The sequence below is a fragment of the Cohnella hongkongensis genome (genome assembly GCF_042654645.1).
GTDB lineage: Bacteria > Bacillota > Bacilli > Paenibacillales > Paenibacillaceae > Cohnella > Cohnella hongkongensis.
Window position 1 is genome coordinate 56,973 of record NZ_JBHSEP010000025.1, and the last position, 47,489, is coordinate 104,461.

Annotated in this window: 44 protein-coding genes (1 of these 44 only partly in view); 33 read left to right on the top strand and 11 right to left on the bottom strand. The window is 59.8% G+C overall.

Going from position 1 to position 47,489, the window contains the following annotated elements; genetic code table 11:
* Positions 1 to 189, top strand: partial view of a BCCT family transporter gene (locus ACFO3S_RS24190; protein ID WP_378101329.1) — the end only. The gene continues 1,365 nt to the left of window position 1, outside the view; the window shows 189 of its 1,554 coding nt (coding positions 1,366-1,554); its start codon lies off the left edge, out of view; the stop codon is at positions 187 to 189.
* A 13-nt stretch (positions 190 to 202) separates the two neighbouring features.
* Here the strand turns inward: ACFO3S_RS24190 and ACFO3S_RS24195 are convergent, their stop codons facing one another.
* On the bottom strand, positions 203 to 763 hold the full coding sequence (locus ACFO3S_RS24195) for a GbsR/MarR family transcriptional regulator (protein WP_378101332.1): 561 nt from the start codon (positions 761 to 763) through the stop codon (positions 203 to 205).
* A 260-nt stretch (positions 764 to 1,023) separates the two neighbouring features.
* On the opposite strand from ACFO3S_RS24195, the gene proV reads away from it, so the two are divergent.
* The 10 genes from proV (at position 1,024) to ACFO3S_RS24245 (ending at position 12,439) form a co-directional block, all read left to right on the top strand.
* Complete coding sequence (gene proV / locus ACFO3S_RS24200; protein WP_378101335.1) at positions 1,024 to 2,229, top strand: glycine betaine/L-proline ABC transporter ATP-binding protein ProV; 1,206 nt, start codon at positions 1,024 to 1,026, stop codon at positions 2,227 to 2,229.
* On the top strand, positions 2,226 to 3,089 hold the full coding sequence (locus tag ACFO3S_RS24205) for an ABC transporter permease (protein ID WP_378101338.1): 864 nt from the start codon (positions 2,226 to 2,228) through the stop codon (positions 3,087 to 3,089). The genes proV and ACFO3S_RS24205 overlap by 4 nt, the downstream gene beginning before the upstream one ends.
* Before the next feature lie 5 nt (positions 3,090 to 3,094).
* Positions 3,095 to 4,027, top strand: a complete 933-nt coding sequence (locus ACFO3S_RS24210) for a glycine betaine ABC transporter substrate-binding protein (RefSeq protein ID WP_378101341.1) — start codon at positions 3,095 to 3,097, stop codon at positions 4,025 to 4,027.
* A 196-nt stretch (positions 4,028 to 4,223) separates the two neighbouring features.
* The gene (locus ACFO3S_RS24215) at positions 4,224 to 4,889 is read left to right on the top strand and encodes a hypothetical protein (RefSeq protein ID WP_378101343.1); all 666 of its coding nucleotides are present in this window, start codon (positions 4,224 to 4,226) and stop codon (positions 4,887 to 4,889) included.
* 193 nt (positions 4,890 to 5,082) lie between these two features.
* A complete protein-coding gene (locus ACFO3S_RS24220) occupies positions 5,083 to 6,657 on the top strand; it encodes a peptidoglycan DD-metalloendopeptidase family protein (RefSeq protein WP_378101344.1) in 1,575 nt (524 codons plus the stop codon).
* Between the two features lie 259 nt (positions 6,658 to 6,916).
* Complete coding sequence (gene yycF, locus ACFO3S_RS24225; protein ID WP_378101346.1) at positions 6,917 to 7,657, top strand: response regulator YycF; 741 nt, start codon at positions 6,917 to 6,919, stop codon at positions 7,655 to 7,657.
* A complete protein-coding gene (walK, locus tag ACFO3S_RS24230; protein ID WP_378101349.1) occupies positions 7,654 to 9,471 on the top strand; it encodes a cell wall metabolism sensor histidine kinase WalK in 1,818 nt (605 codons plus the stop codon). Before yycF ends, walK begins: the two co-directional genes overlap by 4 nt.
* A complete protein-coding gene (locus ACFO3S_RS24235; protein ID WP_378101352.1) occupies positions 9,468 to 10,784 on the top strand; it encodes a YycH family regulatory protein in 1,317 nt (438 codons plus the stop codon). The genes walK and ACFO3S_RS24235 overlap by 4 nt, the downstream gene beginning before the upstream one ends.
* Before the next feature lie 36 nt (positions 10,785 to 10,820).
* Complete coding sequence (yycI, locus tag ACFO3S_RS24240) at positions 10,821 to 11,585, top strand: two-component system regulatory protein YycI (RefSeq protein WP_378101355.1); 765 nt, start codon at positions 10,821 to 10,823, stop codon at positions 11,583 to 11,585.
* A gap of 53 nt (positions 11,586 to 11,638) precedes the next feature.
* Entirely contained in the window at positions 11,639 to 12,439 is an 801-nt protein-coding gene (locus ACFO3S_RS24245) for an MBL fold metallo-hydrolase (protein WP_378101357.1), read from the top strand.
* Between the two features lie 4 nt (positions 12,440 to 12,443).
* Here ACFO3S_RS24245 and ACFO3S_RS24250 read toward each other — a convergent pair whose 3' ends face one another.
* Positions 12,444 to 12,644, bottom strand: coding sequence for a hypothetical protein (locus ACFO3S_RS24250; protein WP_378101359.1), 201 nt, complete (start codon positions 12,642 to 12,644; stop codon positions 12,444 to 12,446).
* Between the two features lie 321 nt (positions 12,645 to 12,965).
* Between ACFO3S_RS24250 and ACFO3S_RS24255 the strand changes: the two genes are divergently transcribed.
* The 9 genes from ACFO3S_RS24255 (at position 12,966) to ACFO3S_RS24295 (ending at position 22,845) form a co-directional block, all read left to right on the top strand.
* Positions 12,966 to 14,177 (top strand): S1C family serine protease, encoded by a 1,212-nt coding sequence (locus tag ACFO3S_RS24255; protein WP_378101361.1) that lies wholly within the window; start codon positions 12,966 to 12,968, stop codon positions 14,175 to 14,177.
* A gap of 49 nt (positions 14,178 to 14,226) precedes the next feature.
* Complete coding sequence (locus ACFO3S_RS24260) at positions 14,227 to 14,394, top strand: CxxH/CxxC protein (RefSeq protein WP_378101363.1); 168 nt, start codon at positions 14,227 to 14,229, stop codon at positions 14,392 to 14,394.
* A gap of 312 nt (positions 14,395 to 14,706) precedes the next feature.
* Entirely contained in the window at positions 14,707 to 16,485 is a 1,779-nt protein-coding gene (locus ACFO3S_RS24265; protein WP_378101365.1) for an ABC transporter substrate-binding protein, read from the top strand.
* Between the two features lie 115 nt (positions 16,486 to 16,600).
* Positions 16,601 to 17,395: an IucA/IucC family C-terminal-domain containing protein gene (locus ACFO3S_RS24270; RefSeq protein WP_378101368.1), complete on the top strand. Its 795-nt coding sequence runs from the start codon at positions 16,601 to 16,603 to the stop codon at positions 17,393 to 17,395.
* A gap of 61 nt (positions 17,396 to 17,456) precedes the next feature.
* Entirely contained in the window at positions 17,457 to 18,662 is a 1,206-nt protein-coding gene (locus tag ACFO3S_RS24275) for an MFS transporter (protein ID WP_378101431.1), read from the top strand.
* Positions 18,663 to 18,683: 21 nt separating this feature from the next.
* Positions 18,684 to 19,508, top strand: a complete 825-nt coding sequence (locus tag ACFO3S_RS24280) for an AraC family transcriptional regulator (RefSeq protein WP_378101370.1) — start codon at positions 18,684 to 18,686, stop codon at positions 19,506 to 19,508.
* A 139-nt stretch (positions 19,509 to 19,647) separates the two neighbouring features.
* Entirely contained in the window at positions 19,648 to 20,670 is a 1,023-nt protein-coding gene (locus tag ACFO3S_RS24285; RefSeq protein WP_378101372.1) for an ABC transporter substrate-binding protein, read from the top strand.
* 109 nt (positions 20,671 to 20,779) lie between these two features.
* Positions 20,780 to 21,805 carry a FecCD family ABC transporter permease gene (locus ACFO3S_RS24290; RefSeq protein ID WP_378101375.1) on the top strand — a complete coding sequence of 342 codons (1,026 nt, stop codon included), beginning with the start codon at positions 20,780 to 20,782 and terminating at the stop codon, positions 21,803 to 21,805.
* A complete protein-coding gene (locus ACFO3S_RS24295) occupies positions 21,802 to 22,845 on the top strand; it encodes a FecCD family ABC transporter permease (RefSeq protein ID WP_378101378.1) in 1,044 nt (347 codons plus the stop codon). The genes ACFO3S_RS24290 and ACFO3S_RS24295 overlap by 4 nt, the downstream gene beginning before the upstream one ends.
* 1 nt (position 22,846) lies before the next feature.
* Here ACFO3S_RS24295 and ACFO3S_RS24300 read toward each other — a convergent pair whose 3' ends face one another.
* From ACFO3S_RS24300 to ACFO3S_RS24310, 3 genes are all read right to left on the bottom strand, one after another.
* Complete coding sequence (locus tag ACFO3S_RS24300; protein WP_378101381.1) at positions 22,847 to 23,281, bottom strand: threonine/serine exporter family protein; 435 nt, start codon at positions 23,279 to 23,281, stop codon at positions 22,847 to 22,849.
* Positions 23,278 to 24,060 carry a threonine/serine exporter family protein gene (locus ACFO3S_RS24305; protein ID WP_378101433.1) on the bottom strand — a complete coding sequence of 261 codons (783 nt, stop codon included), beginning with the start codon at positions 24,058 to 24,060 and terminating at the stop codon, positions 23,278 to 23,280. Before ACFO3S_RS24305 ends, ACFO3S_RS24300 begins: the two co-directional genes overlap by 4 nt.
* 107 nt (positions 24,061 to 24,167) lie before the next feature.
* Entirely contained in the window at positions 24,168 to 24,314 is a 147-nt protein-coding gene (locus ACFO3S_RS24310) for a hypothetical protein (RefSeq protein ID WP_378101383.1), read from the bottom strand.
* 249 nt (positions 24,315 to 24,563) lie between these two features.
* Here ACFO3S_RS24310 and ACFO3S_RS24315 point away from each other — a divergent pair, with 249 nt between their 5' ends.
* The 8 genes from ACFO3S_RS24315 to ACFO3S_RS24350 all read left to right on the top strand — a co-directional run bounded on the left by ACFO3S_RS24315 (position 24,564) and on the right by ACFO3S_RS24350 (position 35,129).
* Positions 24,564 to 26,315: an ABC transporter ATP-binding protein gene (locus tag ACFO3S_RS24315; protein ID WP_378101387.1), complete on the top strand. Its 1,752-nt coding sequence runs from the start codon at positions 24,564 to 24,566 to the stop codon at positions 26,313 to 26,315.
* Between the two features lie 86 nt (positions 26,316 to 26,401).
* Entirely contained in the window at positions 26,402 to 28,423 is a 2,022-nt protein-coding gene (locus ACFO3S_RS24320) for an ABC transporter ATP-binding protein (RefSeq protein ID WP_378101389.1), read from the top strand.
* 167 nt (positions 28,424 to 28,590) lie between these two features.
* A complete protein-coding gene (locus ACFO3S_RS24325; protein WP_378101391.1) occupies positions 28,591 to 29,439 on the top strand; it encodes a protein phosphatase 2C domain-containing protein in 849 nt (282 codons plus the stop codon).
* A gap of 151 nt (positions 29,440 to 29,590) precedes the next feature.
* Positions 29,591 to 30,703, top strand: a complete 1,113-nt coding sequence (locus ACFO3S_RS24330) for an ABC transporter ATP-binding protein (RefSeq protein WP_378101393.1) — start codon at positions 29,591 to 29,593, stop codon at positions 30,701 to 30,703.
* On the top strand, positions 30,700 to 31,506 hold the full coding sequence (locus ACFO3S_RS24335; protein WP_378101395.1) for an ABC transporter permease: 807 nt from the start codon (positions 30,700 to 30,702) through the stop codon (positions 31,504 to 31,506). Before ACFO3S_RS24330 ends, ACFO3S_RS24335 begins: the two co-directional genes overlap by 4 nt.
* On the top strand, positions 31,503 to 32,312 hold the full coding sequence (locus tag ACFO3S_RS24340) for an ABC transporter permease (RefSeq protein WP_378101397.1): 810 nt from the start codon (positions 31,503 to 31,505) through the stop codon (positions 32,310 to 32,312). The genes ACFO3S_RS24335 and ACFO3S_RS24340 overlap by 4 nt, the downstream gene beginning before the upstream one ends.
* Positions 32,309 to 33,385: an ABC transporter substrate-binding protein gene (locus tag ACFO3S_RS24345; RefSeq protein WP_378101399.1), complete on the top strand. Its 1,077-nt coding sequence runs from the start codon at positions 32,309 to 32,311 to the stop codon at positions 33,383 to 33,385. The genes ACFO3S_RS24340 and ACFO3S_RS24345 overlap by 4 nt, the downstream gene beginning before the upstream one ends.
* Positions 33,386 to 33,614: 229 nt before the next feature.
* Positions 33,615 to 35,129 carry a gluconokinase gene (locus tag ACFO3S_RS24350; RefSeq protein WP_378101402.1) on the top strand — a complete coding sequence of 505 codons (1,515 nt, stop codon included), beginning with the start codon at positions 33,615 to 33,617 and terminating at the stop codon, positions 35,127 to 35,129.
* A gap of 238 nt (positions 35,130 to 35,367) precedes the next feature.
* Here ACFO3S_RS24350 and ACFO3S_RS24355 read toward each other — a convergent pair whose 3' ends face one another.
* A complete protein-coding gene (locus ACFO3S_RS24355; RefSeq protein WP_378101404.1) occupies positions 35,368 to 35,523 on the bottom strand; it encodes a DUF1540 domain-containing protein in 156 nt (51 codons plus the stop codon).
* Positions 35,524 to 35,833: 310 nt separating this feature from the next.
* Here ACFO3S_RS24355 and ACFO3S_RS24360 point away from each other — a divergent pair, with 310 nt between their 5' ends.
* Positions 35,834 to 37,333 carry a DEAD/DEAH box helicase gene (locus tag ACFO3S_RS24360; protein ID WP_378101406.1) on the top strand — a complete coding sequence of 500 codons (1,500 nt, stop codon included), beginning with the start codon at positions 35,834 to 35,836 and terminating at the stop codon, positions 37,331 to 37,333.
* A gap of 216 nt (positions 37,334 to 37,549) precedes the next feature.
* On the opposite strand, the gene ACFO3S_RS24365 is transcribed toward ACFO3S_RS24360, so the two are convergent.
* Positions 37,550 to 38,185, bottom strand: a complete 636-nt coding sequence (locus ACFO3S_RS24365; RefSeq protein WP_378101409.1) for a TetR/AcrR family transcriptional regulator — start codon at positions 38,183 to 38,185, stop codon at positions 37,550 to 37,552.
* Positions 38,186 to 38,365: 180 nt separating this feature from the next.
* Here ACFO3S_RS24365 and ACFO3S_RS24370 point away from each other — a divergent pair, with 180 nt between their 5' ends.
* On the top strand, positions 38,366 to 39,538 hold the full coding sequence (locus ACFO3S_RS24370; RefSeq protein WP_378101411.1) for a YhgE/Pip domain-containing protein: 1,173 nt from the start codon (positions 38,366 to 38,368) through the stop codon (positions 39,536 to 39,538).
* Between the two features lie 69 nt (positions 39,539 to 39,607).
* Here the strand turns inward: ACFO3S_RS24370 and ACFO3S_RS24375 are convergent, their stop codons facing one another.
* The 4 genes from ACFO3S_RS24375 to ACFO3S_RS24390 form a co-directional block, all read right to left on the bottom strand.
* Positions 39,608 to 41,197 (bottom strand): helix-turn-helix domain-containing protein, encoded by a 1,590-nt coding sequence (locus tag ACFO3S_RS24375; RefSeq protein WP_378101413.1) that lies wholly within the window; start codon positions 41,195 to 41,197, stop codon positions 39,608 to 39,610.
* A 117-nt stretch (positions 41,198 to 41,314) separates the two neighbouring features.
* Positions 41,315 to 42,346 carry an ABC transporter substrate-binding protein gene (locus ACFO3S_RS24380; protein WP_378101416.1) on the bottom strand — a complete coding sequence of 344 codons (1,032 nt, stop codon included), beginning with the start codon at positions 42,344 to 42,346 and terminating at the stop codon, positions 41,315 to 41,317.
* A 258-nt stretch (positions 42,347 to 42,604) separates the two neighbouring features.
* On the bottom strand, positions 42,605 to 44,173 hold the full coding sequence (locus ACFO3S_RS24385) for a hypothetical protein (protein WP_378101418.1): 1,569 nt from the start codon (positions 44,171 to 44,173) through the stop codon (positions 42,605 to 42,607).
* Between the two features lie 92 nt (positions 44,174 to 44,265).
* Complete coding sequence (locus ACFO3S_RS24390) at positions 44,266 to 44,748, bottom strand: hypothetical protein (protein WP_378101420.1); 483 nt, start codon at positions 44,746 to 44,748, stop codon at positions 44,266 to 44,268.
* A gap of 289 nt (positions 44,749 to 45,037) precedes the next feature.
* Between ACFO3S_RS24390 and ACFO3S_RS24395 the strand changes: the two genes are divergently transcribed.
* The 3 genes from ACFO3S_RS24395 (at position 45,038) to ACFO3S_RS24405 (ending at position 47,108) form a co-directional block, all read left to right on the top strand.
* On the top strand, positions 45,038 to 45,250 hold the full coding sequence (locus tag ACFO3S_RS24395) for a YwbE family protein (RefSeq protein WP_378101421.1): 213 nt from the start codon (positions 45,038 to 45,040) through the stop codon (positions 45,248 to 45,250).
* Positions 45,250 to 45,729, top strand: a complete 480-nt coding sequence (rlmH, locus tag ACFO3S_RS24400) for a 23S rRNA (pseudouridine(1915)-N(3))-methyltransferase RlmH (RefSeq protein ID WP_378101423.1) — start codon at positions 45,250 to 45,252, stop codon at positions 45,727 to 45,729. Before ACFO3S_RS24395 ends, rlmH begins: the two co-directional genes overlap by 1 nt.
* Positions 45,730 to 45,863: 134 nt before the next feature.
* Positions 45,864 to 47,108, top strand: coding sequence for a hypothetical protein (locus tag ACFO3S_RS24405; protein ID WP_378101425.1), 1,245 nt, complete (start codon positions 45,864 to 45,866; stop codon positions 47,106 to 47,108).
* The last annotated feature ends 381 nt before the right edge of the window (positions 47,109 to 47,489 follow it).

Below are 47,489 nucleotides of genomic sequence, written 5' to 3' on the forward strand. Positions count from 1 at the left end.
TACGCCGGGGGCCTGAACGCCCTGCAGACCGCGTCGCTCATTTCGGCTCTGCCCTTTACCCTGCTGCTTCTGCTGCTCGGCTTGTCGATCGCGAAGCTCCTGCGGAAAGAACCGCTCCCGATCCGCAAAGCGGATCTGAAGCGGTTCCTTCGACTCGAGAAGGTGGCAAAGGAAGAGAAGAAGAAATAGACGGCGGCTCCGCTTAATTCTCTTCCTTCGGCACCCAGTTGAAAATATCCCCCGACTCCAAAGCCTCGATGAACCGGTCCAGCCATCTATAATACTGGAGCGCATGCGTCATTTTCGCGATATCGAATTCGATCAACCGGCCGAGCTTGTCGTCGTCCGGATATTGCTCCCTCAGCTTGCGAAGCTCCGTCAACGATTTGTTCAATGCCGATATGTTCATTTCCATCGACTTGCGCCACTTGATGGAGAAGTAATCGACGAAATTTTGATGCCAGTCCTCCTCGACCTCGTACAGATCCTTCCGGGAGCCTTTGCCCCAGATCTTGCTGATCATCTTCAGGTCGACGAGCGTGCGCATGCCCGTGCTGATGCTCGTCTTGCTAAGGCCCATCTCCTCGCCCATCTCGTCCAGCGTGACAGGTCCGTCATGGAAATACATCATCCCGTACAGATGACCGATCGAAGTCGTAACCCCGTATAGATCCATATTGTTGCCGATCGAATCCACGACGCGTCGGCGCGATTTCTCTATGATTTTAACTTGCTCTTCCGATAATCCCTCGAAAGTCGCCATGCCGTACACTCCTATCCCCGACTCTCTCGAGCGGTCCGATGATGCCTGAATACTATTGTAGAAAAGAGTCGATCGTAAGTAAAGAATCCGGTTAGGGAGGATCTTTAAGGAAATGGGAGCATACAGTAAATAAAGTGTGTAAAGTTAAAACTGTACATACTACACGGCGGGATATCCGTTTTGACCCCTGGAAGACCGTTTGTCTACACTTGTTACAGCGGCTGTATGAGAAAGATGAGAAACGGAAAGGGGCGTATGCGGTGGCGGCGATTATAGAAGTACAAACGCTGACGAAAGTTTTCGGCAGCGATCCGAAACGGGCGATCAAGCTTCTGGACCAAGGCTGGACCAAGGATCGGATCGCCAAAGAAACGAAGCTGACCGTCGGGGTCAACCGGGTCAGCTTTACGATCGAGCGCGGCGAGATTTTCGTCATTATGGGGCTCTCGGGAAGCGGCAAATCGACGTTGGTTCGCCTGCTTAACCGTCTGATCGAACCGACATCGGGCAAAGTACTCGTCAACGGAACGGACATTGTAGAGTTGAGTGCGGAGCAGCTTCGTCAGGTTCGGCGCAAGACGATCGGCATGGTGTTCCAGAAATTTGCCTTATTCCCTCATCGAACCGTGCTTGAGAATGTGGAATACGGCTTGGAGATTCAGGGCGTTCCGAAGGAGGAGCGCAGGAAAAAGGCGCTGGAGACGCTCGAGCTTGTCGGTCTGGCGGGCTGGGAGCAGAAGCGGCCGGACGAGTTAAGCGGCGGGATGCAGCAGCGCGTAGGGCTGGCTCGCGGACTGGCGAACGATCCGGAAATTCTGCTGATGGACGAAGCGTTCAGCGCGCTCGATCCGCTCATTCGCAAGGAGATGCAGGACGAGCTGCTGGAGCTTCAAGCGTCGATGAAGAAAACGATCGTCTTCATTACGCACGATCTGGACGAAGCGCTTCGCATCGGCGACCGGATCGCCCTCATGAAGGATGGCGCCGTCGTCCAGATCGGCACGCCGGAACAGATTCTGACCGATCCCGCGAACGAGTACGTAGAGCGCTTCGTCGAGGACGTCGATCTGTCCAAGGTGCTGACGGCGTCCCACGTGATGGTTCGCGCCGAGACGATCGCGCTGGACCGCGGACCCCGGGTGGCGCTGCAGCTGATGCGCGACCGCGGCATCTCCAACCTGTACGTCGTGGACAACGGCCGCCAGCTGATCGGCGCGGTGACCGCCGAAGCATCGGCGGAGGCGGTAAAGGCGGGCAAAGGGTTGGAGGATATTCTGGTGCGGGAGCTGACGACGGTGTCGCCGGACGTTCACCTCAGCGAGCTGTTCGATGCGGTCAGCGTCGCGAAAATTCCGGTCGCCGTCGTCGACGACCGAGGGAGATTGCTGGGCATCATTATCCGCGGAGCGGTGCTCTCCGCATTAAGCGGCAGCGGCGATCGGATGGAAGCGGGTGAGGCGACATGAAGGCGCTTAGTCTATTAAGCCTCGAGGTGCCCAAAATTCCGATCGGCAAGTGGGTCGAAGCGATCGAATCCTGGCTGGAGGGCAACGCCGGACCGGTATTCCAGGGCATTAAGGCGTTCATCGGAACGACCGTAAACGGCATGGCCGACGGGTTTAACGCCGTGCCTCCGCTGCTTCTGATCGTTCTGTTCACCGGCCTGGCGTTCTGGATCGGCCGGACGAGAATCGCGCTGTTCACCTTGCTCGGCTTGCTTCTCGTCTACAACCTCGGCTATTGGGCGAATACGATGGAGACGCTTGCGCTCGTATTGACCGCATCGCTCATCTCCGTCTTGATCGGAATTCCGCTAGGGATCGCCTGCGCCCGCAGCGACAACGTGCAGAAGATCGTGACGCCGGTGCTCGATTTCATGCAGACGATGCCGGCGTTCGTCTATCTGCTGCCTGCGGTCGCCTTCTTCTCTCTCGGCGTCGTGCCGGGCGTCATCGCATCGGTCATCTTCGGCATTCCGCCGACGATTCGCCTGACGAACCTCGGCATCCGCCAGGTTCCCGCCGATCTGGTCGAGGCGGCCGACGCCTTCGGCTCGACGCCGATGCAGAAGCTGTTCAAGCTGCAGCTGCCGATCGCCGCGCCGACGATCATGGCGGGGGTCAATCAGACGATCATGCTGTCGCTGTCGATGGTCGTCATCGCTTCCATGATCGGGGCTCAGGGCGTAGGGGCGGACGTGTACCGCGCCGTCACCCAGGCCAAGACGGGAGTCGGCTTCGAAGCGGGCTTGGCCGTAGTCGTGCTTGCGATCATTCTCGATCGCATCACGCAAAATCTGGTGAAGAATAAAAGAAAAGGATCGTGATCGAATTGAAGAAAAGTGTAAATCTGTTATTGGCGGCTGTAATGGTCTTCGCGCTGGTGCTCGCAGGATGCTCCAAAGAGAGCAACGGGGGCGGAGCTTCCGGTTCTCCGGCTGCTTCGGGCTCGCCGTCCGCTTCGGGCTCCTCGAACGCGAATAAAGAGATTACGCTCGCTTACGTCGCCTGGGACTCGGAGATCGCCAGCACGAACGTCGTGAAGGAAGTGCTGCAGAGCAGGCTGGGCTATAAAGTCAACATGCTGCAGGTCGATGCCGGTCCGATGTACCTGGGCATCGCCGACGGAAGCGCAGACGCGATGGTGGCGGCATGGCTGCCCAGCACGCACGGAGAGAACTATTACGAGCCGAACAAGGACAAGTTCGAGGACCTCGGCGTCAACCTGGATGGCACGAAGGTCGGACTGACCGTTCCGTCCTACATGGATATCTCCTCGATCGAGGACCTGAACGGCGAGATTGCGCAATCATTGAATTATACGATTACCGGCATCGAGCCGGGCGCGGGCATTATGACGGCGACGAGCAAAGCGATCGAGGAGTATGAGCTGAAGGACTGGAAGCTGCTGGAGAGCTCCTCAGCGGCGATGGCCAAAGTGCTTCAGGACGCTTACGCGAAGCAGGAGCCGATCGTGGTGACGGGATGGACGCCTCACTGGATGTTCGCCGAGATGGATCTGAAATATCTGGAGGATCCGAAGAACGTATACGGCGGAGACGAGCAGATTCATACTCTCGTTCGCCTGGGCCTGAAGGACGACCAGCCGGACGCTTATACCTTCCTGGACCAGTTCGAATGGACCCCGGCCGACATGGAAGCGGTCATGATCGACATCTTCAACGGCACGAGCGAAGAGGAAGCTGCCCGCAAATGGGTCGAGGCCAACGAGGACAAGGTGAGCAAGTGGCTGGAAGGAATCTAATATCCGTTTCATATCAAGAGGACCGATTGGAAGGCGCATGCTTTCCGTCGGTCTTCTTTTTTCTATAGATTCGGGAAGATCGCGGATTGCGAGGGGGCGGGGGGCGATTATGGCCGGGAGCTATGAATGTTTGCAAAGAGGTTTGCCCATACTAAAAACTATGAAACTCGAAGCAGGTCGCATAGGAGGTACGGGAATGTTCAAATGGATAAGCTGGGCCGTTCGCACGGTCGTGACGGCCTTGCTGCTCAGCTTCTTGTGCATATGGACGACGGGATACATCGTGAACAGCTATATGGAATCGGTGCTCAAGCAGCTTCAATTGCCGCTGGAGGTGCAGCCGCTCGCCCTGTCGGGCGTCTGGGGCACGCTGTGGGGAGCGGAACGACCGCCGGAGAAGGAGGCCGCCGAGGCGATGCCGAGGGCGTCCGAGGAAGCCCTCGGCGGGAACTTCTCTCCGCAGCCGACCCCCAACGGCGGAGAGGACGCCGCGGGAAGCGGGACGGACGCGGACGGGACGGAGGAAGACGGGGCCACCGACGAGCCGAGTCCGCCTCCGGAGCCCGCCGGAGGCGAGCCGCTCGGGGAGGAAGGGGAGGTGCCCGGCGATTCGGTGCCGGTATTCGGCGGCGATTCGTCGCTGGGACAGCAGCTGACGGATAGCCAGAGGCAGTCTCTGTATGCGCTGGTCGTCTCGAAGCTGAACCCGGAGCAGCTGCGGCAATTGTCGAATAGTCTGCAGGACGGTTTGACGGCGGACGAGCTGGCGGACATGCAGGCTATGCTGCAGTCGGCGCTGACGGAAGAGGAGTATGCGCAAATGATGACGCTGCTGCAGGGGGAGCCGGCGCAGGCCGAATAGGCTCTGCATTCGGGGATAAAACGCTTACGGAAGCATGGGGAGCCGCCGCTGTCAACCGGCGGCTATTTCCATTTTTCATAATTCTAATCCGCCCAAACGGTTGATAGAGTCCTAAGACCTATGCTAAAGTGAGGTACATGCAATTGCCATAACCGGGAAGATGAACACCGAAAGCAAGGAAAAGGGGAAGATCATGGCCGATTTTAGGGGAACAGATCGGATCCGGAAAATCCTTGCCGCAATGCGGCAAACCTTCCGGTTCGTTCGATTCGCGCACAGGAATGGGAAGACAGGGACGAAATCAACGATACTCGGGACTTCACCCATACGCAAATACCGCAAGCCGATCATCATCGCCGCATGCAGCCTGACCTTCGTCCTCGCGGCCGGCGCTCTAGGATTCAATTACGTGGAAGCGAACAAGGTAGATTACTATAAGGTTCTGGTCAACGGAGAGCTGGCGGGAGAGGTCAGCAGTCCGGATAAGGTCGAGGAGCGGATCGCGGCGAAGGCCGAAGCGCTGGCTCGAGCCGACACCCCCGCACAGCTGGTGCTGAACGACAATCAGGTCACCTACACGGCTGAAAGGGCTTACAAGAAGAAGACCGACGACGAAGCGACGCTGAATCGTCTCGAAGGCATGCTTCAGACGCACGCCGTCGGCGTGAAGGTCGTCGTGGACGGCGAGGTGGTCGGCATCGTCCGCGACGAGGAAGCCGCCAAGAAGCTGCTGCAGCGGGTGAAGAACAAGTATGTTCCCGCCAGGCTCGTAGCCAAGCAGGGCGATACGGAAGTGCGCTCGCTGTCGATGAGCGCCGCCGCGGCGGAGCCCGAGACGGAGGCGGAAGCCGACGACAAGCCGAAGCGGATCGTGACCGCCGTATCCTTCGCCGAGAAGGTCGAGACGGTCGAGGAGCGAATCGACGAGTCGCAGCTGTCGGATCCGGAGGAATTGTTCAAGACGCTGACCGAGGGCGAGCCGATCCCCCGGAAGTATACGGTGAAGAAGGGCGACTGCATCGGCTGCATCGCGGCGAAGCTGAATATTTCCGAGGAATTGATCTATAAGAACAACACGTGGATCAAGAACGATTTCATTAAGGTCGGCGACGTGCTCGATCTGTCCGAGGAAGAGCCGCCGATTCTGAACGTCAACTCCGAGGAAGAGGTCACCGAGATCGAGGTGATCGAGCCGCCGATCGAGTATCAGAAGAGCGATTCGATGAAGCTTGGCCAGCAGAAGGTGATCAGGGAAGGCACGGAGGGCAGCCAGCAGGTTACCTACCGTCTGCTGAAGCGCAACGGCGCGCTGATCGAAGAGGAGCAGATCGCCCGCAAGGTGCTGAAGGAGCCGGTTCCGACGATCATCATGAAAGGCACCAAAGTCATTCGCGGCGAAGGCTCCGGCAAATTCGCCTGGCCGGTCTCCGGGGCCAAGATTACGAGCTACATGGGAACCCGGTGGGGACGAATGCACAATGGCATCGATATGATCGGCAAGAGCAACATTATGGCGGCTGACGAAGGCGTCGTCGAATTTGCCGGCTACAAGTCCGGCGGGCTCGGCAACGCGGTCATCATCGACCATAATAACGGGTTTAAGACCGTCTACGGCCATCTGAAAAGCGTCAAGGTGAAAAAGGGACAGATCGTGGAGAAGGGCGACGTTATCGGCATCATGGGCAGTACGGGACGCTCGACCGGCACTCATCTTCATTTTGAGATTCATCTGAACGGCAAGATCAAAAATCCGACCAGCTACTTATAACGTTCTAAGCAGCTCCGTCAGCGGCGATCCGCTCGGGGCTGTTTTCTATATGGCGACAGTCCGGCAGAATCGCCGATTCGTGCGGCGAAGCCTTCGCCGCGGGGAACGGAGCTTGTCCGGGGACGACGTCGACCTCGCGCTGCCATAAACTGACTTCCGCGAGACGCGCACTCCCCCGACATCCGCCATTGGGGTCTTGCCCGCGTTATGGTAAGATAATAGGAAGGAATAGCTTCCGAGAAGCGGGAGGCGGTGACGCATGCTGGGTAAAATTCTGGTCGTCGACGATGAACGGCCGATTGCGGATATTCTGAAATTCAACCTGGAGAAGGAAGGATACGAGGTCGTCTGCGCCTTCGACGGAGAAGCGGCGGTGCAGCTGGCGTTCGAGGAGGAGCCGGATCTGATCCTGCTCGATCTGATGCTGCCGGTCAAGGACGGCATGGACGTGTGCCGGGAAGTGCGCACGCGGCTGTCCACGCCGATCATTATGCTGACGGCCAAGGATAACGAGATCGACAAGGTGCTCGGGCTGGAGCTCGGCGCGGACGACTACGTGACGAAGCCGTTCGGGACGCGAGAGCTGCTCGCCAGGGTGAAGGCTCATCTGCGGCGCCAGCGCAAGATGGAGGCGGCCCGCTCGGACGAGGAAGCCCAGCCGGAGGCCGAGAGACAGGGCATCAGGCTGTTCAATCTGTTCATCGATACGGACATGTACGTCGTCTACAAGAACAATCAGCCGCTCGACCTGACGCATCGGGAGTTCGAGCTGGTTCACTATCTGGCCAAGAACAACGGCAAGGTGATGACGCGCGAGCATCTGCTCCAGGCAGTGTGGGGCTTTGAATATTTCGGCGACGTGCGCACGGTGGACGTAACGATTCGCCGTTTGAGAGAGAAGCTCGAGGACGATCCGAGCCGCCCTGAGATCATTCTGACTCGCCGCGGACTCGGATATCTGGTGAGAAATCCGAAGATGGCGGGCGGTTATTACGGATGAGAGGCGTTCGCTTGTTCCGCAGCATTCAGATTAAGCTGATTATGATGGTGCTGCTGCTCATCCTGATCGCCGTACAGCTCATCGGGGTGTACTTCATCAGCACGATGAAAACTTCGCTGATCAACTCCTTCACCAGCAATCTGAACAACCAGGCGAATCTGCTGACGACGATGCTGTCCACCTCGAACCCGAACAGCGAGGTCAGCCTGCAGGCGGGGGCGGAAGGGACGCTGAGCGCGTTGGTCAGCAACTTTTTTACGAACAGCGGCGCCGAGGTGCAGGTGCTGGACGCCGGCGGCAAGGTGCTGGCCACCTCAAGCAATCAACAATCCTATATCGGACGCAAAAATACGTCTCTCCTCGTCAGCAGGGCGCTCCAGGGGGTGCGGGACAACGAGGAAGAGATTATCGACGAGAACAACATCCGCAACAAGGTGATCGCCAAGCCGATCTTCAGCGGAGATAAAATCGTAGGCGCGGTCTACATCGTCGCCTCGATGAACGAGCTGTACCAGACGATGGAGAATATTAACCGCATCTTCGTGTCGGCGACGCTGATCGCGCTGGGACTTACGGCGGTGCTGGGAGTATTGCTCGCGGGAACGATTACTTCCCCGATCAAGGCGCTGACCCGGCAGGCGGGAGCGGTGGCGGAGGGCCGGTTCGACGAGCGGGTGCCGGTGTTCGGCAAAGACGAGATCGGACAGCTCAGCGTCGCGTTTAACGAGATGACCGACCGGCTGAGCGATGCGCTGGCGGTTAACGAGGAAGAGAAGGAGAAGCTCGCTTCGATTCTCTCCAACATGAGCGACGGGGTGCTGGCTACCGACGAGGTAGGCAGCGTCATCGTCACCAATCGCCGGGCGCTGGCGATGCTCGGCCTGAAGGAGCCGAAGGACGGCATGACGCTGTCGGCCGCCCTCGGTATCGGCAAGGAGCCGATCGCGGAGACGCTGCAGGGGAAGGAGTCTTCGCTGCTGCTGAATCTGGAGTCGGACGAGCAGAGCCAGATTTACCGGGTGACGCTTACCCCGATTCGGCGCAGGGACAAAGGCGTGTCCGGGGCGATCGCGGTGCTTCAGGACGTCACGGAGGCGGAGAAGCTGGAGCAGTCGCGCAGGGAGTTCGTCGCGAACGTCTCGCACGAGCTGCGAACGCCGCTGACGACGATCAAGAGCTACGCCGAGGCGCTGGACGACGGGGCGCTGGACGAGCCGCCTCTGGCCGACCGGTTCGTCGGGGTCATCCGCAGCGAGACGGAGCGAATGATCCGCCTCGTGACCGATTTGCTGCATCTGTCCCGGTTCGATTCCCGCCGCAACCAGCTGATTCGGCAGCATATCGACCTGCTTGACATGCTGGAGGAGGTCGTCGACCGGTTCTCGTTCCAGCTGAGGCAGAAGGCGATCACCGTATCGGTCAAGGTCGAGGAAACGCAGAAGAAGGTTTGGCTCGACCGGGACGGCATCGACCAGGTGCTCGACAATCTCGTGTCCAATGCGATCAAGTACACGCTGGACGGCGGCTCGATCGATATTACGGCCAGCACGAGCGAGGCGGGACAGCTGGCGATCGCGATCAAGGATACCGGGATCGGCATTCCGAAGAAGGATCTTCATCGTATCTTCGAACGGTTCTACCGAGTCGACAAAGCGCGCTCCCGGAATATGGGAGGTACGGGATTGGGACTGTCGATTGCCCGGGAAATCGTTCGCGCGCACGGCGGCACGATCGCGATCGACTCCGAGATCAACGTCGGAACCGTCGTCACGGTACAGCTGCCGATCGTGCCGGAAGGAAGTGAGGGCCCATGATCGAAAAAGGGAAATCGGTGCTGCTGTTCCTGCTGGTGATCATGAGTTTATACCAGAGCTATCTGCTGGCGTACAGCAAGCCCTTCATGGAGGCAAAAGTAAAGACCGAGCTGAGCTACGTGAAGACGGAGCCTCTCGGAACGGAGCTGCAGGCCAAAGACTTGATCTTCCCGGAGCAGCTCGTCGTTCATCTGGGCGAGGACAAGCACACGGTGTTCTACCCGAGTACCGTTCCGTATTACAACCTGATTCTGGACAAGCTGCGGAGCCGCGAATTCAAGAGCCTGCAGCGGGATTCGGTGAATTCGGTCGACTGGGATCAGATCGCGCGGGAAAACCAGGGCATCGAGCTGAGGTTCGGCCGGGCGATTCCGTTCGAGCTGCTGCAGCGGGTGTTCAAGATCGACGGAGACTTCCTGTTCTATCGCGATTCGATCGACCGGATCTGGATCTATACGAGCAAGCTTCGGGACGAAGTCCGAACCTACTTCTTCAGCTCCGACGGACGCAGCGTCTACGAAGCGCAGAAGGCCGACCTGACCGTGGGCGACGTCGAGGGCTATGTCGGCTTCGGTCAGTATTGGGATCCGTACACGATCTACGGGGAGGATCTCTACATTCCCGAGAAGCCGATCACCCGGATGCTGGCGATGGAAGCGTCGTTCGACCGGTATACGACCGAGCAGATGCAGGACAATCTGTTCTTCGATTCCAGCAGCGCGCGGGCGATTCCGAACGGAACGTTCTATACGGACAACAAGCGCTCGCTGAAGATCGAGCAGGAAGGGAACTGGCTGTCCTATAACGACCCGGTCGCTCCGACCGAGGGCGCCGACGAGCTCGTGGACAACGTGATCGCCGCCGTCGGATTCGTGAATCAGCACGGCGGCTGGAATTCCAAGCATGCGCTGGTGAAGGGGACGGACCCGGTCAAGGACAGCGCGAATATCCGGTTCCAGCAATATTATCGGGACATACCGGTCGTATCGGGAGCCGCGATGAACTTCGGCTACATGCAGATGACGCTTCAGCAGGGGCTCGTCACCTCGTATGCGCGGTCGCTCATTCTGATGAATCAGGAAGTGTCGAACAAGACGCCCCGGCAGCTTCCCGCCGGCAGCGAGCTGCGCGCGGTTCTGAAGAGCGTCGAAGCGACCGGCGGGAGAATCGAGGCGCTGTTCCCGGCCTTCCGGCCGGAGCTGAAAGAGGACAAAATCGTCCTCAGACCGGTATGGGCGGCCCGGCTGGCAAGCGGCGAGGTGGTCATCGCCGCCGATTCGGCCGCGGTTGAGGAGAAGCCGCCGCAGAGCTGACGGGATGGGGATTCAATTTGTGGAAGGAGGAGCGGGATGGACTGGAGACGGGCCAAGAGCGTGCTGATCGTATCCTTTTTGGTGCTGAATATCGTCTTGGGCTATCAGCTGTGGATCGAGTGGCGCGAGCGGCTGAACACGACGGTGAACTGGACGTCCCTTCCTCCGGAGACGATCCAGTTCATGCGCGAGAACAACATACAGGTGGATGACAACGCCAAAATTCCGACGGAGACCCCGAATATGCGGGAGATCAGCTACACGTTCAAGCAGCGCTCGGATCACGGCATCGGCGGACGCAAGGAGATCGTATCGCCGCCGGAGACGCGCATCGTGTTTGACGAGGAGCTGGTGAAGGTGCTGGGGGGCGTCATCCCGGAGCTGGACAAGTACGCGCTCGACCAGCAGGGCAGCCGGGAGGGCTCTTACTTCGTTTTTAACCGGATAGAGGAGGGCTGGCCGATGTTCGACATCCACCTTCGCCTCTATTATAGCGATCAGCGAATCCGGGCCTACACGCAGGATCTGATCGAGATCAAGCCGCTGGCCGGCGCCAAGGAGCAGCAGGTGCTTCCGGCGGCCAAGGCGCTCGCCAAGGTGATCGAGCGGAACCTGCCTTCGGGGTCGGTCATTAAGGAAATCCGGCTCGGGTATCATGGGGAAATATTCGACGAGCTGGACGAGCAAGTTTCGACGCCGTCCTGGAGGGTTTTGCTGGAAAATGGCGAAGAAGTGTATTACGTGAATGCGATCAGCGCCGAAGTTACGGTAGAGAAGAACGACGCGTTCGTTAATCCGTGACGCGCTAACCGAGGAGAAACGGCGGAAGCCGGGGAGAGGAACAGAAAGCGAATATGGGACTTCGATTCACCGTGCTGGCCAGCGGGTCGACCGGCAATGCGACCGTCGTAACTACCGATGCGGCGAGCGTACTGGTCGACGTCGGACTGAGCGGCAAAAAAATAGAAGAGCTGATGAGGGAAAGAGAAATCTCGGGACAGGAGCTCGACGCGATCCTTGTGACGCACGAGCATTCCGATCATATTCGCGGGCTGGGAGCTTTCGCCCGCAAGCATCGGCTGCCGATCTACGCCAACGAGAAAACGTGGGGAGCGATGCGGAAGGCGGTGGGCGAAATTCCCGAAGAGGACCGGAGAATTCTGCCGACCGACAGCGTCATGGAGATCGCCGATCTGAGAATCGAATCGTACGCCATATCCCACGATGCGGCTGAGCCGGTCGGATACTGCTTCGAATCCGGCGGCGCGAAGCTGAGCCTGGCGACGGATCTCGGATACGTGAGCGACAAGGTGATGAGACAGCTGCACGATTCGGACGTGATGGTGCTGGAATCGAACCATGATGTCGATATGCTTCGAATGGGCCGGTATCCGTGGAATACGAAGCGGCGCATACTGGGCGACATGGGGCATCTCTCCAACGAGGCGGCCGGCGAGGCGCTATGCCGTCTGCTGACCGGGAGGCTGAAGCGGGTCTACTTGGCCCACCTGAGCCAGGAGCACAACTTGATGGATTTGGCCAAACTTACCGTGAATACAGTATTAGAGAACAATGGGTTTTTCTATCATAAGCACGAATTCGCGCTTTGCGATACTTATTACGACCGGCCTACGCCATGGGACACGGTCGGATGAGAAGCTATAACAACAGCTGACGGTTCAGCTCGGCCTCCATCTCCGAGGATTTCTCGCGGATCTCCTCCGCGGTCAGAAGCCCTTTCTCGACAAGCAGCTCGATCAGCGTGCTGAGGGCAAGCAGCTGCTTGTAGTTATCCTGCTTCATCTCGGACACCTGGGAAGCCAGATCGAGGAACCGCCAGCCGAATTCGGCCGTTTTCATTGGATCATCTTCCTTTCTTTACATGTGATAGATGAGAGGAAATCACTTGCTTGTCCTCTTCGATTCTATTACTATTCTAGTCAAAACCGTAAGAAACATTCCTATGAATTCGCAACGACAGGATTAGATTTGCCGCAATTAGCTAGAATAGAGAAGAGACAGTTTGCAGCCGAGAGAGGGAGCGAGCGCTTCCCAAGAGAAGGACGGTGCTGGGCCATGGGTTTGTTCGATGACGATTTCTATTCCACGCGAGTCAGGCGGCGCTCGCGTTCTTGGCCAGGCTCCGGATCGAAGCCGGCCAGATTCCGCGCGGGGTCGACGATGAAGATTGCGATGATCTCCTCGCTCTCCAGCTCCGTCCTCGTTGCGGCGCTGTTTCTTGCGTTCGGCGGAGGAGGGGGAAGCCCCGAGCCGGCGGCGAGACCGGCGATCGTCGAGGGGCCGGCGTACATGGAGACGTCGGAGAGAATCATCTCGGCTTCCGAGAAGGTGCGTCCGGCCGTCGTCAGCATTATCAACTTGACGACGCAGGCGCTGGAGCTGCAGGAAGCGGGAGATTTCGAGGAAGGCGAGCTGCCTTACAACACGAGCATGGGTTCGGGCGTCATTTTCCAGAAGAAGGACGGCAAAGCGTACATCTTCACGAATGCGCACGTCGTCCAGGATGCCGGAGAGGTTCGGGCGGTGCTCGTGAGCGGAGAACAGAAGAAAGCGAAGATCGTCGGACAGGACGTCGTTACCGATCTGGCCGTGCTGGAAGTGAGCGCGGACGGGATCGATTCGGTCGTGGAGCTGGGCCGTTCGGAGCAGCTGCGCGTCGGAGAGATGGTCATTGCGGTCGGCAATCCGCTCGGCTTCGGAGATTCCTTGACACAGGGAATCGTCTCCTCGACGAAACGGGTCATTCCGGTATCGATCAATCAGGACGGCAACTACGATTGGGAGCAAGAGGTGATTCAGACGGACGCCGCGATCAATCAGGGCAACAGCGGCGGAGCGCTCGTCGACCTGAACGGGAGGCTGGTCGGAATCAACAGCATGAAGGTGGCCGAGCGAGGCGTCGAGGGCATCGGCTTCGCCATCCCGATCGATCAGGCCCTTCCCGTGCTGAACGCGCTGATGGAGAAGGGCAAGGTGTCGCGGCCCTACATGGGCGTCTATACGATGAACCTCGCTCTGTATCTGGACAGTCTGGAGATGAGAGGACTGGACGATCCGGAGGAGAGCTGGCAGGAGGACGAGGGCGAGACGGACGGCGAGGCGTTCGTGCCGGCGGAGCCGGTCGTTCCGGACGGGGTGACCAAGGGCGTGATCGTGCTCGAGTCGGTCGGGCCGTCGCTGGAGGCCGGATTGGAGTTCAACGATATTATCGTGGCGCTGGACGGTACGGCGATCGGCAGCACGCTGGATCTTCGCAAATATTTGTATAACTCCAAGAAGATTGGGGAATCGATGAAGGTAACCTTCTATCGGGACGGAAAGAAACAGACGCTTGACCTGAAGCTCTCGGAGAAAAAGGAAGAGCAGGAGTAGCCGGAGAGAATGAAGAAGCAGAAGCTGCGTGCGGGAAGGGACTAACGGAATGTACTGCGTATGTCGTGAACATGTGGAACTGGCCATCGATAAATTCGTGGACGAATATGAGGACGCCCCGGATCTGGTAAATCTCGGGACGACGACGTTCTCCGCCTGGACGCCGCCCGATTGTTGCGAGTGGTGCGAGCATCCGGCGGAAATATTGGTCGTGTAGATCGCATCGGCCGGAAGGAACGGAAGGAACGCGCTGCAGCGGCAGAGGCGTTCCTTTTTTTCTGCGGTTGACCTATTGGCCTACTTCAGATGACTGGAGTCTCTCGGAGTAAAGAGTGTACGAAAATAGCGGTTGTTTTTATTCGTCATGACCTGCCCGTCGAAGCTGCTCGCGTAACGCTGAGGTGCGAGAATGGGTCAGTCGCCGTTTTTTTACATGTCCGCCGCCGACATTGATAATCGTTATCATTGTGCTAAACTGGTCATAAAACAGGCCGCTAGGCGCGAAGCCAGGGCTGAGGGAGGCAGGAGCATGAATCTGCACGGTCACGTCATGTTTTGGAACGATGCGGCTCTCCAGCTGCACAGCGTCGGCAAGTACGTTCTCCGTCCGGGGGAGCGTCTGAACGGCTACCGCCTGCCCGCAGGGGCGTTCCTGTACGTAGCTCGCGGCAGCGCGAGGATCCGGCTGGGCGGGGCGTCGTTCGCGGCGCAAAGCGGCTTCGTCTGCCATGCCGGCTGCGGCGCCGATCTTCAGATCGGGCGGCCGGAAGGAAGGCTGGAGTACTACCTGATCGGCTATCAAGCGTACCGGGCCGAGCCGTCCGCCGGTCAGCCGTCTCCGATGCGCCTGCCCGGCGATCCGTTCCGGACGCCGTACGGCTTCCAGCCGCGCAATCCGATCCCGCTGCGCCTCCAGGCCGAGCGGATGCACCAGCACTGGCAGCAGGACGGGGCGCTGGAGCGGTTTCGCGCCAAGGCGATCTTTCATCAATTCGTCTATGAGTTGCTCGGCGAGCTGCTGGCCAGGGAGGAAGGAGCCGAGACGGACGACCCCGTCGTTCGAGCCGTTCGCCATATCGGAGCCCACTATGCCGAGCCGCTGACGCTCGAGTCGATCTCCTCGCTGCTGAACTGCACCGGACGGCAGCTGCAGCGGCTGTTCAAGGAACGGCTGCGGATCGGACCGATCGAATATTTGATCCAGCTGAGGGTGGACAAGGCGAAGACGCTGCTCCGTCAGACGGACGCCCCGCTGAAGCAAATCGCGGAGTCCGTCGGATACGAGGACGGCTACCACTTCAGCCGCCTGTTCAAGAAGTACGCGGGAATATCGCCGGGTCTGTACAGAGAGCAAGCCGGAGAGCAAGAAGGGGAGCGGCGTCGCTATCTTCCATCCCGCTCGTCGCGATCCGCCATTGCCGGCTCCGAGCAGCGGAGCTATAGTAGCCTTGGAAGCTTCGCCGGCAAGGACCGGTCAATTCCGCATCTGAGAGGAGATTGGATCCCGGCTCGGAAGCCGGAACGAATCGTCGTTTTGGACTACCAATATCTCGATCACCTGACCGCGCTTGGGGAAGCTCCGGTCGGCAGCGTTATCGGGACGAGCGATCGCGCTTCGTTCCCTGCTTATCTCGCCGACCGGACGTCCGGCATCCGGGTGCTCGGCACGAAGGAAAATCCCGATCTGGAAGCGATCCTCGCCCTGCAGCCGGATCTGATCGTGTGCACGAGGTTCCAGGAGGATCTGTACGACAGACTGTCCTTGGTGGCGCCGACGCTGATGTTCGACCGGAACGAGGACTGGCGCTTCGCGCTGCTGAAGATCGGCCGAATCGTGGGCAGGACGGGAGAAGCCAGAGCGCTGATCGAGCGGCACCGGAAGAAGCTCGAGAAGCTGCAGGCGGCGCTGGCCGACCTTCTGGCGGGCAGAACCGTCGCGCTGGTGCGGCCTCGCGACCGGATGATCCGGCTGCACACGACGGCCCATCGGACCGCGGAGCTGCTCTACCGCGATCTGGGCTTGACCGCGCCGGGGATGACCGTCAGGGCGCGCGACACAAGCCTCGCGATCTCGCTGGAGGCGCTGCCTGAGCTGCGCGCGGACCATCTGTTCGTGCTGGAGGACGACTCCAATCTGGGGCTGGCCGACGAGTTCCGAAGCACGCCGGTCTGGCGAGCGCTGGACGCGGTGCGCGAGAACCGGGTGTATACGGCGAACACGACGTTGTGGGTCGGCTATTACGGACCGATCGCCGTCGATCGGGTGCTGGACGAGGTCGCCGCGGCGCTGCTCAGACCGGCGACATAGCGGATGCGCGAATAACGGCAAGGAGGCGACGGGGACGGGACGCTGCCTCCTTTTTGGGCATGACGCGAACGCGCGCGGAAGCCGGAACCGATTCCATCAAGGGGGAGACGGATACATGACGGCCCACACTGAACTGACCTCTGCGGAAGCGGAGGCGCTATCGGGAAGCTTCGGTCTGCTGGCCGGGCTTCCGCCGGACTCTCCGGAGCGCTGGCCGTGTCTGGACTTGCTCGACGAGGCGCGATGCGCCGCCTACCTGGATCGGCTGGCGGCGACGCTGCCGTCGCCGTCCCGGCGGATCGCCGCCTCGCAGTTCGCCAAGAGATACGCTTTTGTCGCGGCGGCCCCGGTGCTGTATGCGATGACGGCCTACGGGAAGGGAGTGAGCCTGGAGATCGGAAGCTGCAGCCTGGACGCGTCGCCGGGACGAATCGGACGAATCCGGCTGCTGGCTCCGGAGGCTCGGGTAACCGAGCCGGAGGCGGGGACGCGCGAGGCTTGGCGCAAGACGCTGGTCGAGACGCTGTTCGCCGGACATATCGCGCCGATCTGGCGCACCGTGTCGAAGGTCGCGAAGATCCCGCTTCCGATTCTGTGGGAGAACGCCGCGGTCCGGGTGTACTCGTTGTACGAGAAGCGTATGGCGGCTACGGCGGACGCCCGAACGCAGCTTCGGCGGACGGAGGATTACGACTACCTGGTTCGCCGCGCGCCGGGAAGCTCGTTCGGGGAGCGGGTCAATCCGCTGGGGCGGTTCTTCGGAGAGGAGGGCCGGCCTTTTCCGGCCGGGGAAGCCGGTGGCGTTCGCATCCGCCGAACGTGCTGCTTGTACTATCGGGCGTCCCCGGATGCGGAATACTGCACGACATGTCCGAAGCTCGGCTCCCCCGGCGTTCCGTCCCCGCGCTAGCTTCGGATCCGGCGGCCCAAGACCGGCATTCGGCGGAAAGGAACGTGCCGTCCCGTTGGAAATGTGGAAACGCAATCTGTTCATCCTGTACGCGGGCCAGTTTCTGGCCATGGCTTCCACCAGCTGCGTCGCTCCGTTCCTCCCGCTCTATTTGCAGGAAATGGGGCTGACCGACCCGGGGCAAGTGCGTTGGTGGACCGGAATGATCTACGGCGGGAACCTGCTGACCGCGTTCCTGTTCTCGCCGATCTGGGGCCGGCTGGCCGACCGCTTCGGACGCAAGCCGATGCTGATCCGCTCCGGTCTCGGGATGGCGGTCACGATAACGCTCATGGGCTTCGCAACGGATCCCGTTCATCTGCTGCTGCTGAGACTGGCCAACGGAGCGATCGCGGGCTTCAGTCCCGCCGCCGTCGCCTTGACGGCGGCTCAGACGCCCAAGGAGCACAGCGGGTACTCGCTGGGCGTTCTGCACTCGGGCGCGGTGGCCGGTACGATGTTCGGCCCTTTGCTCGGAGGGGCGATGGCGGATCGATGGGGATTCGCCGCCGTCTTTCTGTTCATCGGTTCGGGCATCTTCGTTGCCTCGCTGATCGTCATCTTCTTCGTACGCGAGACCTTCCGGAAGCCGGAAGCGAAGAAGGGGGGCTCGTTTCTGCGGGATCTCCGAACGATCGCCGGACGCAAGCCGATTCCTTCGCTGCTCGTATCGGGCGCGGCGATCCGTATGGCCGCGGTAGGCACGCTCCCGTTCATCCCGCTTTATGTGCAGCAGCTGGCAGGGCCGGACGCGGACCATCTCGTGCTGATGGCCGGGGTTACAGCCGCGGCGATGGGCCTGGGCAATATGATCTCGGCTCCGCGGCTCGGCAAGCTGGGGGACCGCATCGGCTCCCGCTACGTCCTGTTCGGGTCCGTCGCCGGGGCGGTCGTCTTCCTCGTCCCGCAAGCGTTCGTTCAAGAGCTGTGGCCGTTCGTCGCGCTGCGCGCGCTGACGGGAGCCTGCCTGGGCGGCATGATGCCGTCCGTGAATGCGCTCATGCGCCATTACGCGCCGGCCGGCATGGAGAGCCGCAGCTACAGCTATCTGAACTGCGCGCTGTTTCTCGGCGGTATGATCGGGTCCGTCGGCATGGGCGCCGTCTCGTCGCTGTTCGGCCTGCCGATGATCTTCATCGGGTCGGCCTTCCTGCTGCTTATGAATGCGATCTGGATGAAAGCTACCGTTCTCAAGCATGACCCATCGCCAAGAATCGAATCGCGATGAGTTCGAAAGGAGGAAGCGTCCATGACGGGCCGATCCGAATTCATGTCGCGGCTTGCCGGTTATCTGTACAAGCTGGAAGAGGTGCAGCGCATCGCGCCAGGCGGCGTTCGTCCGCTTCGCGAAGCCGAGATGTACGGCCTGCTGCTGTTCCGGGAAGCGCAAGGGAGCGTCTCGATCGGCGGGCAAAGCTATTCTCTGCGACGAAGCCAAATTTTCCTGCTGCCGCCGGGCGCCGACGTCCGCTGGTCCGTTCCGCCGAACGAACGGACGGAAGGCTACGACATCCGGTTCCGCGCGCTGCAGCCGACCGGCGACGGACATTTCGTCCCCGCGGAGCTCGACTGCCCGGTAGAATACGAGGCGGCGTACGTCGCTTTCGACAGAGTCGAAGAGATGGAGAAGATGCGAGGCAGCGGCGGGCCATGGAACGATATGAAGGCGAACATTTTGTTTCAGGAGCTGATTGCGGAGCTGTTCCAGGACGCGGGCCGGGAACGCGCGGAGGATCTTGGGGACGCAATCCAGAGGACGCTGGACTACATGAAGAACCATTACCCGCTCTATATCACGCGAGAGAAGCTGGCCGATATGGCGGGCGTAAGCGCCGACTACTACTCCAAGGCGTTCAAGAAACGGCTTAACAAAAGCCCGATCGAGTATTTGACGGACATTCGCATCGCTCAGGCGAAACGGCTGCTCGCGCAATCCGGAGAATCGCTGCGTTCGATCGCCCAGCGCGTCGGGTTCAGCGACGAATTCTACTTCAGCCGCAAGTTCAAGGCCGAGATCGGCTGCTCGCCCAGAACGTACGCGCTCCAGCTGCGCAGGCCGCCTTCGAGCGGCTGAATCCGCAAGGAGACCGCCCGCACCGGAATTGTGCAAAAAAGTGAACGGAATATTCCATGTTCACCGGAGCGCCTTTTTTTATAATTAGTAATGAGAATCAATATCAATTGAAAGACGCATCATGAGGGAGGAACCGGGAGTGGTCAGATTTGGAAAGCTTCCGCTGCTGATGGCGGCGGTGTTGATGGCGTTGGCGATAGCCGGATGCGGCGGAAAACAAAACGAAGGGGCGGCGTCCCCGCCCGCGCAGTCCGAGCAGGCGTCGCCGGCGTCGTCGGAGGAGGCGCCGACGCCCTCGGCTTCGGAGACGGCGGCAGGCGAAGAGGTCAGAACGATCGAGCACGCCATGGGGACAACCGAGGTGAAGGGAACCCCCGAGAAGGTGGCTACGCTGTTCCAGGGCGCGACGGACGCCGCTCTTGCGCTCGGCGTCAAGCCGATCGGAGCGGTGGAGGCCTGGATCGAGCAGCCGTGGTACAACTATATCCGCGATCGGATGGAAGGAGCCGCGAATCTGGGCTCGGAGAATCAGCCGGACCTGGAGCAGCTCATCGCGCTTAAGCCGGATGTTATCGTCGCATCCAAGACCCGGCACGAGAAAATCTATGAGCAGCTGTCGGCGATTGCGCCTACCGTTATGACGGAGGAAGTGCATATCTGGAAGGATTCGCTGGCGCTGACGGCCGCCGCGCTCAACAAGAAGGACGAGGAGGCCAAGTTTCTGGAGGACTGGAACGCCAGAGTCGCCGAGTTCAAGGAGAAGATGGGCGACAAGCTGAAGCTGGAAGCGGGAATCGTCGATTTCCGCGTCGACCATGCGAGAATCGTGTTCACGGGCTACTCCGCGCTGGTGCTGGAGGAGCTGGGCATCGCTCGTCCGGCGAATCAGACGGGCGAGGACTGGGGCGTGCAGCTGACGTCGAAGGAAAACATTCCGCAGATGGACGCCGATCTGATCTTCGATCAGACGAGCACGTCGCGGGACGACGGAAGGCTGGACCTGAGGAAGGAATGGAGCAGCCATCCGTTATGGCAGAACCTGCGCGCGGTGAAGAACGATCGCGTCTTCGAAGTGGACACGGCGGTGTGGAACAACGGGTCCGGCCCGCTGGCGGCGCTGGAGATGCTGGAGGATCTGTACGAAATCTATGAATTGAAATAGAGATCTAGCTGGAGAGGCTGCCGACCGCTCATTCGTCGGCAGTCTCCTTTCCTTGTCTCCCGGACAGGCCCCTGAGGCCATCCGAAACGAAGCAAGAAGGAGGTTTCCCTTGGTATCGCTGCTATCTCGGGGCTCTTCGAAAGCTCTGGGCCTTATCGCCGTTATGCTGCTGCTGCTGTTTTGCTTCGCTCTGAGCGTCGTTCTCGGCACGACGAAGATCGGCCTGCAGGCCGCCTTAGAGTCGTTCCTGCGCTACGATCCGAGCTCCACCGAGCACGTGATCATCCGGACGACGCGATTGCCCCGCGCCGTGTACGGGACGCTGATCGGAGGGAGTCTGGCCATCGCCGGAGCGCTGATGCAGGCGCTGACGCGCAATCCGCTGGCGTCCCCGGGCATCTTCGGAGTCAACGCCGGGGCGGTGGCCTGCGTCGTGCTTGCGCTGACGTTCCTGCCGATCTCCTCGATGAGCCAGCTCGTAGGGTTCGCCTTTCTGGGCGCGGCGATCGCTTCCCTGACCGTCTACGTTCTCGGGTCGCTGGGAAGAGAGGGATTGACGCCGATGAAGGTTGTGCTGGCCGGGGCCGCGATGACGGCGCTGTTTACCTCGATCACCCAAGGCATGCTTGTGCTGAACGAGTCGGGCTTGCAGAGCGTGCTGTTCTGGCTGGCCGGCTCCGTCGCCGGCAAGGAGCTCGACGGGCTGTATCCCGTGCTGCCCTACATGCTGGGCGCCGGCGCCGCCGCGCTGGCGATGGCGCACTCCGTCAATCTCATTGCCTCCGGAGAGGAGCTGGCGAAGGGACTGGGCCAGCGGACGGCGCTCGTCAAGGGCGGGATCGCGATTGCGGTCGTCCTGCTGGCGGGAAGCTCGGTTGCGGTCGCCGGGGCGATCGGCTTCGTCGGTCTCGTCATTCCGCATATCGCCCGCTATCTGGTCGGCGTCGATTACCGCTGGGTGCTTCCGTACAGCGCGGCGCTGGGCGGCATTCTGCTGCTGCTGGCGGACATCGCCGCCCGCTTCCTGGTGATGCCCGGAGAAATTCCGCTTGGCGTCATGACGGGGCTGGTCGGAGGGCCGTTCTTCGTGTATATCGCCCGCAGAGGGCTTCGAGCGAAAGGGGGAAGGACATGAACCGGTGGAAGAAAACGGCGAGCCTGCCGGACGGGCAGGCTCGCTCCCCTCGAGCAATGACGCTGAGCCGCCTTCTCGCGCTGGCCGTCGCCGCTGTCCTCGTCTTCTTCATCGGCATCGGGCTCGGGAACCAGAATACGGGCTTTCCCGAGGTTGTCCGCACGATGTTCGGCTACGGAATGCCGGAGCAGGCTCTCGTCCTGAACACGCTCAGGCTGCCCAGAGCGCTGGTCGCCGTGCTGGCCGGAGCCGCTCTTAGCGTAGCGGGCGCCATTCTCCAGGGAATTATTCGCAATCCGATGGCCTCCCCCGACATCATCGGGATTACCGGAGGCGCGTCGTTCGCGGCAGTGGCGTTTATTACCTATCTCGGAGGAACGGTCAGCATCAAGTGGCTTCCCGCAGCCGCCTTCCTGGGAGCCGCGGCGATCTCGATCGTCATCTACGCGCTGGCCTGGAGCCGAGGCGTAAGCCCGACCCGACTCGTGCTGATCGGGGTCGGCATATCGGCGATCACCGGCTCGCTGACGATGCTGATGATCGTGCTGAGTCCGGTCAAGGCGGCCGGTCAGGCCTACGTCTGGATGACGGGGAGCGTCTACGGCTCCTCCTGGGGGGACGTCTATTCCGTGCTGCCCTGGGTGCTCGTGCTGATTCCTCTGGCGTTTTATTTGTACCGGCATCTTAACGTTCAGGAGCTCGGCGACGAGGTGGCGACCGGGCTCGGATCTCCGGTGCAGGCCCACCGGTTCATGCTGCTGATGATCAGCGTGGCGCTGGCCGGAGCGGCGGTCGCGGTCGCCGGGGCGGTCGGCTTCGTCGGCCTGATCGCGCCGCATATCGCCCGGAAGCTGGTCGGACCTTCGTTCGGCGGGCTGGTGCCGGCGGCGGCGCTGATCGGCAGTCTGATGGTGCTCGTCGCCGACACGATCGGGCGTACGGCGTTCCTGCCGCTGGACATTCCCGTCGGCGTCTTTACCGCAGCGGTCGGCGCCCCGTATTTTATCTATCTGCTGTACCGGAGCCGGCACTCGAGCTGATTTACAGACGGGCGCGGCTGATCGCCCGGTTAATTACCTCGGACAGCACGAGCCCCATCGCGATCGCGCCGGAGATCATGAAAGCCTGCATCCCCAGCTGCAGCGCGGCGTCGAATTCGCTCTCCACCGCGCTGCGCATCGCGTTATAGGCCAGTCCGCCGGGAACGAGCGGAATGATGCCCGATACGGTGAAGACGATCACCGGCATCCGGAACAGCTTGGCCATGATCTGACTCAGCACCGCGACCCACCCCGCGGAGATCAAGGCGGCGAACGCGGCGTTGATCGCCTGATCGGTCAGAACGGCGTAGAGAATCCAGCCCAGCATGCCGACGGCGCCGCATTGGACGAGGGCGCGCTTCGGCACGTTGAAGATCAGGCCGAAGGCCGCAGAGGCGATAAAGCTTGTCGCCAGCTGTTCGAGAACGATCGTCATAAGGCGCCTCCTCCATAGCTCCACACGGACAGGGCGACCGCAATGCCCGCGCCGATCGCCGACGCGGTCAGCAGCGCTTCCGCGCCCTTGGACAGCCCCGAGACCAGATGGCCGGCCATTAAATCGCGCACGGCGTTCGTAATGAGCAGCCCGGGCACGAGCGGCATCACCGAGCCGATAATCATCAGGTCGAGATCATGGCCGAAGCCCGCGCGGACGAACAGAATCGACAGCCCCCCGATCGTCGTCGCGGACAGAAACTCGGCGAAAAACCGAACCGGCACCCAGCGGTGCAGAACGAGCAATAACGCAAATCCGACGCCTCCGGCCAGCATGGCGGGGACGAAATCGTTCCAGCCGCCCTTAAACATGATCAGGAAGCAGCCGCTGGCTACGGCGGCCGAGACGATCTGCAGCCAGTCGGGATAGACGACGCGCGCCGTCTCGATGGCTTTAAGCTGAGCCAGCGCTTCGGCCGGGGTCAGCTCGCCGGCGCCGATCCGCCGGGAGACGTCGTTCACTTGGGCGACCTTGTGCAGATCGGTGGAACGCTCGGAGATGCCCGCGAGCCGCGTGACGGGATTCGCTCCCCCGACGGAGAAAAAAATGCCGGTCGGCGTCACGAAGCTCTGCGAATCGGAATAGCCGCACGCGGCGGCGATCCGATTCATCGTCTCCTCCACGCGCTGCGTTTCCCCGCCGCTTTTCATGATGATTTTTCCCGCTAACAGACAGAGCTCCGCGGTCAAGTGGTGCTGAGGATTCGTCAAGTTCGTCAAGTTCGTCAAGTTCCGCTCTCTCCCGCTTTTCTTTTCTCTCTTAATTATAGCGGAATATGCGAGAGTAGCGGCTGTGTCGTTCCGGCAAGACAGTTAAAAAATTGAAATTATTTTTCCATAGCCCGTTGACAGTGTTCGGGGGCGATGGTAAAGTGACAAATATACTTTGAATGAACGGAAAGGGGGTTGCGGAAATGAGAAATCATCACATGGAAATCTTGCTCGCCGATCTGGGCGGAGCTGTTGAATTTCATTCCCGTAACCCTCTCGCGAACGACCGCTGAAGTCGGAAGAATGGCGGATTCTTCTGATCATAGGCGGCGGGGCGCATGGTTACGCGACGTAATCGTGCGCCTTTTTTATCGCTTCCGGAGCAGTTGCGGCAGTCTGGGACAGTCGGCATAAGCTCCGTAAGCGGCGGGGGAAGGACTCTTCCCTGAAGGCGTATCGCTTGCGGCGGTAGGCCTTTTTTGTTCTTCATGCAGAGGGGTGTGAAAGCATAGATGTTTAGCGTGTTGAAGAAGTTAAGCTGGTTTTTCAAATTGCATTGGAAGAGATATGCGATCGCGCTCGTGCTGCTGGCGATCGTCGGCGTGATCGACGTCCTCCCGCCCCGTCTCATCGGAATCGCCATCGACGGCATCTACGACGGGACGATGACGGGGCCCGGTCTCGCCCAATTGCTGTTGTTCTGGGTAGGGCTGACCGTTGCGAGCTATCTGCTGAGCTACGTCTGGTTCGTCAAGCTGTTCGGCAGCTCGTTCGTGCTGGAGCGGACAATGCGCTCGAGGCTGATGCGGCATTTGATGAAGATGAGCCCGACGTTCTACGAGCGCAACCGCACGGGAGACTTGATGGCCCGGGCGACGAACGACCTCGGGGCGGTGTCGGTGACGGCCGGCTTCGGCATTATGACGCTGATTGATTCGACGCTGTTCATGCTGACGGTGCTCGTCATGATGGCCGGTCTGATCAGCTGGAAGCTGACGCTGGCCGCGCTGCTGCCGCTGCCGATTATGGCGCTGCTCATGCAGCACTTCGGCGGGAAGATTCACGATCGCTTCATGAAGGCGCAGGACGCTTTCGGCAGCTTGAACGACCAGGTGCTGGAGTCGGTGTCGGGCGTGCGCGTCATCCGGGCGTTCGTGCAGGAGCAGGCGGACCGCAAGCGATTCAGCGATTCGACGGACAACGTGTTCGATAAAAATATCCGCGTCGCCAAGATCGACGCCCTGTTCGAGCCGACGGTGAAAATATTGGTGGGCTGCAGCTACCTGATCGGTCTGTGTTACGGAGCGGCGCTCGTCTTCCGGGGAGAAATTACGCTCGGCGAGATGGTCTCCTTCAATATGTTTCTCGGCATGCTGATCTGGCCGATGTTCGCCATCGGCGAGCTGATCAATATTATGCAGCGCGGCAATGCCTCGCTCGACCGGATTAACGAAACGCTCGGGTCGAAGCCGGACGTGACCGAGACGGAAGCTCCGGTCGCGCTAGAGGTGCCGGAGACGATCGCGTTCGATCGCGTGACGTTCCGTTACCCCTCCTCGTCGATCGACAATCTGGTCGACGTCTCGCTCACGCTGCGGAGGGGGCAGACGCTTGGCGTCGTCGGTCGGACCGGCAGCGGGAAGACGACGCTGCTGAAGCAGCTGCTCCGCGAGTATCCGACGGGCGAAGGCCGGCTGACGCTCGGAGGCGTACCGATCGACGAAATCGAGCTGAATCGTCTGCGCGCCTGGATCGGTTACGTCCCGCAGCAGCCGATTCTGTTCAGCAAGTCGATCCGGGAGAACATCTGGTTCGGCACGACGGAAGAAGCGGGCGACGAGGAGCGTCTCAATCGGGCGCTGGAGCTGGCCTCCTTCCGCAAGGACGTGGCCTTCCTGCCGGAAGGGCTGGAGACGCTCGTCGGCGAGAAGGGCGTCGCGCTGTCCGGCGGACAGAAGCAGCGGGTCAGCATCGCGCGGGCGGTCATCGCGGACCCGGAAATCCTCATCCTCGACGACTCTTTGTCGGCGGTCGACGCCAAGACGGAGACGGAAATTCTGGAAGGAATCCGCACCGAACGCGCGGGCAAGACGACGATTATAACGACGCACCGGCTGTCCGCGGTACAGCATGCGGACTGGATCGTCGTGCTCGACGAGGGCCGAATCACCGAGGAGGGCACGCACGAGCAGCTGCTTAAGCTCGGAGGGTGGTATAAGGAGCAGTACGACCGGCAGCAGCTCGCGGCGATCGTGGAGAGTTGATGCGGCGCTGCTCCGGCACAGTACGAACGTGAAAGAATAGAGACGGATAGATCAAGTTAACGAAGAAACGTGGGTGAACGAAACCAATGGGCAATACGGGCAAACGATTATTCCAATACGCCTGGGGATTCAAGAAGCCGATATTGATCGCGCTCGTCCTCCTCTTGCTGGCGGTCGCGGTCGACCTGGTCGGTCCCTTCCTCGCCAAGCGGCTGATCGATACGAACATTATGGGCATCGAGAAGCCGTGGTACGAGACGCAGGCGAACGGGAAGAATGCGGTCCAATACGGGAACGGCTGGTATAAGCGGGAGGATCATTTCTCCCCTGGCGAGGCCAAAGGCCGCGAGGTTCGGGTGCTGCAGTCCGGGAGGAGCTATTACTTCGTCGATGCGGCGGACGTTCCGGACAACGGGAAGCGGACGTTCGAGGGCGGCGAACTGATGGTGACGGCCGACGACGGCTCGACGCTGCACTATCCGGCGGTGCCGCTCTCGAAAGGCGAAGTCTATGAATTTTACCGTCCGGAGTTTCGCAGCATCTTCCTGCTGGCGATCAGCTACGTCGGGCTGCTGCTCGTCGGCGCCGTACTCGTCTACTGGCAAAGGCTGCTGCTGCAGGTGACCGCGAACCGCATCGTCCGGAAAATGCGCAACGACGTCTTCCGGCACATTCAACGGCTGCCGGTGCAATACTTCGACAACCTGCCGGCGGGCAAGGTCGTCTCCCGAATTACGAACGACACGGAGGCGATCCGGGAGCTGTACGTTTCGGTGCTGGCGAACTTTTTCTCCGGCATTATCAACATCGCGGCCATTCTCGGAGCGGTTTTCTTCCTGGACGTGAACCTGGGCCTCATCGCCCTGCCGTTCATCCCGATTCTGTACGTCTGGATCGTGATTTACCGCAAGTTCGCGGCCAAATACAACCATGTCATCCGCTCGCGCCTCAGCGACATTAACGGCATGATCAACGAGTCGATCCAGGGGATGCCGATCATCCAGGCTTTCCGCAAGGAAAAGGAGACGATGGGCGAGTTCCGCGTAATGAACGACGAGTACTTCAAGTACCAGAACAAGATGCTGTCGCTGAACGCTGTCACCTCGCACAACCTGGTCAACGTCTTCCGGAACGTTCTGTTCATCGTCGTCGTCTGGATGTTCGCGGGCTCATGGCTGGGGGTAGCCGTTACGGTCGGCGTGCTGTACGCGTTCATCGACTATATGAACCGGATGATGCAGCCGATCGTCGGAATCGTCAACCAGCTGTCCAACCTGGAGGTCGCGCGGGTGTCGGCGGAGCGCGTGTTCATGCTGCTCGACGAGCCGGGCGTCGAGGTGTCCGACAGCCGGATCGAGCGTTACCAAGGAAACGTCGAGTTCAAGGACGTGACGTTCGCTTACAAGCCGGGAGAGGATGTGCTGAAAAATATTTCGTTCTCGGCGCGCCAAGGGGAAACGGTCGCCCTTGTCGGGCACACGGGCTCGGGCAAGAGCTCGATTCTGAACCTGTTGTTCCGCTTCTACGACGTGGAACGGGGATCGATCTCGATCGACGGCGTCGACGTCCGGGAGCTGTCGAAGCAGGAGCTTCGGCAGCATATGGGCATCGTGCTGCAGGACCCGTTCCTGTTCACCGGAACGATCGCTTCGAACGTCAGTCTGGGCGATCCGTCGATCTCCCGGGAGAAGGTCGAGCAGGCGCTTCGCGACGTCGGCGCGTACGAGATGTTCATGCAGCTGCCGGGAGGTCTCGACGAGCCGGTGATCGAGAAGGGCAGCACGCTGTCCGCGGGCCAGCGGCAGCTCATCTCCTTCGCCCGGGCGCTGGCGTTCGATCCGGCGATTCTCATTCTGGACGAAGCGACGGCCAGCATCGACACCGAGACGGAGGCGATCATCCAGGCGGCGCTCGAGGTGCTGAAGCGCGGCCGCACGACGTTCGTCATCGCGCACCGGCTGTCGACGATCCGCGCGGCCGACCAGATCCTCGTTCTTGACCGCGGCAGGATCGTCGAACGCGGCAACCACGACGAGCTGATGCAGCAGGGCGGCAAATATTTCGCGATGTACCAGCTGCAGCAAGGCGCGGCCGAGGGCGTGGCGTAATGAAGGAAAGAGGGAAGGACCTGTTCGGCGCGGCGGCCGGCGGGCTTCCTTCTTTTTCGAATGGAGATCGTGACGGAGGCGGGTGCAAGCACCGCTACGATAGCGACTTCAAAATAATGAGTCGGTCTATCTTGGCAAACCTTGCCGAGACGGGGGAGGAATAACGAATGAAAATCGAGCATCTCACCGTACAGGGCTGCAACCAATGGAACGAGGACGCGCTTATACTGAACGAGCGGGAGCGCATCTACGGCGTGCTGGACGGAGCGACCTCGCTCGTCAGCCTCGAGGGAGTCGAAACGGGAGGCTATCTGGCCTCTCGGATCGCCAAGGAAGCGTTCGAGTCGTATCGCGAATCGGACGGGGCGGCTTTCCTGAGGGAGCTGGTGCTGAGAGCCAATGAACGGATAAGGGCGGGAATGCTCGAGAAGGGCGTCGACACTGAAGACAAAAACGCGGTATGGGCGGCGGGAATCGCCGTCGTCCGCATCGGCGAGCATCAGATCGAGTACGCGCAGACGGGCGACTGTATGCTGATCGCGGTCTATATGGACGGAACGGTACGAACGGTGACGCACGATCAGGTCGATCATTTCGACGAGAAGTCGCGGCTGCTATGGGAGCAGTACGCCAGGGAGGGGCTGGCGCCGGCCGAGATTCGCGCTCGCGTATACGAGACGATCCGGGAGAACCGGCAGAAGACGAATACGCCGGAAGGCTACGCCATTCTGAACGGAGATCCGGCCCTGGAGCGTTACGTCGAGCACGGATTCGTCAACCGCATCCGGATTGCCTCCATTCTGCTGCTGACCGACGGGTTGTTCCTCCCCCGCAAAGCAGGGGAGCCGGCCCCTCAGATGGCCGACATGGCGGCGCTGATCGGCGAGAAAGGCCTGACCGGTTACGCCGACTGGCTGATCGCGAACGAATACGACGAGTCGCAGCAGGGCAAGTATACGCGGCTCAAGGTCGCCGACGACAAGACGGCGGTCAAAATCGATTTCGCCGGCGGGTGACCGCGCGCCTATATAATAGAAGAAAGCCGGCTGAGGCGATGCTCTCGACCGGCTATCCTTTACGTTCCGACCGTTGGTTGTCCGGGTCTAATTTTGTATAATGAAGTCAATGATCAGGGGCGAAAGCCCGGAAAGAGGACGATAACTGGAAATGACAGACAAGACGATCATTCGATTCGAGGACGTGACGCAGAAATACGATCGCGACATGGTCCTTAACCGGGTCAGCTTCGAGATTGAGCGAGGCAAGTTTTACACGCTGCTCGGACCTTCGGGCTGCGGCAAGACGACGATTCTGCGGCTGATCGCCGGCTTTATTCAGCCGACGGAAGGGAACATCTACTTCCACGGCAAAGTGATCAACGACGTTCCGGCGGACAAGCGTCAGGTGAACACGGTGTTCCAGGACTACGCGCTGTTTCCGCATCTGAACGTGTTCGAGAACGTCGCCTTCGGCCTGCGAATCAAGAAGCTGAAAAACGCCGTCATCGCCGAGAAGGTGAAGGAGGCGCTGCGCTTCGTGAACCTGGAAGGCTACGAGGAGCGCGAAATCTCGGAGATGTCGGGAGGACAGCGGCAGCGGGTGGCGATCGCTCGGGCGATCGTGAACGAGCCGGAAATTCTGCTGCTGGACGAGCCCTTGTCGGCGCTCGATCTGAAGCTGCGGACCGAGATGCAGTACGAGCTGCGGGAGCTGCAGCGGAGACTCGGCATTACGTTCGTGTTCGTCACGCACGATCAGGAGGAGGCGCTCGCGATGTCCGACGAGATCTTCGTCCTGAACGAAGGGGAGATTCAGCAGAGCGGCACCCCGACGGACATCTACGACGAGCCGATCAACCGGTTCGTCGCCGACTTCATCGGCGAATCGAATATCGTCCCGGGACGGATGATCGAGGACTTCCTGGCGGAATTCGCCGGGAAGCGGTTCGAGTGCGTGGACCGGGGCTTCTCTCCGGACGAGCCGGTGGAAATTATGATCCGTCCGGAGGATCTGGAGATCACCGAGCCGGAGCAGGGCGATCTGGAGATTAAGGTTGACAGCCAGCTGTTCCGCGGAGTTCATTACGAGATCAGCGGCTACGACAAGGCGGGCAACGAATGGCTCGTCCATTCGACGAGGAAGGCGGAGGTCGGAAGCAGCATCGGACTGCGTTTCGTTCCGGAAGCGATCCACGTCATGCGGTTCGGCGAGACGGAGGAGGAGTTCGACAAGCGGCTCGAATCTTATTCCGGCCCTGTGTCGGCGGGTGCGGGCCGATGACGAGAACGCGGAATCTCTACCTTATTCCGTATGCGGCCTGGATGCTGCTGTTCGTCGCGACGCCGATTGTGCTTATCGTCTATTATTCGTTCTTCGATGTGGAAGGCCGTTTTACCTGGGATAATTTCGCCAAGTTTCTGACCCCGGTCTACCTTCGAATGACGTTCAATTCGTTCTGGTACGCGTTTCTGATCACGGCGTTCTCGCTGCTGGTCGCGTATCCGACCGCCTACTGGCTGACGAGAACGAAGCATAAGCAGCTGTGGCTGCTGCTCATTATCGTGCCGAGCTGGATCAATCTGCTGCTGAAAACGTACGCCTTCCTCGGCCTGTTCGGCACGTACGGCTTCGTCAATGCGGCGCTGGAGGCGATCGGCGTCGGCACGAGACAGATTCTGTTCACTGATTTCAGCTTCGTATTCGTGTCGGTCTATATTTTTATCCCGTTTATGATTCTGCCGATCTATAATGCGCTGGAGGAGATCAACCCTTCGCTCCTGTACGCCGCCAGAGATTTGGGCGCTTCTTCGTGGATGACGTTCCGCCGCGTCGTGTTCCCTCTGACGCTCGGGGGAGTGAAGGCCGGCTGTCAGGCGGTATTCATCCCGGCGCTGTCGCTGTTCATGATCACCCGGCTCATTGCGGGCAACCGCGTCGTGACGCTGGGGACGGCGATCGAGCAGCATTTTCTCGTGACGCAGGACTGGGGGATGGGCTCGGCCATCGCCGTGCTGCTTATTATCGTAATGGCGGTCATCATGCTGACGACCGGCACCCGGGGAGCGAGGAATCCGATCCGATGAAAATGAAAAACGGAAAGCTCGCCAACGTCTATCTCGCGGCTGTATTCTTCATTTTGTACGCGCCGATCTTTTACTTGATGTACTATTCGTTCAACAGCGCGGGAACGATGCACGGATTCGAAAGCTTCACGCTGGAATGGTATGAGGAAGTGTTCCGGGATACGCGCCTGCTCATTATCGTCTTGAACACGGTCGTCATCGCCCTGCTGTCGTCCGCGATCTCCACCATTCTCGGCGTCGTCGGCGCGCTGGCCATCCAGCGGGTGAGAACGATTCGGCGGCGTAATTCGCTGCTGGCGATGAACAACGTGCTCATCGTAAGTCCGGACGTCATCATCGGCGCCTCGTTCCTGATTTTCTTCACGATGCTCGGCATCCAGCTCGGCTTTACGTCCGTGCTGCTGTCGCACATCGCGTTCAGCGTGCCGATCGTCGTGCTGATGGTGCTGCCGAAGCTGCAGGAGATGAGCCCGACGCTGATCGACGCCGCCAAGGATCTCGGCGCGAGCGGCTGGAGCGTGCTGACGAAGGTCGTACTGCCATTTCTGCGTCCGGGCATCTTCGCGGGCTTCTTCATGGCGCTGACGTATTCGCTGGACGACTTCGCGGTGACGTTCTTCGTGACGGGCAACGGCTATACGACGCTGTCGGTGGAAATCTATTCGCGCGCCCGGCAGGGCATCTCGCCTTCGATTAACGCGCTGTCGACGCTCATCTTCCTGTTCACGATGACGCTCGTGCTCGGCTATTACTTCCTGACCCGGCGCGGCAGCCGGAAACCGGACTGGGGGGTCGTGCAGCCATGAAGCAGCTGGTGAGGCTGTTCGGCGCCGTCTTCGTCGCGGCTTTCGCTCTGATGTACTGGACGTCTTACTTGAATTCGTCTCAGGGTTATTCGGGCGCGAATACGATTACCATTTTTAACTGGGGAGATTATATCGATCCGGAGCTGATCGCGGAGTTCGAGGATGAGACGGGCCTTAAGATCATCTACCAGACGTTCGACTCCAACGAAGCGATGATGACGAAGATCGAGCAGGGCGGAACGGCGTTCGACATCGCCATCCCTTCGGAGTACGCCATCAGCAAGATGAAGGAGGAAGGGCTGCTGCAGCCGATCGATCACTCGCTGGTTCCGAATCTGGAGCATATCGACGAGCGCTTCCTCGATCTAAGCTTCGATCCGGGCAATGCCTATTCGATTCCGTATTTCTGGGGGACGGTCGGCATCATTTACAACCCGGCGCTGCTGGAGGACGGCCAGACGTTCGAGAGCTGGGACGATCTGTGGAACGAGGAGCTGCGCAATCAGATTCTGCTCGTGGACGGCGCCCGGGAGGTGATCGGCTTCGGGCTGAACAGTCTGGGCTACTCGCTGAACGATACGAACGAGGAGCATCTTCAGGAGGCCAAGCGCAAGCTTTCCCTGCTGACGCCGAACGTCAAGGCGATCGTCGGCGACGAGATCAAGATGCTGCTGGCCGGAGAGGAGGCGGCGGTCGGGGTCGTCTGGTCCGGCGATGCCGCGGAGATCATGTGGGAGAACGAAAATCTGGATTACGTCATCCCGAAAGAGGGCTCGAACGTGTGGTTCGACAATATGGTCATTCCGGCGTCCGCCCGCAACGTGGAGGGGGCGCACAAGTTCATCAATTTTATGCTGGACCCGGAGATCGCCGCGAGGAATGCCGAATACGTCGGCTACTCGACGCCGAACGCGAAGGCGCTGGAGCTGCTGCCGGAGGAGATCTCGCAGGACGAGCGGTTCTACCCGTCTCCGGAGCTGACCGACAAGCTTGAAGTGTACGAGAACTTGGGGAAAAGGATGCTGTCGCATTATAACGAGCTTTTCCTGGAGTTCAAGATGCATAGGAAATAGTGGAGTGCGTTCTGCATGAGGCTGCCGCGGTCGAAGGACCGGCGGCCTTCTTGCGTACCGGGAGGGAGAAGGACGCTGCGGGAGAGAAAGGCTATCCGCGAGCCGCACGGGGCCGTCGCGGAATGAGCGGATGGCTTTTCCGTCCCGTTGGGCCAATGGATATTGACCGGACGGGATGGTATGGTATAACTAGCGGATTCAAAGTCATAGCATAGGGGAGCAGGAACGGATGCACAACGGGAAAGCCATCATCGGCATCGACATCGGAACGACAAGCACGAAAAGCGTAGTGTTCGGAGAGAACGGGAGACAGCTGGGCAGCTTCGCGGTCGAGTATCCGCTGCTGCAGGAGCAGCCGGGCTGGGCGGAGCAGGAGCCGGAGACGATTTTGCGGGCGCTTGCCCGGAGCGTTCGCGGCGCGGTGGAGCAAAGCGGGCTGGGTGGCGACCGGATTGCCGCGGCCGGCTTCAGCTCGGCGATGCATTCCGTGATCGCGATGGACGAGGCCGGCCGGCCGCTCACGAAAAGCATCACCTGGGCGGACGGGCGCAGCGAGCCTCAGGTGCGGATGATCCGGGAGCGGGAAGGCGGAATGGACATCTACAGACGAACCGGCACGCCCATCCATCCGATGTCGCCGCTTCCGAAGCTGATGTGGCTTCGCGAGCGCAGACCGGACATCTGGTCGGCCGCCCATAAGTTCGTTTCGATCAAGGAGTACGTCATTCATCGCTTGTTCGGGGAATGGGTCGTCGACCCCTCTCTGGCGTCGGCGACCGGGCTGCTTCGTCTCGATACGCTGGTCTGGGACGAGGGGGCGCTGAAGACGGCCGGGCTGAATGCCGACAGGCTGTCGGAGCTGAAGCCGGTCACGTACCGGCTGGAGGGCATGAACCGGGAGCTGGCGTCGGACATGGGACTGCCGCCGGATACGCCGTTTTTCCTCGGCTCCAGCGACGGAGCGCTGGCCAATCTGGGCGTCGGAGCGGTCGGACCGGGAGATCTGGCGGTTACGATCGGAACGAGCGCGGCGGTGCGGATGATGACGGACAGACCGCTGACGGACGAGAGAATGCGCACGTTCTGCTATAGCGTGGCGGATTCGACCTATGTGATCGGGGGGGCCACGAACAACGGAGCGATCGTGCTTCAATGGATGCGGGATTCCCTGTTCGGCGGGCACAAGACGATCGAGGAGCTGCTCGAGGCGGCGGCCGGCGTGTCCGCGGGGGCGGACGGGCTGCTGTTCCTTCCCTTTCTGTCCGGGGAACGGGCGCCGATCTACAACGCGGAAGCGAGAGGGACGTACATCGGCGCGAATCTCGGGCACGGACAGGGTCACTTCGCCCGCGCGGGACTGGAGGGCGTCCTGTTCGCCGTGCTGTCCGTCGCCGAGGCGCTGCGCCAGCTGGCCGGACCGGCCGCCGAGATTCGCGCCTCGGGCGGGTTCGCCAAGTCGCCGCTGTGGCGGCAGATGCTGGCGGATATGCTCGGGCAGGAGGTATGCGTTCCCCGCGTGACGGAAGCCTCGGCGTTCGGAGCGGCGATGACGGCGATGCGGGGGCTCGGCGAGCTGATGGACTTCGGGCGGGCGAAGGAATGGGCCCCGATCGCGGAGCGGCTGCAGCCGGACGAGCGGAAGCATGCCGTCTATCGGGAGCTGTTCGGCATCTACGAGCGGGCGCGGGACGAGCTGCTGGGCCGCTTCGCCGAGCTTGCGGAGTTCCAGCGCAAGCTTCGTTAGCCGGAGCGGCGCGGCTCCCGGACCGCGTCCGACAGGGGCCGAATCGCTCCGCTCGGGCGGGCGCCCGGCCGCTGCAATAAAATCCCGGGCGAAAGTGATAACAGTTCTCATTGTTGGGTACAATACTGAGGAGCCGGAGCGAGACGGCTGAGGCCGTCCTTCGGGACGGAAGAGGGCCTCCCTTGTTGGGGGGAGGCCCTCAGCTCTCGAACCGCGTCCTTCCGTGTAGGCGCACGAATTACATTTTCGGTTCGAACGTTTTGCAGTCGGTCTCTTCGGAATGGGACGCCTGCTTGTTGCGATTGTTCACGACGTAGATCGAAGAGGCGTGACATTCGTTCCCGGGAGCCCAGTATTTGCAGGAATTCACTTCGCAAAGCACGTCTTTGGCCATTGCTCTCTCACCTCCTTTCACTAGGATGGTCGAAGCGGAGGGCTTTATACGCGAGATCCCGCAAACTTTCCCTACGGGAAGGCTTTTCGGGCTTCTTTGTGCTGTTCGCGGAGCGCTGCTCGCCGGAGTCGGCGCGGGCCAACGGATGGGGAAGAGGTTCGGATCGCCGAAGGAATTCGAGATGGCTACATGTCGGGCTGCAGGTTGTGGTAGGATAGAGGGTAATGGCCGCGATGCGGAGCCGTCCTGGCGAGGGAAATCGGGCGGACTCGGCGGCGGGTAGAGGGACTAAGAGGATGGAGTGGATCGGGTGGCGGATTTTGCAGCTTTGGGCGTGTCCGAAGGGCGCGCGGCGATATTGAAGGCGATGGGAATCGTGAAGCCGACGCCGGTGCAGGAGGAGACGATACCGATCGTCAAGGCCGGCCACGATGTCATTAGCCAGGCGCAGACGGGGACGGGGAAAACGCTGGCGTTCGTGCTGCCGATGCTGGACCGGATCCAGACGGACGTGCCGAAGGTGCAGGGACTGATTCTGACGCCGACGCGCGAGCTGGCGATACAGATTACCGGGGAGGTCAAGAAGCTGCTGAAGCCGGAGGACGGCATCCGCGTGCTGGCCGTGTACGGCGGACAGGATGTGGAGGCGCAGCTTCATAAGCTGAAGGGAGATATGCATCTGATCGTGGCGACGCCCGGCAGGCTGCTCGATCATCTGCGCCGGGAGACGATCGCGCTGGACGGCGTGAGGATGCTGGTGCTGGACGAGGCGGATCAGATGCTGCATATGGGCTTCCTGAAGGAGGTCGAGGATATCCTGCGGCAGACGCCGTACAAGAAGCAGACGATGCTGTTCTCGGCGACGATGCCGCCGGCGATTCGCGAGATGGCGGGACGCATTCTCCGCAATCCGCAGCAGGTGACAGTGAAGGCCGAGCGCGTAACGGTGAAGGATATTCGCCAATGGGTCGTGGAGACGACGGATCGGAACAAGCAGGCGACGCTGGTTAAGCTTCTGGAGGAGACGAGGCCTTATCTGGGCATTATTTTCTGCCGGACGAAGCGGCGGGCGAATACGCTGAACGTTGCGCTGCAGGAGATGGGCTATTCGTCGGACGAGCTGCACGGGGATTTGTCGCAGTCAAAGCGGGAGCAGGTGATGAAGCGATTCCGCGACGCGAAGCTGCAGCTGCTGGTTGCGACGGACGTCGCGGCGCGCGGTCTCGATGTCGAAGGCGTCACTCACGTGTTCAACTACGACGTTCCGCTGGACGTCGAAAGCTACATCCACCGGATCGGCCGGACGGGCCGCGCCGGGGAGAAGGGGCTGGCGATTACGCTGATCGCGCCGAAGGATCGCCGGGAGTTCGCGGATATCGAGAACGGCATTCAGATGGCGATGGAGCGCAGAAGCCCGGAAGGCGCCCCGCTGGACGGCGGAGGCTTGCAAGGGCCGCGTGCGGGCGGCGGTCTCGGGCGCCCGGGCGGGGAGCATCGCCCGCGCGGCGGCGGATCGCGCTCGACGGGCAGCGGCCCGTCCGGCGGTCGGCGCGGCGGCGCTCCGTTCGGTGCGGGAGCGGCGGCAAGAGGCGCCCGGAGCGAGAAGAAGCCCGCTCGCGGAAGCGAAGCGGGGCGCGGCGGGCCTCCGGCGGCTCGAGGCGGCCGGAAGGCCGAGCCGAGGAGCGGCTTCGGAAGCGGGCGGCCGACAGCGGGACCGAAGGGCGGAGGCGGCCGATCCGGCGGCCCGCGCTCCTCGAAGAACGGGCCGTCCGGCGGCCGCGGCGGTCGCGGTTCCCAGCGAGGTCGATAAGCGCGAGTCCAACCGCCCGGAGCCGGGATATCGGCTCCGGGCGGTTGGCGTTGCGGCCGCGCCCTCCCGGACAGCGGCTCGGCGATCTGCTTGGCGCGCTGCGGGCGATGGAAGATGAAGCCTTGAATATCGCGGCAGTTGGTTTCCCGCAGGAACGCCTGCTGCTTGTGCGCCTCTGCGCCTTCCGCGGTGACGGTAGCGGAAGGAATGAGCGAGTTAGGAGCCGCCGGAAGGTTCGACGTTCGGCTGCGGTCGAATGCCGGAGGAGACGATCGGACCGTGATTGACGAGCCGGGTGGCGATAAGAGCCATCTCGTAAGGCGTCTCCCGCATGCCGTTCTGCACCCAGCGCAGGAACATGCCGAAATTGGCGGAAGACATGTAAGCGACCAGGTATTCTCTGGGAACAAGAGTCGGGGCTCCTTCCGGCAAGACGTAATCCAGCTTGTTGAACAGATGGGAATCCATCAGGTTGCGGAGTCGCATGACATAGGAGAGGTCGCCGCTAGGGCCCAGCATCACCTTGAAGAAATTCGCGTGGCGGGTCACTTCCTCGAAAAGGGCGACGATTTTCGGATAAGGCTCTCCGGTATATGCGTACTCGTTCAACTCGCGAGGGTCGAGCCGCTTCACGTATTCGAACACCCGTCCGAACATATCGTTCTTGACCTTATCCATCATATCGGGCACGTCGCGATAGTGTAAATAGAAAGTACCGCGATTCACGTTGGCGCGCTCGGCAATATCCTTCACGGTAACATGATCGATTCCTTTGTCCTCGATGCAATCCAGCAGAGCCTGATGAAGAAGCTGCTTCGTGCGAATCTGCCTGCGATCCATTTTCTCCGCCATTTTGATCCTCTTCTTTCTTCTTTTTTTGAAAATGATGAACAGTCCGCAGCAGGAGTGTTGAGTAGCGAACAGATAAGCGAAAATGTGATTATTGTAGAGAAAACGTCCTCTTATTATAATGAACGCATCGACGTTTAATCAACATGATGTTCACTATAATGAAGAGGGAGTTGGAGAGAGATGGCTTTACTTAAACAGAAAATGACCTGGCTCAGCATCGCGATCGTGCTGGTCGTCCTGACGGTGTTCGGCGCGGCTATGATGGGAGCGGTCGTCGGGACGAAGCCGAAGGACGTGCCGGTCGCTCTGGTCGTGCTGGATCAGGCGGCGGAGCAGCCGAACGGCGGCGCGCTTGCGGCGGGGGAGATGATCAAGGAGAAGCTGACGGGGAATTCGGCCCTTCCGGTCGTCTGGAGCGTCGTCGATTCGGAGGAGCAGGCGCGAGCCGGGCTCGACGAGCGGGAATATTACGGAGCGCTGGTGCTTCCGGCGGACCTGAGCCGCGGACTGCTGTCGTTGGCGGCTCCCGAGCCGAAGCCGGCGGAGGTGACGATTCTCGTGAATGAAGGGTTGAATACGCAGGCCGCGACGGTCGTCAGGCAGATGATGGATCAAGCGATGAGGATGGCCGCTCTGGAGCTGTCCCGTCAGATGCTCGGGCGGCTCGGCCAGCTTTCGGAGCAGATTCCGGCCGGTACGGCCCAAGCTTTCTTGACGCCGATCGTCGTGAAGGAGGAAATGGTACACTCTCCGGGGGCAAACCACGCGAACGGGAATGCGCCGGGATTGCTGACGCAAATCATGTGGATCGGCAGTCTGGTGACGGCGATGAGCTTGTTCCTGGCCGGACAGAAGGCAGGAGGGGGGAGATGGGCGTCGGTCGCGCTGCAGGCCTCGATCGGGCTGGGGATAACGGGAATCGCCTCGGGCTTCGTCGTCTGGATGGCCTCGTCCTGGTACGGCATGGAGCTGGCGAACGCGGGAGAGACGTGGATGCTCTTATGGCTGGCGGCCGCGGCTTTCTTCCTGCTCCAGTCCTCCCTGTTGAATTGGATCGGACTGCCGGCGATGGCGCTGCTCGTGCTGCTGATGTTCTTCTCGATGCCGCTGCTGAGCATGGCTCCGGAATTTCTGTCGCAGGCGACGCGCGACTGGATTTATTCTTGGACCCCGCTGCGATTCGCGTCGGGGGGGCTGCGGGAGGTCATGTACTTCGGCGGCTGGTCGGCGGTCGGCTCGAACGCGACTGTGTTATGGAGCTTGGCGGGCGGATTTCTCGCGCTGCTGCTTGCCTCCGGCGTCAAGAAGGCGAGGACGGCGGCCGAAGGGGAGAGCAGCCGGCTTGGGGGGTAGAAGGAAGAGGGGACTTGCGTCCCCTTGCCGGGTCAGGCGAAGGCGTTCGCCTGCCGCGTACGGGAATTCTCAGCGACTGCGAAGCAATCGTCGCACCGTATCGTCCAAATGTCTGTCCAAGGTGACGGGATTGTAATTGGCCCAGGAGTCGTTAACTACGTAGCTTCTTCCCTGCCGAACGGCGGGCAGGCTTCTCCAGACGGGGTGGCGCAGCACCTCGCGGCCTTGTCCGCCGTTTTCGTCCTGCCCGGGCAGGGCGAGGAAGACGCGGTCCCCGGCGTACTGGGGCAAGTCCTCGATGCGAATCTCCTGCCACTTGGCGTTGCGGTTCCGCTCCATGAGCGCGCGGATTCCGGGGGAAGGCTCGAAGCCGACTCCCTCGTACAGCGTATGGCCGAAGTGATGCCCTGCGTAGACGAATAGCCCGTCCATATGGACGATGAAGGCGGATGCGGTCTCGCCCTTGCGGACGGCGTTCCTTAACCGCGCTTTCGCTTCGCTCGCTTTTTCCTTGTAGCGCACGATCCATCGCTCCGCTTCCTTCGCTCTGCCCAGCAGGCGGCCGATCTCCTGAAGCCGGGTATACACGTCGGCCTCCCAATCGATCTCGACGGCCGTGGCCACGCGCGACAATTGTCCGGCCACCTCGGAGGGCAGATAGCTGGGATAGAGGATCAGATCCGGCTCCAGCTTCGAGAGCTGTCCGAGGTCGAGCGGCTCGTCGACGGGGCTGACGTCCGCGCACGCCTCGGGCAGCGCCTGCAGCATGGAGCGGTTCGTCCCGATCGGGCGAACGCCGAGCGCGAGCAGCTCGCCCAGGTATTGGATCGAGAATATTCGCGGAGAACGTCCGCAGCGCTGCGCGAACTGGGTCGGAGACATCCCGGTCGTCTGCTTGAATCGACGACTAAAGTAATATTCGTCGCGAAAGCCGACCCTGTCGGCGATGTCGTGAATCCGGGCGGAGGAGGACGCCAGCAGCTTCTTGGCCTGCTCGATCCGCAGGGCGTTCAGGTAGCGCGCCGGCGTCTGCCCGGTCAGCGACTTAAAGAGACTCCCGTATTGCCAGCGGCTTAAGCTCGCTTCCTGCGCGAGTCTGCCGATCTCGATCTCCTCGCTGTAAGAGCGGTGAAGATAGTCGATCGTGCGTTCGACGGCCTGCCGGGCGTTCTCGGCGCCTTGGCGCTCGGCCTGCAGCCGGCGGAGAACCTCGAAGAGCATCGTCTGAAACCGAATATGACGCTGAAAGCCATCCAGTCCGCGCCATCCATCCTCTCCAGCAGGGTCGGGGGAGGGAAGCAGCAGCTCCTGCAGCCGGTCTTCCAATCGGGTGCAGGGCTCGAAGACGAGCGCGGCGTTGCGGGCGAACAGTCCGTCGGGGTCATGCCCCACGGAGAAAGAAACCCGGTAATACGCCAGAGCGGACGACGGTTCGCCTCGCAGATGCACCGCTTGCTCCGGGAGGAGCAGGAAGCACTTGCCGCGAGCGGCGGGCCGGCGGCAGCCGTCGACGGTCGCTTCGCCGCTGCCGGCGGCGACGAAAAGAAGCGTATGGCGGTCCAGCCAGCAGGAGGCTTCGCCTTCGTTCAGAACGCGATGCTCGATGCCTTCGAGCAGAATAAGCGGGGGAGCGTGCGATGGATGTTCCGACTGAGACACGGCCGTATAGCCTCCAGTGAGAATTATTATCAATATATAACTTCATTATAAAGGTTCGAGGAACGGAAAAGAAGCCCGCAACGGAGCGAATCCGCACGGGCTTCGGGCTAAGTTTCGTTAAGGCGCGAGCAGGGCGACCATCTCGTCCAGCAGCCAATCCAGGGTCAGAGGGTCGTTCATCGCCCAGCGGCTTTTGACGACGTAGGCTTTGCCGCTCTTGACGGCGGGGAGGTTCTTCCAGACCGGCCCCTCAATGAGCTCCTCGGTTGCCTTCTTGGCTTCTTCGGTGTTGCTCTGGGCGACCAGGAAGACGCGGTCCCCGACATAATCCGATAGCATCTCCAGAGAGATCGGCGCCCACAAATCATTCGGCTTGTCCGCGAACAGCTCGGCGACCTTCGGAGGAACTGCGAATCCGAACGCGTCGTACAGCGTCGGACCGAGCCGCTGCTTGTTGTACACGTAGAACTGTTTATCGGAGTGCAGGATGAAGGCTGCGGCCGTCTCGCCCTCTTCGATGGAAGACTGCAGGAGCTGACGCTTCTCTGCGGCTTTGGCCTCATAATCGGCCACCCAATGGTCCGCTTTCTCGGGCTGTCCGATCAGATCGGCCAGCACTTTCAAACGGGTGAACACGTCAGCTCCGTAAGCGACTACGACCGTCGGAGCGATCTTGGACAACGCCTCGATATCTGCAGGCTGCAGGAAATCCGGAACGATAATCAGATCGGGCTCGAGGCTGAGCGTCTTCTCCAGATTCGGCACGAGCGCCTCGCCGCCGATGTCCTCCACGCCTTGCAGCTGCTCTTCGGTCAAGGCAAGCTTCGCGTTAATGAAGTTCGTTCCGGCGATCGGCACGTCCAGCGCCTTCATCTCGGCCGCGTAATAATGGGCGATGATGCGCTGCGGAGCGGCCGGAATGTCGACGGTTCTGTCGAACGCGTCCTTGTAAGCGCGCATCGTCGGCTCGCTTGCCGCCGGGGAAGCCGACTCCGCCGCGGCCGGGGACTCGGTCTGAGAAGGAGTCGGGGAGGCGGACGGCGACGGAGAGGCGGCGTTATCGCTTGTCCCGCAAGCGGATAGAAGCATCGCCGCAAGCAGGATCGTCAGGAGCGGAGCAACGGATTTTCTAAGGAATGAGACAGGCATCGGGGAAATCTCTCCTTGTGTTGATAATAATTCTCACTTAGGTCGATTTACATCTTACTCTCTTCGGTTACGGGGCGCAATGGACTTTTTTCAGGTTTTGGATGGACGAATTTTGCGGGGAGGAGGCATGCCGCAGGGGCATGCACCGATGAGGTTATCCAGGTGAGCCGGCGCGGCGCCTATGAGGGCGCTGCCAGCCGCGTCGCAAGCGACGAAGCAGCCGGCAGCGGGCGGTTTATCGTACGGACGCCAGATCGGCTATATAGGAGGAGAGATATGGGAGGCAATCTCGGGAGTTAGCGGCTTTTTGAAATTGCATATGCGGTACAAGGGCCAGACGAAGCGGCTGGCAAGTTGCTTTTTTCTCAAAAATCTCACGAAAGGATGCCCTTGAAGCTCGCGGTAACGGTAGGTCTTGCGGGCATGCTTGTAGATTCGATGGTAGGGAAGAGCGCGGTATTGGGTGCGTAACGTTTGAAGCGGCCCTGCCGCGCGGATCTCGCCGGACGACTCGAAAAACTCGAGAAGGGCGTAGGCGCTCTGCAGATCCCAGTCCTTGGCGAAAGGCTTGAAGGCGCCGAAATGGGAGTGCAGAAGACCGAGGTCAATCGCCGTGCGGTTCACGAAGTCGAACACGGTCAGGATCGTTTCCTGCCGTTTTCTCGAACGGGGCTGCGCCGCCAGGACGTGCAGCGCGAGGACGGCGACGGACAACGGCTGGGGAACGCTGCAGCCCAGACAGCTCTGATGCTTCAACGCAAAATAATGGGCGTACGGCCGTAAGCCTCCGATCGCTTCCGCATACTTGGCCACCGCGACGGAAGAATCGCCGGGAGTGAGATACGACTTCTCGACGTCGCTGGCTGCGATGAGGTATCTATAATAGCTTGTCGCCGTGACCATGTCGATGGCGATGCCGTGAATCGGAAGCATCTGTCTGGCCAAGATCGGATGGTCTCTGGCCGTCTCCTCCAGCTTCTCCAACAGGCTCTCGGCCATTCTCGGCTTTCCGTCGCGCAGCAAGGCGAAGGCCGTGCGGACGTTGCCTTCGTACCAGGTTCGCAGCTTCGGCTTCTCGTCCTGCGCCAAGTCGATCTCGATCCGGTCGATCAGCTTCGTCTCGGAGGACCGCAATAGCTGGCGAATCGTATAGCCCAGCGGTCGGAGGTCGCGCTTGAGGCGCAATAACAGTCCCCCGTATACGGCGGAATAAGCGAACTGGATGGTCTCAATCCGGCCGTCAAAATAGGTTTGAAAGGCTTTTTCCATCCGGTTAATCGGTGCGGCCAACTCGGAAAAATGACCGGAGACATGCTGAATGTCTTCCTTGCTCATCTGTCCCGCGATCTTGGCGGCTATGCCGGCCAGCGGGCCAAGCAGCAGGGATGCGCCCAGCGCTACGGTCGTTACGATCCCGCTTTGAGCTTCCTTGGCCTTCTTCTCCTGAGCGATGACCTCGGAGAGCTTGCGCTGGGACGCGACGAGCGTGTCCGAGAACGACTTAATCGCTTGGACAAGCTCCTCCACGCGCTCGGAGCGATCCCGGAAAACGGCGAATTGCTCGGGCTTTAGGCAGTAGCGGCGAAGCATGGACGGGTAATCGAGAGTGACGTCCTTCCAAAATTGCCCGTAGTTGTCCCAAATGCCCTCTTCCGTCGCGATGTACTTTAATAGTTCAAGCAGCCCCTCGGGGGAGGCCGCTTCGAAGAACTCTTTTATCGCCTCTTTGTTTTTAACGTTGTGGCGGACCTGCTGGAGCTTGCTGCGCATGTTGGAGAAGGTGTCGGCGATCAAGCTTTCGTACCATGCCGACTCATCCTTGATCATGGCTTGCAGGGTCTGCAGGAGATGGGGTTCAAGCTCCCGTTCAAGCTCGTTTCGAATGTGCGGCAGCTGGCTGATAGACGATCTCTCCTCCATTAAAATAGCAAATCGAAAAAGGCGAACAACTGATCGGGATCCGCGAGCTCCCATTCCCCGGCGGAAAAGCTGGAATCGAACTGGACATTTAAGGCGTCGAGGCTGTCGATTTCAAAGTCGGGAATCGGCAGCGGAGAGGCGCCGGGCGAGCTCGCATAGATCGTTTCGTTAAAGCGAAAAAGGTCTTCCGTGGGAGAGTCGTGAGCCAGTACCGCTAAAGGTTCGCCGGTCTCCGAGAAGAGATGCGCGCCGTAGGCGTCTTCCGTCGTAAAGCCCATCGTGTTGGTAGAACCGTCGGCAACGGTGACGCCGCCCATCGGATTGGCGAAAATAAAAGTATCGATGGCCCCCGTCTCGGGATTCGTCAAGACGGCCTGATTCGAGTGCCACGGGATCAGTAAGGACTTGTCGTGGATAAGACCTTGCTGCTTCAGTTCCGCAATGAGGTCGGGCTGGCGGTAGAGCTCATCAATTAAGGACAAAGTATCCTCCTCCTCTGGCGTTCTTGCCGCATGTTGATCCAATTCTCACTCATTATAGTGCATTCGAGCGCAAGTGGGGAAGCTTTGCGATTTTGAAGAATATCTTCAGGCCTTTGAAGCGCGGCGACGGGATATTCACCAAGGCTGGGCCCCCTTCTTAAGCAGTTCCTCCACTATCCGCAGGGGAGGCAGCGGTTGCGCCGTACCTGCGTTATGTGCGGGTCAGCATACGGCGGGAGGTTTGTGGTACGATAGGATAAAAAATCGATAACGGCAGGAGTGGATAGGAATGGCAGGCAACGGAAGGCTGCGCAGCGACGTGAAACCGGGGCTGGAAGTGGACATCGTGCTGAAGCAGGATCAGAGAACGGGCAAGCTGACGCGAGGAATCGTGAAGGAACTGCTGACGAACTCGCCTCAGCACCCTCACGGGATCAAAGTTCGGCTTCAGGACGGCCAGGTGGGCCGCGTTAAACATATTGTAGGCGGGGGAACGGAGTAATGCAGATCCAGGTCGTTTGCGTCGGGCGGCTGAAGGAGAAATATTGGACCGCGGCTGTCGAGGAGTATGCCAAAAGGCTGGGAGCCTACGCCCGATTGGACATTCGCGAGCTGCCGGACGAGAAAGCGCCGGATTCGATGAGCGTGGCAGAGGAGGAGCAGGTTCGCGTCCGCGAAGGCGAGCGCATTCTCGCGGCGATCCGCGACGGCGCCCACGTCGTCGCTCTGGCCATCGAGGGCGAGCCGTGGACGAGCGAGCAGCTCGCCGCCCATCTCGACAAGCAGGCCGTCTACGGCGGCGGCTCCGTCACCTTCGTCATCGGCGGCTCGTTGGGCCTCTCGCCAGCCGTACTGGCCCGCGCCGACAAGAAGCTGTCGTTCGGACGGATGACGTATCCTCATCAGATGATGCGGGTGATGCTTCTGGAGCAGGTTTATCGGGGGTTTAAGATTGTTCGGGGGGAACCATACCATAAGTGACGGCGAAAAATTTTATAATTTATAGTGGTAAACAAGAAACCCCTGCATAAGCGATGGATAGCATTCCAGTCGTTTACAATATTAAGCGCTGGGTGGTAAAATTAGACTAACTAATATACTGACCGGGGGTAACAATGGAATTTTACAATGTAGAAGATGTATTTGTATCAGTAGGTTTTCCTGAACATACATATATATTACGTGAACACATAGAACGAGAGATGAAGTTAGGTAAGGTAAATAAGGCTAAGCAAATACTTATTTATGGTGGATCAAAAATGGGTAAGAGTAATCTTTGGAGGAAGCATTTTTCCGAAGATGAAATCATTAAAATTCCTGTAAACTCAAACAAAACAGCAGATGACATTTACTCAGAAATTTTATCGGAGTTGCAGGCTTTTTATACTACAGAAAAAGGCCAGTCTACTGGTATTACAGCTTCATTGTTAGGAGAGTTACAAGCCAAGGTTTCTGCGTTATTTAATGCTAAGTTACAAGCTTCTGTCCAAGCAAACCGTACCAAGAGTGAAAAGGAAGTACTAGTAAGTAATCCTGTCATTGGACCTAACTTGGTTATAAAATATTTAAAACCAAGCCGTAAAGTTGTGGTTCTTGAGGATTTTCATTATGCAAGTGAAGAAGTAAAGAAGCAACTATCCCAGGATTTAAAAGCTTTTTCTGACGAACGGCAACAAGTTGTAATGCTGAGTGTGGAGCCATTAAACACGGATTTAGTTTTGTATAATCCTGATTTAATGGGAAGAATTATAGGAATATCAGTAGGAGCATTCTCCCCCAGTGAATTAACTGAAATGGTAAAACGAGGAACTGATCTTCTTAATATTAGTTTTTCCGAGGAAATGGTACAGAAAATTGTTAATGAGTCCATGTATAGTGCTGCATTAGCACAAGATATTTGTCTTAGAATATGTTTTGAAATTGATGTAATGCAAACAAAAGCAATTAAGGAGCGCCATACTGATTTGAGCCTAGTTGATAGAGCATGTCAATCTATTGCAAGCGATAACGAAGTTGCTTACAAGAAGATTGTTGCAGAGGTGGCAGCAGGTGGCAGGTCAGATGGCACTACCGAAAAATACAAATGGTTCCTAAAAATGGTAAGGGATATCGAAATACCTGAAGAAGGTTTAAGAAACACGGAAGTTCTCCAACGTTTGAGAATTATGGGACATAATGATATAGAACAGCATTCAGTGACAAGCGGGCTGAAATATTTACCGAATTTGTTAGTGAGGAGAAAGTTGCCCCCAGTTTTTGGCTATAGTGGGGGTGAAGGAGCGGAACGCTTTTATTTACTGGATAAGTATATGAAGTTTGTCTTTAAGTGGAAACCGGAACTTATAGATGCATTATTTTAGTTTAAAGGCACCTTTTGTGGTGCCTTTAAATTTCCTTTTCAGACAATTTTGGATAACTTTTCCTAAGTATAGCGGAAAATTGAGACTAAGAATCCTTACGCCACACATAGATCGTGTTTGGTAAAGGAGTGTTGACCGAAGATTCCGCTTTCAAAGAAAAAGAATATAAATGAATATATAAAGAATAATGAAAGAAAGCGGTGGGTTAATGATAATTATTAAGGTAAATGAAGTACCAACTTCAAAGGAAGGATTTGGAGTTGTCAAGAAAAGTGCAGTTTGAAAACACACTCATGAAGAAATCCTGTTGCTAGGCTGCTTGTGACAGCATTCTTTCACGATAAATCGATGGGGGCCAGCCCCCTGGATTCGTGGTGTAGA

Coding starts and splice junctions, on each gene's coding strand:
- ACFO3S_RS24310 (WP_378101383.1), bottom strand. CDS start 24,314: ATGAAATTCAACAGCTCCGCCCAGATCGGCGAGCAAGATTTCCATGTG.
- yycF (WP_378101346.1), top strand. CDS start 6,917: ATGCTGGGTAAAATTCTGGTCGTCGACGATGAACGGCCGATTGCGGAT.
- ACFO3S_RS24380 (WP_378101416.1), bottom strand. CDS start 42,346: ATGCCTGTCTCATTCCTTAGAAAATCCGTTGCTCCGCTCCTGACGATC.
- ACFO3S_RS24385 (WP_378101418.1), bottom strand. CDS start 44,173: ATGATCAAGGATGAGTCGGCATGGTACGAAAGCTTGATCGCCGACACC.
- ACFO3S_RS24405 (WP_378101425.1), top strand. CDS start 45,864: ATGGAATTTTACAATGTAGAAGATGTATTTGTATCAGTAGGTTTTCCT.
- ACFO3S_RS24270 (WP_378101368.1), top strand. CDS start 16,601: ATGACGGCCCACACTGAACTGACCTCTGCGGAAGCGGAGGCGCTATCG.
- ACFO3S_RS24345 (WP_378101399.1), top strand. CDS start 32,309: ATGAAGCAGCTGGTGAGGCTGTTCGGCGCCGTCTTCGTCGCGGCTTTC.
- ACFO3S_RS24220 (WP_378101344.1), top strand. CDS start 5,083: ATGGCCGATTTTAGGGGAACAGATCGGATCCGGAAAATCCTTGCCGCA.
- ACFO3S_RS24245 (WP_378101357.1), top strand. CDS start 11,639: ATGGGACTTCGATTCACCGTGCTGGCCAGCGGGTCGACCGGCAATGCG.
- ACFO3S_RS24320 (WP_378101389.1), top strand. CDS start 26,402: ATGGGCAATACGGGCAAACGATTATTCCAATACGCCTGGGGATTCAAG.
- ACFO3S_RS24340 (WP_378101397.1), top strand. CDS start 31,503: ATGAAAATGAAAAACGGAAAGCTCGCCAACGTCTATCTCGCGGCTGTA.
- ACFO3S_RS24295 (WP_378101378.1), top strand. CDS start 21,802: ATGAACCGGTGGAAGAAAACGGCGAGCCTGCCGGACGGGCAGGCTCGC.
- ACFO3S_RS24275 (WP_378101431.1), top strand. CDS start 17,457: ATGTGGAAACGCAATCTGTTCATCCTGTACGCGGGCCAGTTTCTGGCC.
- ACFO3S_RS24235 (WP_378101352.1), top strand. CDS start 9,468: ATGATCGAAAAAGGGAAATCGGTGCTGCTGTTCCTGCTGGTGATCATG.
- ACFO3S_RS24255 (WP_378101361.1), top strand. CDS start 12,966: ATGAAGATTGCGATGATCTCCTCGCTCTCCAGCTCCGTCCTCGTTGCG.
- walK (WP_378101349.1), top strand. CDS start 7,654: ATGAGAGGCGTTCGCTTGTTCCGCAGCATTCAGATTAAGCTGATTATG.
- ACFO3S_RS24215 (WP_378101343.1), top strand. CDS start 4,224: ATGTTCAAATGGATAAGCTGGGCCGTTCGCACGGTCGTGACGGCCTTG.
- ACFO3S_RS24335 (WP_378101395.1), top strand. CDS start 30,700: ATGACGAGAACGCGGAATCTCTACCTTATTCCGTATGCGGCCTGGATG.
- ACFO3S_RS24395 (WP_378101421.1), top strand. CDS start 45,038: ATGGCAGGCAACGGAAGGCTGCGCAGCGACGTGAAACCGGGGCTGGAA.
- ACFO3S_RS24300 (WP_378101381.1), bottom strand. CDS start 23,281: ATGACGATCGTTCTCGAACAGCTGGCGACAAGCTTTATCGCCTCTGCG.
- ACFO3S_RS24325 (WP_378101391.1), top strand. CDS start 28,591: ATGAAAATCGAGCATCTCACCGTACAGGGCTGCAACCAATGGAACGAG.
- ACFO3S_RS24265 (WP_378101365.1), top strand. CDS start 14,707: ATGAATCTGCACGGTCACGTCATGTTTTGGAACGATGCGGCTCTCCAG.
- ACFO3S_RS24205 (WP_378101338.1), top strand. CDS start 2,226: ATGAAGGCGCTTAGTCTATTAAGCCTCGAGGTGCCCAAAATTCCGATC.
- ACFO3S_RS24365 (WP_378101409.1), bottom strand. CDS start 38,185: ATGGCGGAGAAAATGGATCGCAGGCAGATTCGCACGAAGCAGCTTCTT.
- ACFO3S_RS24355 (WP_378101404.1), bottom strand. CDS start 35,523: ATGGCCAAAGACGTGCTTTGCGAAGTGAATTCCTGCAAATACTGGGCT.
- ACFO3S_RS24370 (WP_378101411.1), top strand. CDS start 38,366: ATGGCTTTACTTAAACAGAAAATGACCTGGCTCAGCATCGCGATCGTG.
- rlmH (WP_378101423.1), top strand. CDS start 45,250: ATGCAGATCCAGGTCGTTTGCGTCGGGCGGCTGAAGGAGAAATATTGG.
- yycI (WP_378101355.1), top strand. CDS start 10,821: ATGGACTGGAGACGGGCCAAGAGCGTGCTGATCGTATCCTTTTTGGTG.
- ACFO3S_RS24260 (WP_378101363.1), top strand. CDS start 14,227: ATGTACTGCGTATGTCGTGAACATGTGGAACTGGCCATCGATAAATTC.
- ACFO3S_RS24330 (WP_378101393.1), top strand. CDS start 29,591: ATGACAGACAAGACGATCATTCGATTCGAGGACGTGACGCAGAAATAC.
- ACFO3S_RS24280 (WP_378101370.1), top strand. CDS start 18,684: ATGACGGGCCGATCCGAATTCATGTCGCGGCTTGCCGGTTATCTGTAC.
- ACFO3S_RS24195 (WP_378101332.1), bottom strand. CDS start 763: ATGGCGACTTTCGAGGGATTATCGGAAGAGCAAGTTAAAATCATAGAG.
- ACFO3S_RS24315 (WP_378101387.1), top strand. CDS start 24,564: ATGTTTAGCGTGTTGAAGAAGTTAAGCTGGTTTTTCAAATTGCATTGG.
- ACFO3S_RS24350 (WP_378101402.1), top strand. CDS start 33,615: ATGCACAACGGGAAAGCCATCATCGGCATCGACATCGGAACGACAAGC.
- ACFO3S_RS24250 (WP_378101359.1), bottom strand. CDS start 12,644: ATGAAAACGGCCGAATTCGGCTGGCGGTTCCTCGATCTGGCTTCCCAG.